This window comes from Synechococcus sp. CC9605 (genome assembly GCF_000012625.1).
GTDB lineage: Bacteria > Cyanobacteriota > Cyanobacteriia > PCC-6307 > Cyanobiaceae > Parasynechococcus.
The window spans coordinates 111081-168751 of record NC_007516.1 but is presented as its reverse complement, the minus strand read 5'-3'; the positions used below and the strand labels follow the sequence as shown (position 1 = coordinate 168751).

General features: G+C 54.8%; 51 protein-coding genes, 1 tRNA gene, 1 other RNA gene, 1 pseudogene and 1 riboswitch (1 of these 55 only partly in view). Of the genes and pseudogenes, 29 read left to right on the top strand and 25 right to left on the bottom strand.

What is annotated here, in order from left to right:
- Nucleotides 1-35 precede the first annotated feature (35 nt).
- Both SYNCC9605_RS00820 and SYNCC9605_RS00815 read left to right on the top strand, forming a co-directional pair.
- Nucleotides 36-791 (top strand): 5'-methylthioadenosine/adenosylhomocysteine nucleosidase, encoded by a 756-nt coding sequence (locus tag SYNCC9605_RS00820; RefSeq protein WP_011363199.1) that lies wholly within the window; start codon nt 36-38, stop codon nt 789-791.
- Nucleotides 788-1996 carry a ChbG/HpnK family deacetylase gene (locus SYNCC9605_RS00815; RefSeq protein ID WP_257929992.1) on the top strand — a complete coding sequence of 403 codons (1209 nt, stop codon included), beginning with the start codon at nt 788-790 and terminating at the stop codon, nt 1994-1996. Before SYNCC9605_RS00820 ends, SYNCC9605_RS00815 begins: the two co-directional genes overlap by 4 nt.
- On the opposite strand, the gene SYNCC9605_RS00810 is transcribed toward SYNCC9605_RS00815, so the two are convergent.
- Entirely contained in the window at nt 1979-2929 is a 951-nt protein-coding gene (locus SYNCC9605_RS00810) for a glycosyltransferase family 2 protein (protein ID WP_011363197.1), read from the bottom strand. The two genes, SYNCC9605_RS00815 and SYNCC9605_RS00810, sit on opposite strands and share 18 nt — an antisense overlap.
- An 82-nt stretch (nt 2930-3011) precedes the next feature.
- Between SYNCC9605_RS00810 and SYNCC9605_RS00805 the strand changes: the two genes are divergently transcribed.
- The 3 genes from SYNCC9605_RS00805 (at nt 3012) to SYNCC9605_RS00795 (ending at nt 6824) form a co-directional block, all read left to right on the top strand.
- Complete coding sequence (locus SYNCC9605_RS00805; RefSeq protein ID WP_011363196.1) at nt 3012-4436, top strand: NADP-dependent isocitrate dehydrogenase; 1425 nt, start codon at nt 3012-3014, stop codon at nt 4434-4436.
- Nucleotides 4437-4457: 21 nt separating this feature from the next.
- Nucleotides 4458-5180, top strand: coding sequence for a sulfotransferase family 2 domain-containing protein (locus SYNCC9605_RS00800; protein ID WP_011363195.1), 723 nt, complete (start codon nt 4458-4460; stop codon nt 5178-5180).
- Between the two features lie 267 nt (nt 5181-5447).
- Nucleotides 5448-6824 carry a (Fe-S)-binding protein gene (locus SYNCC9605_RS00795; RefSeq protein ID WP_011363194.1) on the top strand — a complete coding sequence of 459 codons (1377 nt, stop codon included), beginning with the start codon at nt 5448-5450 and terminating at the stop codon, nt 6822-6824.
- Here SYNCC9605_RS00795 and SYNCC9605_RS00790 read toward each other — a convergent pair.
- Nucleotides 6723-8069: a four-carbon acid sugar kinase family protein gene (locus tag SYNCC9605_RS00790; RefSeq protein WP_011363193.1), complete on the bottom strand. Its 1347-nt coding sequence runs from the start codon at nt 8067-8069 to the stop codon at nt 6723-6725. The genes SYNCC9605_RS00795 and SYNCC9605_RS00790 overlap by 102 nt on opposite strands.
- Before the next feature lie 14 nt (nt 8070-8083).
- On the opposite strand from SYNCC9605_RS00790, the gene SYNCC9605_RS00785 reads away from it, so the two are divergent.
- Nucleotides 8084-9235, top strand: a complete 1152-nt coding sequence (locus SYNCC9605_RS00785; protein ID WP_011363192.1) for an FAD-binding oxidoreductase — start codon at nt 8084-8086, stop codon at nt 9233-9235.
- On the opposite strand, the gene SYNCC9605_RS00780 is transcribed toward SYNCC9605_RS00785, so the two are convergent.
- Nucleotides 9220-10074, bottom strand: a complete 855-nt coding sequence (locus SYNCC9605_RS00780) for a galactose mutarotase (RefSeq protein WP_011363191.1) — start codon at nt 10072-10074, stop codon at nt 9220-9222. The genes SYNCC9605_RS00785 and SYNCC9605_RS00780 overlap by 16 nt on opposite strands.
- Before the next feature lie 17 nt (nt 10075-10091).
- Nucleotides 10092-11012, bottom strand: a complete 921-nt coding sequence (locus SYNCC9605_RS00775) for an alpha/beta fold hydrolase (protein WP_011363190.1) — start codon at nt 11010-11012, stop codon at nt 10092-10094.
- Between the two features lie 20 nt (nt 11013-11032).
- Here SYNCC9605_RS00775 and SYNCC9605_RS00770 point away from each other — a divergent pair, with 20 nt between their 5' ends.
- Entirely contained in the window at nt 11033-11383 is a 351-nt protein-coding gene (locus SYNCC9605_RS00770; RefSeq protein WP_011363189.1) for a hypothetical protein, read from the top strand.
- A 2-nt stretch (nt 11384-11385) separates the two neighbouring features.
- On the opposite strand, the gene SYNCC9605_RS00765 is transcribed toward SYNCC9605_RS00770, so the two are convergent.
- Entirely contained in the window at nt 11386-12762 is a 1377-nt protein-coding gene (locus SYNCC9605_RS00765; protein ID WP_011363188.1) for a cation:proton antiporter, read from the bottom strand.
- Nucleotides 12763-12974: 212 nt separating this feature from the next.
- Between SYNCC9605_RS00765 and SYNCC9605_RS00760 the strand changes: the two genes are divergently transcribed.
- Nucleotides 12975-15497 carry a glycogen/starch/alpha-glucan phosphorylase gene (locus tag SYNCC9605_RS00760; RefSeq protein ID WP_011363187.1) on the top strand — a complete coding sequence of 841 codons (2523 nt, stop codon included), beginning with the start codon at nt 12975-12977 and terminating at the stop codon, nt 15495-15497.
- 61 nt (nt 15498-15558) lie between these two features.
- Here the strand turns inward: SYNCC9605_RS00760 and SYNCC9605_RS00755 are convergent, their stop codons facing one another.
- The 3 genes from SYNCC9605_RS00755 to SYNCC9605_RS00745 all read right to left on the bottom strand — a co-directional run bounded on the left by SYNCC9605_RS00755 (nt 15559) and on the right by SYNCC9605_RS00745 (nt 16554).
- Complete coding sequence (locus SYNCC9605_RS00755) at nt 15559-16023, bottom strand: hypothetical protein (RefSeq protein WP_011363186.1); 465 nt, start codon at nt 16021-16023, stop codon at nt 15559-15561.
- Between the two features lie 37 nt (nt 16024-16060).
- Nucleotides 16061-16387 (bottom strand): hypothetical protein, encoded by a 327-nt coding sequence (locus tag SYNCC9605_RS00750; protein WP_041434327.1) that lies wholly within the window; start codon nt 16385-16387, stop codon nt 16061-16063.
- 93 nt (nt 16388-16480) lie between these two features.
- Nucleotides 16481-16554 (bottom strand) — tRNA-Arg (locus tag SYNCC9605_RS00745).
- Between the two features lie 38 nt (nt 16555-16592).
- Between SYNCC9605_RS00745 and rnpB the strand changes: the two genes are divergently transcribed.
- The 10 genes from rnpB to SYNCC9605_RS14385 all read left to right on the top strand — a co-directional run bounded on the left by rnpB (nt 16593) and on the right by SYNCC9605_RS14385 (nt 30221).
- Nucleotides 16593-16983, top strand: an RNA gene (rnpB, locus tag SYNCC9605_RS13510) — RNase P RNA component class A.
- A gap of 27 nt (nt 16984-17010) precedes the next feature.
- Nucleotides 17011-17736 carry a ribonuclease III gene (gene rnc / locus SYNCC9605_RS00740; RefSeq protein WP_011363184.1) on the top strand — a complete coding sequence of 242 codons (726 nt, stop codon included), beginning with the start codon at nt 17011-17013 and terminating at the stop codon, nt 17734-17736.
- Nucleotides 17733-17915 (top strand): hypothetical protein, encoded by a 183-nt coding sequence (locus SYNCC9605_RS00735; protein ID WP_041434326.1) that lies wholly within the window; start codon nt 17733-17735, stop codon nt 17913-17915. Before rnc ends, SYNCC9605_RS00735 begins: the two co-directional genes overlap by 4 nt.
- Before the next feature lie 995 nt (nt 17916-18910).
- Nucleotides 18911-20896, top strand: coding sequence for a hypothetical protein (locus tag SYNCC9605_RS00730; RefSeq protein ID WP_011363183.1), 1986 nt, complete (start codon nt 18911-18913; stop codon nt 20894-20896).
- Nucleotides 20893-22428, top strand: coding sequence for a hypothetical protein (locus SYNCC9605_RS14400; RefSeq protein WP_011363182.1), 1536 nt, complete (start codon nt 20893-20895; stop codon nt 22426-22428). Before SYNCC9605_RS00730 ends, SYNCC9605_RS14400 begins: the two co-directional genes overlap by 4 nt.
- Nucleotides 22425-23564 (top strand): hypothetical protein, encoded by a 1140-nt coding sequence (locus SYNCC9605_RS14395; protein WP_011363181.1) that lies wholly within the window; start codon nt 22425-22427, stop codon nt 23562-23564. The genes SYNCC9605_RS14400 and SYNCC9605_RS14395 overlap by 4 nt, the downstream gene beginning before the upstream one ends.
- On the top strand, nt 23561-24598 hold the full coding sequence (locus SYNCC9605_RS14390; RefSeq protein WP_011363180.1) for a hypothetical protein: 1038 nt from the start codon (nt 23561-23563) through the stop codon (nt 24596-24598). Before SYNCC9605_RS14395 ends, SYNCC9605_RS14390 begins: the two co-directional genes overlap by 4 nt.
- A 145-nt stretch (nt 24599-24743) precedes the next feature.
- Nucleotides 24744-25787 (top strand): NAD-dependent epimerase/dehydratase family protein, encoded by a 1044-nt coding sequence (locus SYNCC9605_RS00725; RefSeq protein WP_041434325.1) that lies wholly within the window; start codon nt 24744-24746, stop codon nt 25785-25787.
- 373 nt (nt 25788-26160) lie between these two features.
- Nucleotides 26161-28608 (top strand): glycosyltransferase family 4 protein, encoded by a 2448-nt coding sequence (locus tag SYNCC9605_RS14220; protein ID WP_257929767.1) that lies wholly within the window; start codon nt 26161-26163, stop codon nt 28606-28608.
- Nucleotides 28605-30221: a hypothetical protein gene (locus SYNCC9605_RS14385; protein ID WP_011363177.1), complete on the top strand. Its 1617-nt coding sequence runs from the start codon at nt 28605-28607 to the stop codon at nt 30219-30221. The genes SYNCC9605_RS14220 and SYNCC9605_RS14385 overlap by 4 nt, the downstream gene beginning before the upstream one ends.
- A gap of 377 nt (nt 30222-30598) precedes the next feature.
- On the opposite strand, the pseudogene kdsB reads toward SYNCC9605_RS14385, so the two are convergent.
- Together kdsB and SYNCC9605_RS00715 are read right to left on the bottom strand one after the other, a co-directional pair.
- Nucleotides 30599-31323 (bottom strand): annotated as a pseudogene (gene kdsB / locus SYNCC9605_RS00720) (3-deoxy-manno-octulosonate cytidylyltransferase).
- Nucleotides 31323-32024 carry a hypothetical protein gene (locus tag SYNCC9605_RS00715; RefSeq protein ID WP_374699859.1) on the bottom strand — a complete coding sequence of 234 codons (702 nt, stop codon included), beginning with the start codon at nt 32022-32024 and terminating at the stop codon, nt 31323-31325. The pseudogene kdsB and the gene SYNCC9605_RS00715 overlap by 1 nt, the downstream one beginning before the upstream one ends.
- Nucleotides 32025-32230: 206 nt before the next feature.
- Between SYNCC9605_RS00715 and kdsA the strand changes: the two genes are divergently transcribed.
- Entirely contained in the window at nt 32231-33079 is an 849-nt protein-coding gene (gene kdsA, locus SYNCC9605_RS00710; RefSeq protein WP_011363174.1) for a 3-deoxy-8-phosphooctulonate synthase, read from the top strand.
- Nucleotides 33080-33186: 107 nt separating this feature from the next.
- Here kdsA and SYNCC9605_RS15320 read toward each other — a convergent pair whose 3' ends face one another.
- Nucleotides 33187-33315: a hypothetical protein gene (locus SYNCC9605_RS15320; RefSeq protein WP_257929763.1), complete on the bottom strand. Its 129-nt coding sequence runs from the start codon at nt 33313-33315 to the stop codon at nt 33187-33189.
- 412 nt (nt 33316-33727) lie between these two features.
- Here SYNCC9605_RS15320 and SYNCC9605_RS14380 point away from each other — a divergent pair, with 412 nt between their 5' ends.
- Nucleotides 33728-33868: a hypothetical protein gene (locus SYNCC9605_RS14380; protein WP_156782937.1), complete on the top strand. Its 141-nt coding sequence runs from the start codon at nt 33728-33730 to the stop codon at nt 33866-33868.
- Nucleotides 33869-34039: 171 nt separating this feature from the next.
- On the opposite strand, the gene SYNCC9605_RS00700 is transcribed toward SYNCC9605_RS14380, so the two are convergent.
- Complete coding sequence (locus tag SYNCC9605_RS00700; RefSeq protein ID WP_374699858.1) at nt 34040-34429, bottom strand: sulfotransferase domain-containing protein; 390 nt, start codon at nt 34427-34429, stop codon at nt 34040-34042.
- Between the two features lie 107 nt (nt 34430-34536).
- Complete coding sequence (locus SYNCC9605_RS14375) at nt 34537-35682, bottom strand: hypothetical protein (protein ID WP_011363171.1); 1146 nt, start codon at nt 35680-35682, stop codon at nt 34537-34539.
- A gap of 97 nt (nt 35683-35779) precedes the next feature.
- Here SYNCC9605_RS14375 and SYNCC9605_RS00690 point away from each other — a divergent pair, with 97 nt between their 5' ends.
- Entirely contained in the window at nt 35780-36661 is an 882-nt protein-coding gene (locus tag SYNCC9605_RS00690) for a hypothetical protein (protein ID WP_011363170.1), read from the top strand.
- A 505-nt stretch (nt 36662-37166) separates the two neighbouring features.
- Here the strand turns inward: SYNCC9605_RS00690 and SYNCC9605_RS00685 are convergent.
- From SYNCC9605_RS00685 to SYNCC9605_RS00675, 3 genes are all read right to left on the bottom strand, one after another.
- Nucleotides 37167-38489: a hypothetical protein gene (locus SYNCC9605_RS00685; protein WP_041434319.1), complete on the bottom strand. Its 1323-nt coding sequence runs from the start codon at nt 38487-38489 to the stop codon at nt 37167-37169.
- Between the two features lie 410 nt (nt 38490-38899).
- On the bottom strand, nt 38900-39727 hold the full coding sequence (locus tag SYNCC9605_RS00680; protein WP_011363167.1) for an ion transporter: 828 nt from the start codon (nt 39725-39727) through the stop codon (nt 38900-38902).
- 4 nt (nt 39728-39731) lie between these two features.
- Nucleotides 39732-39917 carry an NAD(P)H dehydrogenase subunit NdhS gene (locus tag SYNCC9605_RS00675; protein ID WP_041435363.1) on the bottom strand — a complete coding sequence of 62 codons (186 nt, stop codon included), beginning with the start codon at nt 39915-39917 and terminating at the stop codon, nt 39732-39734.
- A 55-nt stretch (nt 39918-39972) separates the two neighbouring features.
- Here SYNCC9605_RS00675 and rimM point away from each other — a divergent pair, with 55 nt between their 5' ends.
- Nucleotides 39973-40506 (top strand): ribosome maturation factor RimM, encoded by a 534-nt coding sequence (gene rimM / locus SYNCC9605_RS00670; RefSeq protein WP_011363165.1) that lies wholly within the window; start codon nt 39973-39975, stop codon nt 40504-40506.
- Nucleotides 40507-40582: 76 nt separating this feature from the next.
- Nucleotides 40583-42043, top strand: coding sequence for a mannose-1-phosphate guanylyltransferase/mannose-6-phosphate isomerase (locus tag SYNCC9605_RS00665; RefSeq protein WP_011363164.1), 1461 nt, complete (start codon nt 40583-40585; stop codon nt 42041-42043).
- A 3-nt stretch (nt 42044-42046) separates the two neighbouring features.
- Here SYNCC9605_RS00665 and glmS read toward each other — a convergent pair whose 3' ends face one another.
- Complete coding sequence (gene glmS / locus SYNCC9605_RS00660) at nt 42047-43936, bottom strand: glutamine--fructose-6-phosphate transaminase (isomerizing) (RefSeq protein ID WP_011363163.1); 1890 nt, start codon at nt 43934-43936, stop codon at nt 42047-42049.
- Between the two features lie 54 nt (nt 43937-43990).
- The gene (gene psaC / locus SYNCC9605_RS00655) at nt 43991-44236 is read right to left on the bottom strand and encodes a photosystem I iron-sulfur center protein PsaC (protein WP_006850103.1); all 246 of its coding nucleotides are present in this window, start codon (nt 44234-44236) and stop codon (nt 43991-43993) included.
- A gap of 146 nt (nt 44237-44382) precedes the next feature.
- Between psaC and acpP the strand changes: the two genes are divergently transcribed.
- Genes acpP through tkt form a run of 3 tightly spaced genes read left to right on the top strand, consistent with a single transcriptional unit; the run spans nt 44383 to nt 47945 of the window.
- Nucleotides 44383-44625 carry an acyl carrier protein gene (gene acpP, locus SYNCC9605_RS00650; protein ID WP_011363161.1) on the top strand — a complete coding sequence of 81 codons (243 nt, stop codon included), beginning with the start codon at nt 44383-44385 and terminating at the stop codon, nt 44623-44625.
- An 8-nt stretch (nt 44626-44633) separates the two neighbouring features.
- Nucleotides 44634-45881, top strand: a complete 1248-nt coding sequence (gene fabF, locus SYNCC9605_RS00645; RefSeq protein WP_011363160.1) for a beta-ketoacyl-ACP synthase II — start codon at nt 44634-44636, stop codon at nt 45879-45881.
- Between the two features lie 54 nt (nt 45882-45935).
- A complete protein-coding gene (gene tkt, locus SYNCC9605_RS00640) occupies nt 45936-47945 on the top strand; it encodes a transketolase (RefSeq protein WP_011363159.1) in 2010 nt (669 codons plus the stop codon).
- 140 nt (nt 47946-48085) lie between these two features.
- Here tkt and thiC read toward each other — a convergent pair whose 3' ends face one another.
- The 6 genes from thiC to ruvB form a co-directional block, all read right to left on the bottom strand.
- The gene (thiC, locus tag SYNCC9605_RS00635) at nt 48086-49489 is read right to left on the bottom strand and encodes a phosphomethylpyrimidine synthase ThiC (RefSeq protein ID WP_041434318.1); all 1404 of its coding nucleotides are present in this window, start codon (nt 49487-49489) and stop codon (nt 48086-48088) included.
- 45 nt (nt 49490-49534) lie between these two features.
- Nucleotides 49535-49641: riboswitch (TPP riboswitch) on the bottom strand.
- Nucleotides 49642-49672: 31 nt separating this feature from the next.
- Nucleotides 49673-50287, bottom strand: coding sequence for a HEAT repeat domain-containing protein (locus tag SYNCC9605_RS00630; RefSeq protein ID WP_011363157.1), 615 nt, complete (start codon nt 50285-50287; stop codon nt 49673-49675).
- Nucleotides 50284-50511 (bottom strand): DUF3188 domain-containing protein, encoded by a 228-nt coding sequence (locus SYNCC9605_RS00625; RefSeq protein WP_011363156.1) that lies wholly within the window; start codon nt 50509-50511, stop codon nt 50284-50286. Before SYNCC9605_RS00625 ends, SYNCC9605_RS00630 begins: the two co-directional genes overlap by 4 nt.
- Nucleotides 50508-51689, bottom strand: coding sequence for an amidohydrolase (locus SYNCC9605_RS00620; RefSeq protein ID WP_011363155.1), 1182 nt, complete (start codon nt 51687-51689; stop codon nt 50508-50510). The genes SYNCC9605_RS00625 and SYNCC9605_RS00620 overlap by 4 nt, the downstream gene beginning before the upstream one ends.
- Before the next feature lies 1 nt (nt 51690).
- Nucleotides 51691-52455, bottom strand: coding sequence for a tetratricopeptide repeat protein (locus SYNCC9605_RS00615; protein WP_011363154.1), 765 nt, complete (start codon nt 52453-52455; stop codon nt 51691-51693).
- Nucleotides 52452-53498 (bottom strand): Holliday junction branch migration DNA helicase RuvB, encoded by a 1047-nt coding sequence (gene ruvB / locus SYNCC9605_RS00610; protein WP_011363153.1) that lies wholly within the window; start codon nt 53496-53498, stop codon nt 52452-52454. Before ruvB ends, SYNCC9605_RS00615 begins: the two co-directional genes overlap by 4 nt.
- A gap of 50 nt (nt 53499-53548) precedes the next feature.
- Here ruvB and smpB point away from each other — a divergent pair, with 50 nt between their 5' ends.
- A complete protein-coding gene (smpB, locus tag SYNCC9605_RS00605; protein WP_011363152.1) occupies nt 53549-54049 on the top strand; it encodes an SsrA-binding protein SmpB in 501 nt (166 codons plus the stop codon).
- Here the strand turns inward: smpB and SYNCC9605_RS00600 are convergent.
- On the bottom strand, nt 54043-55683 hold the full coding sequence (locus SYNCC9605_RS00600) for a serine/threonine protein kinase (protein WP_011363151.1): 1641 nt from the start codon (nt 55681-55683) through the stop codon (nt 54043-54045). The genes smpB and SYNCC9605_RS00600 overlap by 7 nt on opposite strands.
- 80 nt (nt 55684-55763) lie before the next feature.
- On the opposite strand from SYNCC9605_RS00600, the gene egtB reads away from it, so the two are divergent.
- Both egtB and egtD read left to right on the top strand, forming a co-directional pair.
- Nucleotides 55764-56912, top strand: coding sequence for an ergothioneine biosynthesis protein EgtB (gene egtB / locus SYNCC9605_RS00595; protein WP_041435360.1), 1149 nt, complete (start codon nt 55764-55766; stop codon nt 56910-56912).
- Nucleotides 56909-57671: the 5' portion of an L-histidine N(alpha)-methyltransferase gene (gene egtD / locus SYNCC9605_RS00590; protein ID WP_011363149.1), read on the top strand. It continues 191 nt past the right edge of the window; only the first 763 of its 954 coding nucleotides appear in the window; its start codon is at nt 56909-56911; its stop codon lies off the right edge, out of view. Before egtB ends, egtD begins: the two co-directional genes overlap by 4 nt.

Genomic DNA, 57671 nt, shown 5'->3' with positions numbered 1-57671 from the left:
GGTCGCCGTTACGGTTGCGCGAGGTTCACGAAACCATGACGCAACCGCTGCACCTGGCCCTGCTGGGCGCCATGCCGGAGGAGATCGGCTCTGATCTCAGCCACCTGAAGGATCTGAGCTGCAGCGACCACGGCGATCTGAGAATCCACAGGGGATCATGGGGCGACGAGGTGCGCCTGAGCCTGGCCTGGAGCGGCTGGGGGAAGGTGAGCGCTGCGCGGGCCGCCACTCGCCTGCTCGCCAGCGATCCCAGCATCGATCTGCTGCTGTTCACTGGCGTTGCGGGCGCTGCGGATCCGGCCCTGAGTCAATGGGATGTTGTGTTGGCTGATGCCGTGGTGCAGCACGACATGGATGCCCGGCCCCTGTTCCCACGGTTCACACTGCCAGCACTAAACCAGGACCGGCTCCAACCGCAGCCGCCTTGGTTCGACTGGGCCAAGACCGCTCTGATTGAGGCCCACAATGAAGGCGACCTGAAGGGATTCGCACGGCCCAGCAGCGGTCTGATCGCCACGGGGGATCGCTTCATCGGAGATCCAGCGGTGCTGCAGGCGCTGCGGGATGCCCTGCCCGACCTGCAGGCCGTTGAGATGGAAGGCGCTGCTGTCGCGCAGGTGGCCGAGCAGGAGGGTGTGCCTTGGCTGGTGCTGCGGGTAATTTCCGATGGTGCCGACGAAACGGCAGCCCAAAGCTTCGAAGACTTCGTCAAGCGCTACGAACAGCAGGCCTGGCGGCTGATTGAGGCCCTGCTGCAACGCTGCAATGACGCACCTCGAAGGTGCGCATGATGCCTGTGCTGAACCGCATGCTGCGCTACGGCCTGGTGGGTGGCACTGCCGCAGCCGTCCACATCGGCGTACTGCTGCTGCTGGGCCAGTGGATGAGCCTGAGCCTGGCCAATCCCATTGCCTTTCTGGCCGCCTCCGTCGCGGGATATCTCGGCCATGCACTGCTGACGTTCCGAGAAGAGACCGGCGGACGCCAGTTCGCCCGTCGCTGGCTGCTGCTGCAATACGTGGTCAACATCAGTGTCTGTGCCCTGCTGCCACTGCTCCAGGCCCCGACCCTGGTGCTGGTGTTCACACCCACGCTGCTCAACGCCCTGATCTGGAGCCGAGCGGCTCGCTTCAGTGCTCAGGCCCGCCAGCACCAGCAGGGGCATCCACCGCTGCTCCATGCCGACGACCTCGGCCTGGCGGAGGGCGTCGATGCGGCCATCCTCGATCTGGCCCAAAGCAGGCGGCTTCAGGGGGCCAGTCTTCTGGTGAATGGTCCCAGTGCGACCGCCGCCATGCAGGCGTGGCATGACCTTGCCGACCCACCACCGCTCAGCCTGCATGTCTGTCTCACCGAGGGGTATCGCCTACCAAACTGCCCAGAGATCCCAACCGGATTCGGGACCTTGCTGCTGGCCTCCCTCCTGCCATGGCAACGGCGGCGCATCGCCCCCCAGTTGCACACGGTTTTGCTGCAGCAAATCAGCCGCTACCGCCAGCTCACGGGGCTGCAACACATCCGGCTCGATGGCCACCAACACATCCATTTGGTTCCGCTTGTGCTGGATGCGGTGCTGGATCTGGCCAGCGACGAATCAATCACCTGGGTGCGTACGACGCGAGAGCCCCTGCCGGAAGGCCTGCCATTGAGGCTCTGGTGGCGCAGCCTGCAGAGCGTAGGTCTGCTCAAGTGGCTGGTTCTGCAACTGCTGAGCGGGCTGGCCATCCCGCGCCTGCGCCGGGCCGGACTTCAAACCAACCGGCGCTTCGCCGGAGTGCTGTTCAGTGGATCAATGTTCGGAACTGCCTTTCGCCGCTGCTGGGAAACGGCCTACAGCTCAATCACTGAGGAGCGTGCTGCGCAGCCGGTTGTTCTGATCCACCCAGCCCTCCCCAATGCTGCGTCGGGAATGGATCAGGCGGCGTTTCAGCAGTCTGTGGCTTTTTTCAGTTCCACCAACCGCCAGAAAGAGTGGAGCTCAGCGCAACAGCTTTGAGCCCTGATGCACAGCTCTAACGAAATAGTGCGGACGCTGTTTCACATCGATGTAGATCCGACCGATGTACTCGCCCAGCACGCCGATGCCAATCAGCTGTATTCCCCCAAGGAACAGAACAGCCACGATCAGTGAGGCGTAGCCCGGCAGGTCAATACCGAAGACCAAGGTACGCAACACGATCAGGGCGGCATAGACAAAGCTCAGGAATGAAATCAGCACACCGATCACGCCCCACACCTTCAGGGGCTTGACCGTGAAAGAAAAAATGCCGTCTAGGGCATAGCGCCAGAGCTTGAGGGAACTCCAAGAGGTGGTGCCACCGACGCGGGCCACCCGGCTGTATGCGATCTCCTCGCTGCGGTAACCGGTCCAGGGCATCAAGCCTTTGGAGAAGCGCGTGGCCTCACGCAACTGGGTCACCGCCTCCACCACTGGAGCACTCAAGAGCCGAAAGTCGCCAGCCCCTTCCTGAAGCTGGATCGAATCGACCAAGCGGTTGAACACCCGATAGAACCAAGATGCCGTGGCCACCTTGACGAGCCCTTCGGCATCGCGGTCGTCCCTCACCGCGGTCACCACCTCAGCCCCGTTTCGCCAGGCCTGGACCATGGCGGGAATCCGCTCCGGCGGGTGCTGCAGGTCGGAATCGATCAGCACCGCAGCGGCACAGCGGCCATTGGCGTAGTCCAACCCCGCCAGCATCGCGGCCTCCTTGCCGAAGTTGCGGGTGAGCTCCAACAGCGTGACGGCAGGATTGGCATGGCTCTGCTGCCAGGCACGGATCACAGCAACCGTGGCATCGGAGGAACCGTCATCAATCAGCAGCAGATGGTCCACCTCCGGCAAGGCCAACACACGCTCAATGAAGGCGCTGATCACCTCGGCTTCGTTGAAGCAGGCCGCCACCACCCATACCTGCTCGCTAGCCATCAATGCGCGGTCTGCACTATTTGGAACCGTAGGGCTCCCGGCTCAGTCATAGGCTCGGCCTGCTGACGCCCGACCAACCGCCATGGCCCAGTTCGAGAAGCTCACCGCCCCCAGCCAGGGCACACCAATCCGCTTCGAGAACGGCCAACCCGTGGTGGCCGACAACCCGATCATCCCCTTCATCCGGGGTGATGGAACCGGCGTGGACATCTGGCCCGCCACCCAGAAGGTGTTGGATGCGGCTGTGGCCAAGGCCTACGGCGGCAGCAAGAGCATCGAATGGTTCAAGGTGTATGCCGGCGATGAGGCCTGCGACCTCTACGGCACCTACCAGTACCTGCCGGAGGACACGCTCGAGGCGATCCGCGCCTACGGCGTTGCCATTAAAGGCCCCCTCACCACTCCGGTGGGTGGCGGCATCCGGTCGCTGAACGTGGCCCTGCGCCAGATCTTTGATCTGTATTCCTGCGTGCGCCCCTGCCGTTACTACGAGGGCACTCCAAGCCCCCACAAGCGTCCCCAGGATCTGGACGTGATCGTCTACCGGGAGAACACCGAAGACATCTACATGGGGGTGGAATGGGAGGCAGATGATGCCGTCGGCCAGGCACTGCGGAAGCATCTCAACGAGGTGGTCATCCCCGCCAACGGCAAGCTGGGCAAGCGTCAGATTCCCGAGGGTTCCGGCATCGGCATCAAGCCGGTGAGCAAAGCCGGCAGCCAGCGCCACATCCGCAAGGCGATTCAGCACGCCCTGCGTCTTCAGGGCGACAAGCGCCACGTGACCCTGGTGCACAAGGGCAACATCATGAAATTCACGGAAGGAGCCTTCCGCGACTGGGGCTACGAGCTGGCCACCACAGAATTCCGCGACGTGTGCATCACCGAGCGGGAAAGCTGGATTCTCTGCAACCTCGAAAAGGATCCCAACCTCAGCGTTCAGGCCAACGCCCGAATGATCGAGCCCGGTTACGACAGCCTGACCCCGGAGAAAAAGGCTGAAATTGATGCAGAGGTGCAGGCGGTGATCGACGCCATCGGCAGCAGCCACGGTGGCGGCAAGTGGAAGGAGATGGTGCTGGTGGATGACCGCATCGCCGACAGCATTTTCCAGCAGATCCAGACCCGCCCTCAGGAGTATTCGATCCTCGCCACGCTCAATCTCAACGGCGACTACATCTCCGATGCCGCCGCTGCGATGGTCGGTGGCCTAGGCATGGCCCCCGGTGCCAACATCGGCGAGAACGCCGCCATCTTCGAAGCCACCCACGGCACAGCCCCGAAACACGCCGGCCTCGACCGGATCAACCCAGGTTCAGTGATCCTCAGCGGCGTGATGATGCTGGAGTTCCTCGGCTGGCAGGAAGCTGCTGATCTGGTGACCACGGGCCTCAGTGCCGCCATCGCGGACAAGCAGGTCACCTACGACCTGGCCCGACTAATGGAGCCCCAAGTGGATCCGGTGAGCTGCAGCGGTTTCGCCGAAGCAGTCATCGCCCGTTTCTGAACACTCAACAGCAGGTCGTCCGTGATCATCAATCACTCGAAGAAATTCATATTTTTTGCCAACCGAAAAACAGCTTCAACATCGACGGCGATTACGCTCTCGAGCAGCTGCAATAAAAAAGACGTCATAACGCCCTTAGGACGAGACGAAAGAATTCGCCGAGAACTTGGCTATCAAGGGCCAATTAACTTTATTCCCTGGTGGAACATACCGAAATACCTAGCAATCGAAGCCAAAAGCAAGGCCTTTAAACAAAGCGCCAATCGCGAGCTCAAAACGATTGGACTACATACGCACATTGAGGCCAAGACCGCTTTAGAAAGAAAGTATATTAGCGCTTCTAATTTTGATAGCTATTTCAGCTTTTGCTTTATTCGAAACCCATGGGATCACGCTATTTCGAAATTTTTTGAGCTCAAAAAAAGTGAACATTTCCAATCCCTAGATTTAGATACTTTTATCCACGGTGGCAGGCTTGAAAATTTTGCGACATCCTGCAGATCAACTCACAGCAGTCAAGGGAAGATGCTCGTCAAAAAACTCTATAAGTATGAACATTTGCAGGAGACAATTCAAAATCTTTTCAAGGAGCTAGACCTTACCGGCAACCCGCAACTACCTCGAGCGAAATCCACCTTGCGCACCGACAAAAGGCATTACAGAGATATGCTCAGCCCTGGCCAAGCGAAAACAATCGAAGATATTTTTGCCCAAGAAATTGAATGGGGTCAATACCAATTCTGAATGATCAACCGCGATAGTCTTTGGCAAATCCGTCAGAATCTATCTTGCATCCTGCAAACAACAAAATCCATTCGCGAATTCTCTTGATTCACAACCCAACACCTACTGAGAGGCTTAAACGCTCAAATCACTCATGATCTGCCACCAAGACGTCAGGATTCATGGTCCAAATCAATGACACCAGGCCCAACGTTCCAGTGCAGCGTTAATCAACAAAAAACCAGCTGATCGCTGCGATCGACTTGCGTCAGGAGACAGAATTGGTAGATGGGCATCGAATCCGGCTCCTCATCTCCAACCCAGCTCCCCGGACTCCCCGCCGGCGCAGCAGATCCCTGCGTGCACTGTGGCTTCTGCCTTCCCACTTGTGCCAGCTATCGCGTACTGGCCAGTGAGATGGACTCTCCCCGCGGCCGCATCCATGCGCTGCGGGCGATCGAAGCCGGGGAGCTGGACTTTGGTGCCACGGTCGCCAGCCATTTCGACACCTGCCTGGGCTGTTATGCCTGTGTTTCCGCCTGTCCTTCGGGAGTCCGCTACGACCAGCTGATCGAAGCCACACGGCCCAAGCTGAATCAGGCCAATCAGCGCAGCAGTTGGCAAACCAGCTTCCGCAAGCTGCTGCTGCAGGTGCTGCCCTACCCCAAGCGCATGCGGGCCCTGCTGCAGCCCTTGAGGGCCTACGCCGGCACACCACTGCAACAGCTGGCCCGCCGGTCTGGGCTCACCCGTCTGTTCGGACCGGAAATCGAAGCGATGGAGCAGCTGCTGCCGCCCCTGGTGCCGGAGAGCTTTACTGACCAACTGCCCCAGATCAATCCCGCCAGCGGTGATCGGCGCGGCCGCGTGGCGCTGTTGCTGGGCTGCGTGCAGCGCTGCTTCGATCCCAGCGTCAGCAGCGCAACGGTGAAAGTGCTGCAGGCCAACGGATTTGAGGTGGTGATTCCGCCTGACCAGGGCTGCTGCGGTGCGGTGAGCCACCACCAGGGGGAGCTGGAGCTCACCCGCCAGCTGGCGAGGGATTTGGTGAGCAGCATGAACGCGATCCAAGGAGAGCTGGATGCCGTGCTGGTGGCAGCCTCCGGCTGTGGCCACACGATGAAGGCCTACGGAGAGCTGCTGAACGGCGAAGTTGCATTCAGGGCCCTGGTGCTGGACGTGCAGGAATTCCTGGCAGACCGCGGCCTTCTGGAGACGTTCCGGGCCCAACTGCAACCGCTTCCCGGCGGCGTGGCCATGCATGACGCCTGCCACATGATTCACGGCCAGGGGATCCAGGCCCAGCCCCGCCAACTGCTGCGCGCCATCCCTGGCATCCAGCTGCGGGAAGCAACCGAGGCAGGGGTGTGCTGCGGCAGTGCCGGCATCTACAACCTGGTGCAACCGGAGGAAGCCGCCGAACTGGGCCGGATCAAGGCCGACGACCTCAGCGGCACAGGCGCTGAATGGGTGGCCAGCGCCAACATCGGTTGCACCCTGCAATTGCGGCGCCATCTGGGGGATCGGGCCCAGGTGCAGCACCCAATGGAACTGCTGGCTGCCTCAGCCGGCCTGCATCCGCTGCCAGGCGTCCAGCAGCGTGCCGGCACCACCGAGATTGCCGGGGAACGTGAGGATCGGCAGTCCGCTGCAGGATCCCGCTGACGGACGCACGAGCGACAGACCCGGCAGCAGCTGGCCTTCCAGCTGCACCGACTCGAGGGCCAGTCCCCGTGCCAATAGCGTCTGGGTGGTGATGCCGCCTTTGCTGATCAGATAGCCCAGATCAGGAGCGAGAGCTGCCGCCAGTCGCCCCATCAACTCCGCCAAAGCGCAGGACAAGCGCCGGCCCTCGTTCTCTGAAGCGCAACGCAGCTCACCGCGGCTGGTGAACAGCACCGGCGTCAGGCCTTGATCAAGCAGCGCCCGCAGCTGCTGCAGCCAGACCCGCTCCAGATCCGCCAGCAGCAGATCAGGTGTCGGCCCCTCCAGAACCCGGGCGATGCGCGGCACCGGCAGCTCAACCCCATGACACCCCGGTTCCGCCAGCAGCAGCTCCAGCTGCTGATCCGCCAAGGGCACATGGGAGCCCACCATCACCAGGCCCGGCAGAGGCGTTCCATCGACAGCCGGGAGCCGCAACCCCGCCAACCCCTCAGGATCAAGCGGCGGCGGACCGGGATCCGCCAGGGCCTTCACCATGCTGGCGGCGGAGCGAAACAGGAAGTGTTTCTGCCCTTGAAGGCCGCGCACCGCTGCAGCCAGAGCAGTGAGCTGCTCCTGCCGCTCGGCATCCACCACCACAGATGCATTGCCCTGGAGAGAACGCAGTCGATCGATCAACAGCGGCAAACCAGCCCCACAGCCGGCATCGAGCTCACGGCCACTGATGCGCTGCACCGAAGCCGCGGCAATGGCCCCGTCACTTTTCTCCTGCAGCCAGTGGGCCAAATCACTGCTGTTGAAGCCAAACAGCCGGTCCTGGGCAAACGGCGTGGTGTGCACCGGTTCCCCGTGGAGGAGATGCACCCCATTCACGGTGGTGCGCCCCCCCTCCAAGAACGCCGGCACATGAAAGGTGGCATCAAAGGGACCAAAAGCCGCCTGCAAGACCTCCGGCTCCAGCACCCCGTGGCCACGCAAAGTCGAATCGCCACGACTCACAAGCAGCACCTGATCACGGGCCAATCCCTCCCGTTGCAGCGCCTGATCCAAAGCCGCCGCAATGCCGCGGTTGCGTTCCGCTGCAGCCATGGGCGTTAGCGCCCGGGTGTCGGCCAGCAGAAACAACAGCGGCGACGCATGGCGCAGTCCCTGGCGCAGGGTGTCGACATCCCAGCGCAGCAGCAGCGGACAGCTGTGCACCGTCTGCGAGCCGGTGGGATCGTCGTCAATGACCACAACCTTCATGGCACCATCGTGCCGTGAGCCATTCCCCCGCCAGCCGCAGCGCTCTGATCGACCTGGTGCACCAGTGGCATCAGAGCGGCACCCCCTGGAGTCCCAGTGGCCTGGGAACACGCCTGGACTGGGGCCCAACGCTGGGTCCATGCCATGAGGTGCTCTCCTGCCGTCAGCTCAACCGGGTGATCGACCATGCCGTGGACGATCTGACGATCACCGTGGAAGCCGGTCTGCCGCTTCAGGACTTGCAGGATCTGCTGGCGCAACAGGGCCAATGGCTGCCGATTGACTGGCCCCGAGCCGGCGCTCCCGGCAGCATCGGCGGCCTGGTGGCCCGGGGTCTGGCCGGCGGGCTGCGTCACCGCCATCTGGGGGTGCGGGATCAGATCATCGGCATCGGCCTTTTGCGGGCGGATGGCACCGAAGCCCACGCCGGTGGACGGGTGGTGAAGAACGTGGCGGGCTACGACCTGATGCGGCTGCTCTGCGGCAGTTGGGGCAGCCTGGCGCTGATCACCGAACTCACCCTGCGGCTGCAACCGCTGCGCCCCGCCCGGAGCAGCCTGATCGTGAACGGCGAGCTGGCGGCTCAGGAAGCCTTCCGCAGCGAACTGCTGCGCTCCAGCCTCACACCGGAACGCTGTGACTGGATCAACAACGGCGACGGCGCCTGGCGGCTGCGACTGGTGGTGAGCAGCGTCTCGGAGCAGGCGGTGGAGGAGCAGTTCAACAGCCTCGAGACGTTGGCGCGGAACCAGCAACTCAACGCCGAACGCCAGCCCTGCGCCGATGCCCTGACCACGCCCCTCGATGCCAGCCCCTCCGCGCAACTGGTGCGGCTGGTGCTGCCGCCAGCCCAGATGCAACGGTTGCTGCGGGATGAAGCCATGAAGGCTCTGAAGACGTGGTACTGGGAGCTGGCCGCCGGAGCCGGCTGTGGCGATGGCTGGTGCGCTGTCGCAACGGCAGATCACCAACTGGAAGCGTTGCGCCGCAGCGTGATCCGCCTTGGCGGCGAAATGACGCTGTTGAAACGAGCAGCCGGATCAACTGTGCCGGCCTGGCTTGACCGTCCCTCCCGTCCGCTAATCGAAGCGGTGAAACGCCAGTTCGACCCCAAACTGCAGCTCAGCCGCGGCCGGCTGCCGGGGGTGAATCAAGAGACGCTGTAGCGACAGGCAAGGGTCTGCTTCGCGCCGGGCTCGAGCACCAGCTTGCGATCACCGCTAACCAGCGCCTGCCGGGGCCCTGTCCAGGGCTCCAGACAAACCATCGGCCGCGGGGGCTCGGTCCAGACCACGCTGAGATCCAGCGGCGACTGATGCTGCAGCTCGAGCTTCACCCCAGTGGCGTCGTCGATCAGCGTGACCGGTCCCGCAGGCCGGCAGAGGAAATCCACCCCCTCGGGCAACCGCCTGAGCTGATCGGCGGTGGCGGCCTCCGCCATCTCCAGATGGTTGAGGCAGCGCTCCGCCAGCCCCATGAGCCTGGTCTGGGCCAGATCGCTCACGTTGAAGTAGGGGTGCAAACCAAAACTAAAGGGCATGGCAGCAGCACCACAGTTGTGCACCGTGGTGGAGATCTCCAACGCAGAAGCAACCGGGCGCAGCTCCATCTCCAAACGGAACGGGAAGGGATAGGCCTTCAGCGTTGCGTCAGTGCTGGAGAGGCTGAGGCGCACGCCGCTCTGATCGTCAAGCAACTGAAGCTGCCAGGGCAAATCCCGCGCGAAGCCGTGCTGCTTGAGGGGGTAATCAACCCCATCCACGGAGAGCACGTCGCCGGGGAGATTGCCGCAGATCGGAAACAACACCGGGATCCCGCCGCGAATGCTTTTGCTGGGATCGGCGTAGCGGTCCTTATCGAAATACAGGATCTCCCGTCCTCCGCAAACCCAGCCGCTCACCAAACCACCCCGCTCAGGGATGATCCGCAACCGATCACCACTGCTGGGATGCAGGAAGTCCCAGTGGGCGTAGGGGGCCGACTGCTGGGTGAGGGTCATGGGCATCCGCCGATGCGGGGTGTCTAATTCACTCCCTTAGCCAGCAGATCAGGATTTGTCGGTGCCGCAGCCGACTTGAGGCCCTCCAGCCATTGCAGCAACGCCGCATTCACCTGATCCGGCACTTCATCGTGGGGGCAGTGCCCTGCCTCAAGCACCACCTCAGTGGTGGCCTCTGGAGCATGGCGCTGGAAGGTGGAGCGGCGACCGGGGGCATTGATCCAGGGATCACGAATGCCCCAGAGCAATAACAGCGGCGCCGTCAGTTCCGCGAAGAGCTCGTCGAGGGGCTGACCGCGGGGAATATCGAAGACGGTGCGAAACACCCCAAAGGCACCAGGGTCAAGGGAGGGGCGCCGGATCGACTCCACCAGCCAGTCGTCGACATTGGTTTTATCCACATACACCTGGTTCAGGGTGCGGCGAATCGTGGCGGGCCGGCGCAGGTTCTCAAACAACAGACGCTGCAGCACCGGACTTTTCAGCAAGGCCGTGCCAATGCTCTGGCGGGCGATGGCGCCCCAGCCTTGCGGCGGTTTCTGCTCATCACTGAAGGGACCGGCGGCATTGAGCAGCACAACCCCCGCACAGTCCGATCCCAAGGCAGCTCCAGCTGCAAGGGCCGCAAACCCTCCCAGGGAATTGCCTGCGATCACCGTCGGACGCCCGATCCGCTCGCGCACGTAGGCCACCAGCTGATCACGCCACAAAGCACCGCCGTAATTCAGCCCCGCCGGCTTGGCACTCCTGCCGAAGCCGAGCAGATCGATCGCATGCACGGCATGGGTCTCGGCCAACACGGGAATGTTGTGGCGCCAATGATCGGTGGATGCCCCAAAACCGTGGACCAACAGAAGGGCAGGGCGATCAGCACTTTCGTGCTCAGGATGCTGCTGCACCGTGTACACGGCGTGGCCGAGATAGCTCCAGGTGACGCGATCCACAGCCGGCTGCGAGGGACGCGATGCTAAGCAGCACTGAAGCGGCCTGGATGCTGAACTACGAGGTGATGGGCGGACCGCTGGCGGACCCCTCCGTCTGGCGCGGAGCTTTGCTCTGGGCCATCGCTCTTTACGTGCCGCTTAGCGCACCGCTCAGCACGTTGGAATCCAGCCTTGAGGAGAGTGGGCTACCGGAATCGGTGCGTCAACCGGCCCTGGTGATTAGCAGCTTGCTGCTCGCCTTGGCCACCGGCGTGGTGACCCAGCTTGGATTCAGCTGGGCCTTGGGACCAGGCTGGGCCTCCAGCCTTGGCGTTGTGGCCGTGGGCTGGAGTGTGCTGCTCATCCTTGCCAATGCAGGCAAAACCGATTGATTTCAGGAGGCACCCGCCAGAGGATCGGCTGCCAATTCCTCAGGCACTTGATCGCCATCCTCAGGCGGCTTGCCCTTCAACACCAAGCGCAGCAAAACCGGTGCCAGGAACGTGGTGCCGATCACCATCAGCAGAATCGCCGCTTCCAGGCCTGGGCTGAGCAACTTGGCAGCAGTCCCAAGGCCCAAAAAGATCAGGCCCACCTCTCCACGGGGCAGCATGCCAAGCCCCACCACCAGGTGGTTGGTTTTCTGCTTGCCGAACACGGCCCAGCCAGCGACCACTTTGCCGATGATGGCCACAATGAACATGAAGCCAGCGATCACCAGCGCTGAACGAGCTTCAGGATCGGACGGGTTGATCACCGAAAGATCCATGCCGGCGCCCACAAGCACGAAGAACACCGTTGCGAACAAGCCGACGATCGGCATGACAGCTGCCTGAATTTCATGGCGATGCCTTGAAGTGCTGGCGATCAGACCAGCTGCGAAGGCACCCAAGGCAGCCTCAAGACCGATCGCCGTGGCGATGAAGCAGCTGGCTCCCAGTAACAGGTAGGAGCCGACAAGCTTTGCGCCCGGCGCTTTGAGCTGGTCGATCATCCAGTCGAAGGCTGGAGCTGCTTTGCGGCTCAGCACAAGAGCAACCACCACAAACAGCACGGCAGCCACCACGAGCTGAACAATTGGAGCGATTTCAAGGCTGCCACCTGCCGCTAGGGAGACGACCACCGCCAGGATCACGATGCCAAGGATGTCGTCGAGGACAGCGGCGCCGATCACGATCTGGCCCTCACGGGTGCGCAGATAACCCAGCTCACCAAACACGCTGGCGGTAATACCGATGCTGGTGGCCGTCATCGAAGCGCCAGCAAAGATGGCCTGAATTGGATCCACATGGAACAGAGCCATCAGGCCGAAGGTTCCGAGGGCGAACGGAAGTACAACCCCCACCACAGCAACCGAGAAGGCCTGGGCGCCGACAGCCATCAACTCATCGAGCTCGCTCTCCAGACCGGTAAGGAAGAGCAGGGAATAGAGGCCGAGGTTGGAAACAGATCGAAGCGAACCGAAGCTTTCGTTGTAAATCAGCCCAATTTCCTCCGGGGGAACATGAGCCAGCCCTCCCAGGACGTTGGAGAAGGCACCACTCAGTTGCACCTGGGTTTCCGGTGGCACCAGCAGATGCAACCCGGAAGCGCCAATGATGACGCCGGCTAGCAGCTCACCAAGAATTGTCGGCAGTTCGAACCGAACAAGGATTTCAGCCAGGGTCCGGGCTGCGATGAAGATCAGCACGAACCTGAGAACACCGATCAACGTTTCGGCAACCTCGAAGTCATGGCTGCTGATTTCGCTCAGCAGGGTGGGCAGCAGCATCAAGCCGGGCTCGTTTCACGCCGAACCTTAATGGTCATTCCGCCGGTGAACTGTTCGCTGGATGAGCCGAATTAACTGGAGATGCTGTAGAAGCTCGATTTTTTGCGGGCAGCCCCAGTTGTGATGGCTACGGTCCAGATAATTCATTGAGTTGGGCTCCGAGCACCCTTGGCCTGACGGTGATTCCACGCTCCATGGCTCGCTGAACCCCCATGACCACCTCCCAACCCTTCGATCTGCGTCTGCCGACGCCCGGTTGTTACAACGACCCTGAGCGCGCCGGCCTCGATGCCAAGAGCGTGTTCGACGGCATGACCGAGCACCTGTTCTTCACGCTCGGGAAGCTGGCACCAACCGCCAGTCGCCACGACCTCTACATGGCCCTGAGCTATGCGGTGCGTGATCGCCTGATGATGCGGTACCTGGCCACCACCGAAGCGATGCGGGCCCACCCGCAGAAATCGGTGGCTTACCTCTCAGCGGAATTCCTGATCGGTCCGCAACTCAACAGCAATCTGCTGAACCTAGGGATCCAGAAAGAGGCCGAAGAGGCACTGAAGAATTTCGGCATTGATTCGCTGCAGCAGATCCTGGATGTGGAGGAGGAACCAGGGCTGGGCAACGGCGGTCTCGGTCGTCTGGCGGCTTGCTACATGGAGTCGCTGGCGAGTCTGAAAATTCCAGCCACCGGCTACGGCATCCGTTACGAGTTCGGCATCTTCGACCAGCTGATCCGCGATGGCTGGCAGGTGGAGATCACCGACAAGTGGCTGAAGGGCGGCTGGCCCTGGGAGCTGCCCCAGCCCGACGAGGCCTGCTTCGTGGGCTTCGGTGGCCGCACCGAGAGCTACATCGACGACAAGGGCAACTACCGCTCCCGCTGGATCCCAGCGGAACACGCCATCGGCATCCCCCATGACGTGCCCGTGCTGGGCTATCGGGTCAACATCTGCGACCGGCTGCGGCTGTGGCGTGCCGATGCCACCGAAAGCTTCGACTTCTATGCCTTCAACATTGGCGACTACTACGGCGCCGTTGAAGAAAAGGTGGGCAGCGAAACCCTCTCTAAGGTGCTTTATCCCAACGACGGCACCGACGAAGGCCGGCGCCTGCGACTGAAGCAACAGCACTTCTTCGTCAGCTGCTCGCTTCAGGACATGCTCCGCAGCCTCGACAACCGGGGGCTGGCAGTTGAGGATTTCCCCAACTACTGGACCGTTCAGCTCAACGACACCCACCCAGCCATCGCCGTTGCTGAGTTGATGCGTCTCCTGATTGACGATCGGCATCTGGAGTGGGATCGGGCATGGGACATCACCTCTCGCTCCGTGGCCTACACCAACCACACCCTCCTGCCCGAGGCGCTGGAGAAGTGGGACCTCGACCTGTTCGGAAGCCTGCTTCCCCGCCATCTAGAGCTGATTTACGAGATCAACCGGCGTTTCCTGCAGCAGGTGCGGCTGCGTTATCCCGGCAACGATGCCATTCAGCGCAAGCTCTCGATCATCGATGAAGAGGGCAGCAAAGCCGTGCGCATGGCCCACCTGGCCACCATCGGCGCCCACCATGTGAACGGTGTGGCGGCACTTCACTCCGATCTGGTGAAAACAGACCTGCTGCCGGAGTTCGCAGCGCTCTGGCCGGAGAAATTCACCAATGTCACCAATGGCGTCACCCCACGGCGCTGGGTTGCTCTGGCCAACCCCGAGATGTCCGCCTTACTCGATGAGCACGTGGGGCCCGACTGGATCTCCAACATGGAGAGCCTGCGCAAGCTGGAAGAGCGGCAAAACGATCAGGGCTTCCTGGAGCTCTGGGGCAACACAAAACTGTCGGTGAAGCGCAAGCTGGCCGCCTACATCCACCGCAACACCGGCGTGCTGGTGGACCCCTCCAGCTTGTTCGACGTGCAGGTGAAGCGCATCCACGAATACAAGCGCCAACACCTCAACGCCCTGCAGGTGATCACCCAATACCTGCGGATCAAGAACGGCCAGACCGATGGCATGGCGCCCCGCACCGTGATCTTCGGCGGCAAGGCCGCTCCGGGCTACTACATGGCGAAGTTGATCATCCGCTTCATCAACGGCATTGCCGACACCATCAATGCCGATCCCGATATGGATGGCCTGCTGCGGGTGGTGTTCCTGCCGGATTACAACGTGAAGCTGGGCGAGCAGGTCTACCCCGCTTCGGATTTGTCCGAACAGATCTCCACCGCCGGCAAGGAAGCCTCCGGCACCGGCAACATGAAGTTCGCTATGAATGGTGCCCTCACCATCGGCACCCTTGACGGGGCCAATGTGGAGATTCGGGAGCTTGTCGGTGCCCAGAACTTCTTCCTGTTCGGCAAAACCGTGGAAGAGATTACGACCCTGAAACAAAGCGGCTATCGCCCGAGTGAAGTAGTCGCTGCGCTGCCTGAACTGCAGGAAGCCCTGCGGTTGATCGAGATGGGCCACTTCAGCAACGGCGACGGTGAACTGTTCCGCCCTCTGCTCGACAACCTCACTGGGAACGACCCCTTCTATGTGATGGCCGATTACGCCGACTACCTGCGGGCTCAGGAGGCCGTGAGCCATGCCTGGAGCGATCGGATGCACTGGAATCGAATGTCGCTGCTGAACACGGCCCGTACCGGGTTCTTCTCCTCAGACCGTTCGATTAGCGAGTACTGCAACAACATCTGGGCCGTGGATCCACTCAACGTGGAGATCACCTGCGACGTGCGCTGAAACCAAGTACAAAAAAGCCCTGGATTCTTAGTCCAGGGCTCTGATGCAGGGGCCTAAGCCTTCAGCTGCGATCGGGTAGGTCCGGCGTCTGGTGAAGCAATCGATTCAGCCGCAGACGATCCACATTCAACGGATCGGGTGCCAGCTCGCCGGCCAGTTCGCGGAACTTTTGCTCGATCTCCTCAGGCACGCGCACATCAAACACGCGCTCCATCAAGGCCTCAATTGAGAACAGATGAGCATTGATGTTCTCCAGGTCAGCAATGGCCTGCTGGAGGGCATCTCCGGATTCCTCCGGGACGGGCGCACCTGCTGCAGGCTTCGCAGCGGCAGCATCAGGGATCTGGCGGGACCCATGTTGCTTCTGCAGATCTTCCAGAACGCGACCGGAAAGAGTGCGGAACGATTGGAGTGCTGCCCAGTTGAGCTCCTGTTGCTGACGAAGTGTTGGAGATTCACGGATCAACCGGTCATGCTCCCGGTAAAACCGTTGGCAATCCGGGCACTGGCAGGGCTCTTCCGGCAATGCAGTCCCTCGCGGTCATCCCCCACTATGCCACTGATCAAGCAGCCTGAGGCCCGCGATCCTCCTCGGGCTGAGATCCACCCTCAGCAGCCGTGTCGGGCAGGGGGATCTCAATGGACGTCACCACACCAATCACATCCCGCAGACGCATCGAGTCGGCAAACCAACCCATAGCTTGTTCGGTGTCGCCGCGGCGTTCGGCGTCACTGGCTTGGTCCTCATGGGCTTCCGCCAGGAGAGCAAGCCAACACAGACAGCGGGCCTGAACCACCGACAGGTCTATGTCGGTGGGCTGAGATTCCGCAATCCGCTCACTTTCCTGCTGCACCAACAGCCGCAGACGGAGATCGTGAAGCTGGGTCATGGCACCCACACCCGGTTGCAACAACCCTAGCGGTGGTAAACGATCTGCCCACCCCACCAGATGTAGCGCTCACTACTTCTTCAGTAATTCTCACGGGGCTGGCGGGACTCGAACCCACGACCTACGGTTTAGGAAACCGTCGCTCTATCCAGCTGAGCTACAGCCCCAGACCTCTGAATTATGCCCACGAGGCATGATGAGATCTGAAAGCAGGCGAGGTGGTTGCGGCCGATCTCTTTGAGTGTCGGCTGAGGAAAGTCCGGGCTCCCTGATGGCCAGGCTTGCTGGGTAACGCCCAGTGCGGGTGACCGTGAGGAGAGTGCCACAGAAACACACCGCCGATGGCCGGTTCGCCGGCACAGGCAAGGGTGCAAAGGTGCGGTAAGAGCGCACCAGCAGCATCGAGAGGTGCTGGCTCGGTAAACCCCGGCTGGGAGCAAGGCCAAGGAACGACGGCTGGCCATTGGCCCCGTTCCGCTTGAACGCGCCGCTTGAGGCCGTCGGTAACGGCGGTCCCAGATAGATAACCACCCACCCTCTGCAGACCAAACTCTGTGAGGCGTGAACAGAACCCGGCTTATGTCCTGCTTTCACCAACCTTTCCGCGTTGCCAAGGACTCCCTGTGGATCCATCCCGCGCCGCAGAACTCACCGACCTGATCCAGCGCCTCGATGCTGAGATCCCGATCGAACCGGAGCTCCTGATTCTGGTGGATCAGGCAATGACCCACGTCTCGAGCGGCCGAGACCGGAACCTGGAACGGCTCGAGTTCCTTGGTGATGCGGTGCTGCGGCTTGCCGCCACCGAATTCATTGATCGCCACCACGCCGATCTCACGGTGGGTGCCTGCTCCAACCTTAGAGCCCAGCTGGTAAGCGACCGCTGGCTGGCTGACGTGGGTGAAGCTCTTGGCATCGAGGAGCACCTGCTGCTGGGGCGGCACGCCCAGGGGGATCGTTCCGCACGATCCAGGCTGCGGGCCGATGCCACCGAAGCTCTGATCGGTGCGTTGTACACCGCCCTAGGCAACCTCAAGGCGATTCACCGCTGGCTGACCCCCCACTGGTCTGCCACCACCCAAGCGGTGCTGGCGACTCCCCATCAGTTCGGCGGTAAAACAACACTGCAGGAGTGGAGCCAGGGCCAGGGCCTCGGCCTGCCCCGCTACGCCACCGAGGAATGCAGCCGCCAGCACGGCGACCCCGAACGCTTCCGCTGCCAGGTGAGCATCCAAGGCAGGAATCTGGCGGAAGCCAAAGGCAGATCCCGCAAGGAGGCCGAGCAGAACGCGGCAACAGCCGCCCTTCAGGCCCTGGAAGGCAGCGACGCGCCGCAGAAATCGCAGTGAAGGGAATCCCTGCGATGACCCTGGCGCCCCCAGCTGCTGCAGACCAGCTCAGACGGCCGCTGCTGGTGATGGCGCACCCCCGACACGGTCGGGATTCCAGTGGGGATGGCAGTGATGCCAAACCCAGGAGCATCACCACCAAGGCCAGCAGCCGCCTAAGGCGAGACGATCATTACTAACCCTTCAGTAGCCACAAGCGCTATCGCGTGGCCGAGTTCGATGCCAATGGCCGCGTGCTGAAACTGGTGAAAACCACAACAGACAAGTAGCCGCTACGTCGTCACCGACTTGTACTTCTGCAACAAGAACGTTGTGGGGCGGCCTCGACAGGTCGAGCCTCTGCTCATGAGGAAATAGAGATCAGCGATCTCAATAAGAAGTAACTCATTGAAGGGTTACTGCAGGTGGAACTGATGGGCCGTGGTAGGGCCTGGCTTGACACCGGCACCTGCGACACCCTCAACAATACAGGCCCTACATCCGCACTCTAGACACCGCCAGAGCCTGAAAGTGGACTGGCCAGATGATGTGATCTAGCGTCACAACTGGATCATCGACGAACAACTCGACCAAATGGCGCGAGCGTTAAAGAAGAGTGACTACGGCTGATATCTACTCCAAATGCTCGAGGAGAAAGTGAGGGATCACACAGCTCTGCGCACCAGCCTGTAAGTAAGCCATGCAGTTTCAACAACTCACAACCTTGTCCGGTGTATGAATGCAAGACCCCCTGCAAATCACGCCGGCACCTTTGGCGATCACCGTGACTGGACGTCGGCGACGAACCCACACCAGAAATGGTGCAGTAAAGTCTGCAGGAGGACCATAGAGTCAACCTTAGATTGGCTATCAGAACAGCACCGTTAGGGGAGAGAAGCAAAATGACTAAAGCCTAAACAACAAAATTTGATATAGTGGAATAGTATATTCAATGCCAAATAATCTGGCATTGAATGGCTAACTTCGGCATGCAACTAGTGCGAAGCTAATCATCTCAAAATTGGGTTAAAGTCATGCTTGAACACTCACCACAGAAGCACACAACCGCAAAGGCGCTAATTCAGCAATACAAATCAACTGCCTAACCCTAAGGAAGGCAATTTTGAATACCGAAATGACAAAGAAGAATGATTGCAATAATTTTTAGATATAACGAAACTCTTCAATCAATGAAATGCAATTTCTAAAAGAACTTCATGAGCTGGAAAGAGATAAAAGATACAAAGAATATTGCAGCTTAGCGGAAAAAATATTAAAAGAAGAAAAAAACAACATAAGCCCAACCAACTCGCTGCACATAAGAAAAAGAAGGGATTATTACCTAGCAAAATTAATTCAAAGAGAAAATCAGAATTTTGAAATTAAAACAATATTAGACAGCCTAAGCAATGAAAACCTGGAAATTTTGAAAAAATGCTGCCCTGGGTTTGCAGATGAAAAGGACGGAAAAGAAAATAAAAAGCAAATAGAGAAGTTAATAACAAGAAACACTCTAATCAGCACATCAATTACAAAAAACAAAAACCTAAAGGTAAAACTTGAACCTGCAGGAAAATCGCTTAAAACAAGTGGATATTATTTTTACCAAGCATTGCTAACACCTGATTTGAAGCTAAAGCAATTGAAGAGCCAATCCGAAGGAGAATTTCAGGGACTTGAAACAGTAGTAGTTTCCTTGGACAATGAATTTATGCCAATATTTATTATTGATGCAAATTCAGATCACAATGAGATTAATGATTTAGAGATAATTTATTTTCCTTCGTTGATTCCAGGAGGGTACCATTATTCTGAATTGGTCGACGCATATAACGAATTTGGCATAATAGAGTCGCTAAATAAGTATACAAACAAATTAAGGGATACACCCAACAAATGCAAAATAGATTATTTGCTTATGAAAACTGGGCATCAAGACATAGGAATAGGCTATGCAAACGAGGATTTCCGCAAATGGATTAAGGAGGTACATGGAATAAAAATACTAAAAGAATATGACCCAAACTGCCAGGGCACAACACTAGCCATACCACAAAAAGCATATCCAACGATATCAACAATTGTGAACGGTATTGTTAAAGTTATTGATTCCGACATGGATGTTGATTCAGTTGACATTCTTATTACAAATGAATACGATAGCAATCCTCTCTATAAACTTCAAGCCTCATTCCCAAAGAGGCAAACAGAGAGCCTGAAGGAAACCAATGATTCATATCCATATTTAATAAGCAAAAAAGCTTCAGAAAATCCACAGTACAAAGACATAGAGGGGCCAATATGCATCTGTCCAGGTGAAAATAAAGTACCATATAGTGCTCACCCTGTTCTGCCATACGATATTTTGAAGGAAGAAGACATAAATCCGGCAAATAAAGCATTAATCATTTTAGTAAATACAGATAAACCAGAAAATATAACAGAAGAAATGATTCTCTCTATACATCATCAGAGCCAGGTTCGAACAAAAAAAATTGTCTTCAAATCTAACAGCAATAACATAAATAAGCTGAGAAAAAGAATGGTAAAAATATTAAAAGAATGGCAAATTATCATAGATTTTGATATTATTACGGATGTAAAGCAACTTGCCTCGATCATAGACAATAAGTCGCATATTTTATTCATAAATGAGAATATTGTACTCCAAGATTCGAATGTCATCTCAATACTTCAAAGTAACCTTAATAAATATAATGCATTTTCGAGTGGGTGCATATTAAGTTATCTGAGTAGCTCGAAAAAAGGTGAATTATATGAGAATATAAGTTGTGGTATGTATCCAACATTTAATAGCTTTTCACAATCAGGCCGCTTAGCACTTGTAGCCAAAAATCTTACATCATTTCTGTATTCATCTGAAATCAATGTGCTTTCAAATCACTATGATTTTTGCTTGTACAATAGCGAAACAATTTTGGCAGAGATTAGAAGAAACGAGGTAGTATCGGATCTAAATCAGTTCTTGGTTCAACTTTCATGTAAAGCAGTTTTAGCTGGCAAAAATAATGTATGCTCTACTCGTTTAAGTGTACAATACATTAACTATCCTACAATCAATTCAACAATCACAATAGATAGATCTTTAACAGAGGATATTATAAGTAACTTCATAAGAATTGAAAAACAGGTAACTAATATCAAAGAGCTTACGCCATGAAAGCTTTAATTATCTATCCGAACAAAGAATGGATGAACTCGGGCGGTGCAAGAATTAGATATAAACGCCTAGAGCCATTTATAAAAGCTAAAAATGTGGAGCTAGTTTATAAGCCAATTAATAAAGTCTCGGTTAAATTACTTAAAGAAGTAAATATAGCTATAATAGTAAAAGTATATGGCTTAGATTCTCTCCGTATAATCTCTTTTTGCAAATCTTGTGGGATCGGTGTTGGCATTGATTTGTTTGACGACTACTTTAGCGATGAGACATTAAATTTACTTCATGATAAATATAATTGGATAAAAATCGCATCAATAATGTGCGACTTTGTAATATGCTCGACAGAAAAAATGAAAGAAATAGCTGCAAAGTTCGTACCAAAAAAAAGCATCCATTTAGTTAAAGATACTTGTGAATCTAATATTTTATCAGAAGAAACAGAAGAGCTGATAAGTCAAAAGGTTAATTCGTGGAAAGCATCCGGCCATTTAAATATTCTTTGGTTCGGTATTGGGGATAATCCATATTTCGAAGTTGGAATAAAAAATTTGGCCAATTACTCAAATTCATTATTCCAATTTAGAAAAAGTTTTGGTTCGATCACGTTTACTATTTTAACGAATGAACGTGCGCTCACTCAAGAAAATTTATCCTTCATATCAAATCTGCCAATAGAAGCTAATGTAGAATTATGGTCACCTCAGCTAGAAGCTAAATTATTGCGCGAAGCTCATGTTACAATAATACCTGTGAGTCATCAACAATTTTCAATTGCAAAGTCATCTAATAGATGCATTACGGCATTGTCTTATGGCTGCCAAGTGTTGTCTAATGGCTATAACTTATACAGTGATTTTACAGATCTGATCTACCGCTCCACAGGTGAGTTAATTCATCATTACAAGCACGATACTTTAAAGCTTAACAATGATTCACTTCCAGGGTTTATAGACAAATGTAATGCAAATTATAACCCCGAAGCTCAAGCGGATAACACAGTTAGATTCTTCAAAAAAACATTAACGGTAAAGCACACTGTTGAACAAGTACAAATAACAGCGATACATTTTAATTTAGATAAACAAAAGTTGTCGGCAGATTTTCCAGTCGATCAATTTCCCATAGCTAATGCTATGAGGCTTTCAAGGTCAGGATTTTGCAACTTTGGAATTGAACAATATAACAACGAATATTACATTCAATTTACCGATAATTGCCATGCACACATTCAAACAAAATGGAAAGAGCACTTAGAGAAAGTACATCTCAGCAATATCACTGTATTGCAATTGAATATCAAAAAAATAAAGAATTTAGCGCCTAATATCGCCAAAGATGTTGATAGGATATTAAAATATAGATATAGGGAAGAAAGATTGGTAAGTCCTAGAAATCATATAAGGCAAAGGATTCTCTTCTTATTCATAAGCAAGTCTTTAAGCTCTCTTCTTCAAGAGGCATTCAATTGTAAATATACGTATTTGACTGATTTAATGACTAGGTATCAAGTCTCTGGGGGTAGACCATGAGTGGATCTTATTTTGCAGGATACATAGTAAATCTATTACAAGATGTAAATATACTTAGGTCACTAATTTATATAGCTGCGGATAACCTAAATTTAAAGCCAACAATTCTAATAACGCAAGGATTTACAAAAAGAGACAGCCAGGCGGCATGGATGAAAGAACTTCATTCAATGAAATCTGAAATTAATTGCATACTTTTTAACATTGAAAGTCAATATGAAACATGGAAACTACTAAATCAGTTTGAGGGTGGATTTTTAATATCTGCAAGTGAAAGTGACTTACCTGCTCATGAAGAGACACACGAAATATTCAAGTTGGCACCAGCAAAAATATCTACAGTCACTCTTCAGCATGGCTTTGAGTGCGTCGGTTTCTTAATGAATAAGAACCACCAACAAAAATGGGGAAATTCTGTCGGCTTTGCTGCTGAATATTTGTGTGGATGGGTTCCTGCAAGACTCCAACGCAACCTGCGTCCATTGCATAGAAGCAAGTATATTAACCTAGGTCCAACAGCTTGGATTAAAAAAACAAATAAACGCAACCTTCAACCTAAAATAACTAAAAATATGAGCGAACCTATTGGCATTGTGTGTGAAAATCTTCATTCAATCAGATACGGAAAAAAACACAATGTAAACCAATTCATGGAACAATTTTTCGGGCTAGCAGAATATTTAAAAGCAAAAGGAAAGAAAGTAGCCTTAAGGCCTCACCCGGGAGGACAATATACCATAAAAAATAAAATAAAATTGCCGGAGAATGTTATTCTGGAAAATAGACCTTCTTATGCTATCAGATGGTCAGATTATTCATATGGAATTTCAGCACCTTCTTCAGTATTGTTCGATATGTTAAGCAACAATGTACCGGCATTAGTATGGCAAGATCCTTGTCAAAGTATTGATATTAATCAAGTATCATTTCTCCCAATCGCACAATCCACAGAGGAAATGATTGCTTTTTCAAATTCACCAATTTACACCGCCCCATCACAATTTAGTCAACAATTAAAATATATTCTGAGAGATAACGATCAAATAGCTGAGGACTACACATCATTTCTAGACTATTTGATTAGATTTTCGCCTGATACAAGAGATGCGACAAAAAAATATGAGGTGATAGAGTGAATATTTCAATCTTATGCGAAACAGTTGAAGCTACTCAAGTCATATCTTTTCTTTTCGACCAATCTTCAATTAAAGAATCTGAACAAATTAAATTTTCTTTGCATCAATGGTCAGAACTGAAGACGTTAAGTCGCATAGAGGCCTATGCTGAAATATTTAATTGTAATTACTTGATATTGTCTCGCTGGTATGATTTTAATTCATTTAAGGGTATATTAGACGAAGCTAAGCGACTAAATAAAAATGTATTTTTGCATCTTGATGATTATTTATATGATGTGCCAAAGTCTATTGGTAAGGGCAAATGGGAGCACTATCATAATAAAGATCGAATGAAAGCGCTCCACGATGTGACAAAGTCAGTCAAAGGGCTGATTGTGTCAACATCAAGATTATGCTCGGAAATTCAAAAGATACTTCCCAATATTTCAATCTATACGTGTCCTTTTTACAAAGTCTTTGAAGCTCCCCAATTAAACGATAATGATTATATTAAGAGTCCATATCCAACAATTGGATATATGGGTACAAAATCTCATATCAAAGACCTTGATATAATTGTACCCAAGATCGAAAAATTAATGAATAACCACAGAAATCTTAAATTCGAATCATTTGGTTTACAGCCACCAAAAACATTAGTTAAAAAATTCCCAGATAGATGTACAGCTATTACTAGAGTATCAAACTATCAAGAATTTAAGACAGTATTGAAATCGCGTGGATGGTGGGTTGGTTTAGCTCCATTAATCGAAAATAATTTCAACTACTGCAAAGCAAATACCAAACTTCTGGAGCATATACAAGCAAAAATACCAATAATCGCGTCCAAGTTTGGTCCATATGAAGACATTCCATGTTTATCGCCTATTCATTCTAATATAAAAGAAGAATCATGGATGGAAAATATATCACGAGTTCTTTACTCGAGGTCTTTAAGATCAAAATTGTATCAAGCACAGTTAGATTATTGTAAACAGTATTCTAATCCATTTCACCTCGTTGAGTTTTACAAAAAATTAAACACAGTCTAACCTCCAGAAGAAATTCATTAACAAAGATCTTAACATTCATCAGTCGCAATTGTATTTTTTAAACTAGGTCAAACATGAACTATTTAATATTCTGATGGAGGCGCTCATTTGATCTATAATACAAAAATCAATCAAGCACATTGATATGCAAATTATAATCACAGGGGCAGCAGGCTTCATTGGATTGCGCCTTGCAAAAGCGTTGATTGCGCAAAATCACGAAGTTGTCGGACTTGACAACTTCCAGCCGCAAGTCCACGGAGAAAAGCCTCAGAAGAATTTCGACTTTCCAATTCACGAATGTGATATTCGAGATTTAGATGCCTTGATAGAAATTTTTCAACAGCATAAATTTGATATTGTTTATCATTTGGCAGCAGAGACAGGAACAGGACAGTCATTTGACGAACCATCTAGATACGTTGATGTAAATGTACGTGGTACTACAAATCTTTTTGAGGCTCTAAGAGCTAGTGGTCATACTTCTGGAAAGATTATTCTTTCAGGCAGCCGGGCTATCTATGGTGAGGGACTTTATATCAATTCTCTTGGTGAACCCAAGAAAGCAAAGTCTAGGTCGTCAGAATGTATGAAAAGAGGTGACTTTAAAGTTTATGGCGAGTGTGGAACTTTATTGCAAGCTAAAGCAACACCGGAAAATTTCTTTCCTAAACCAGATTCTGTTTATGCAAGCACAAAACTCATGCAAGAGCTTCTACTTAAAAACCTGTGTTCCAATATGGATTGGAATATTCTACGCTTTCAGAATGTTTACGGCCCTGGGCAGTCGTTAAACAACCCCTACACCGGTGTACTATCTATATTTTGTTCTCAGATTAAGGATGGAAAAACCCTGGAAATATATGAAGATGGTGAAATTTTTCGTGACTTTATTTATATCGATGACGTAGTTAGATCATTGGTTGCTGCCATAAATGCATCATCTGGCGAAATTATTAACATAGGCTCAGGTATTTCCACCTCAATCATTGATATCGTGAATATATTGTGTCGGCTAGCTGAGGAAAAAGGATTCCACCCAGAATACAAAATTACCGGTAAATTCAGAGATGGTGATATTAGATTTGCCCAAGCTGATATAACAAAAGCATTTCAAAGTTTAAACAGCTGGGAGCCGAAAATACCTCTTGAGGTGGGATTGAGAAATCTTGTTGATTGGAGTCTTTAATGAATAATTACATCTCACCGCATGCTAATCTACCAAATGTAGGCATAGGAGTGACAATCACTCAGAATCCTTTTTTATTCAAACAATATTAAAAGCAATGAAAGATTAGAACAAACAGACTTTATGGGCCGATGAACAAGTCGTCACTAAAACTTTGCATATTGCGTGTGCTATAATGTACAATATTATAAAAAGAGATTTATGAGCATGCCAATATCCTTTTGAGGCGAAAATCATGTAAGTATCTTTATCAACTATTTTTTATAATCTTTTGATGAGTTATTCGGCACCAAGAAAAATTTTCTGGGTTGTTCCTTCCCTCAACCTCAATCAGGCTAGCGTCAGGCTAAGGTGTCTCCATATTGCGAGAGGATTGGAGAAGAATTTCGGTTACGAAAATTATTTCCTTACGGACATAAAAAAAGCAAAAAATCAAATTGAACCAGAATCATTTTTATTCATAATAAAAATGCCAGGTCTTAATATTATTGATTTATTGGTTAAAGGTAAAGCCCTTAATTGCAAAGTTATTATTGATATTACCGACACCGTATGTGATATTCACTACAAGAATAATGACTTCGGAATCAATAGTTGGATTTTAAACTCTTTGATTGATCTCACTGATGCAATATTTGTCCCAACCGCAAAGATGCGTGATCACTTAATTAAACATGCAGAGAATTCAAAGTTGTCTATTTGGCGAAACAAAGTTTACATAATACCGGATATAGCTGAGAGTATGCAAGATTCATTAAGCCTGTGCGAGTATAAGTCAGAAACATTGAAGGATAAAACTGCTATTAGTATTGCTGAAAACATTAAATCTTCGCTTGGGCATACTGAAGGGAAAACTCAAATAAAGCGTGTTTTGTGGTTTGGAAACGCATATTCTCCAACATCAAATATGGGCATATCTAGCTTAATTCCACATCTTCCAGCCATTAAAACACTGCAAAATAAGCAGAACTTTGATTTAGTTATTTGCACAAATTCAAATGCTGATCTTAGAACTTTAAAATCCTTTGGCATTAGATATAACTTAGTTGAATGGACACTTCCTGAAATATTCAAACAACTATCTTTAGCATCAATGTCTTTAATAACAACAGGTGATGACGAGCGCTGTATGGGAAAATCAAACAACAGGGTTTTATTTTCATTAATAAATAATTGTCCTGTAGCTGTAATTAAACATCCAAATAATAGTGAGTTTGAGTTGTCAGTCGATAGGAGCTTGAAGAGCGCAATTCAGAAATATTTATTTTCTAAGAATTCAAAGAAAGAACGTACTAAAGCCTTGAATGAAAATAAGACTATTTTGAATAGATATACAATAATTGAAATTACTAAGGTTTATAATTTAGTCCTTCAAAATATTTGGTTATCGTCTTTGGCTTCTCAAGAACATTATCCAACTATACCAAATGAAAAAGATGTAGTATCAATAATATGCGATAATCTTTCAGTAGGCAATATTAAAATCATTATTTCATTGCTCAATAGCTTTATCCCTTCGTATAGAGTGAATTACATACATTTTACGCCTCTAACGGAAAACCATATAAATCACTACTCCTCAAATCAGATAATTCCCCACCTTTTAAAACTTGATGATATCGAGAAAGCGCGTAATTTTCTTAAAAACAACGTCAGCCTTGTCATAAGTGATGAACTAAATGCTAATATTTCAAAAAAACTTTTTGATTGGACTAACGCCATTAACCGATTTAGTAGTATTGCAACTAACTCATCGACTGTTTCTATAATCAAGCAATCATCGCTAAAAGAATTTCTGATCAAATATTATACCAGATCAGAATCAACTAAACACAATAATCTTAGCAGAGTCCCTGAGAATATTCCCGGCAGATATCAACCATTAGACATCTCATCAAGTAACACTGATCTTTTATTTGTATGTGGAATTGAGGCCAAGAATTGGATTTTAGATGGTATAGCTAAGGAGATAGGTTCGAGATCTCAAAACTCATGGTCAATTTTTTATTGTGATAAAGTTCCTAAACACCTTCCTAAGGCTAAAAATTACTTTTTTATGCATCAGGCATTACTTAAGAAGTTTGTAAAATTGAGATTAGTTGACTTATCACAAGGTAGTAACATCAATTGTTGGTACACACATCCAAGAGATGAAGATAAAAAAAGCATTGATCAATTTCTAGATATTTTCTCAAAAGTAAACAAGATAGTTTTCGCCTGTTCTAAAAACTATGACTTATGGATTTCCAGAGGTCTTAATCCTATTAGAGGATGTGTTGTACTCGGTGGTTTTGATTCAGCGAGATTTACTGCTCACGACCGAAAGCTATCAAACACCATAGGAGTATGCTCATCATTCTATGAACGGAAAAATCCCGAATTACTTTTTAACTTAGTATCTAAAATGAGAGATAAAAAGTTTATTTTACTTGGTAAAAACTGGGAATCATATGCCAGATATGAAGCATTAGTCGGTCTTGGCAATGTTCAATATGTGACTGCTAAATATGAAGACTATCCTGATTATTACAAAAAATTTAAGATATTCTTGAGCACATCAAAATTAGAAGGTGGTCCTATACCCCTTATGGAAGCGATGGCTTGTAACTGCTTTCCAGTTGTCAGCGAGACGGGGTTTGCAAAAGATATTATTAGTCATGGTAGTAATGGGTTTTTGTTTGAGACATCATCAACGGCAAACACAGTTTCTGAATTAATTGAAAAGGCATACATTATGGACGATATTGATGTTAGTTCCACCGTCAGTGAGTATAGTTGGGATAATTTCTCCGAAAACATTTACAGAGTTGTTGGAATATGAATAGCAAAAATACGCTGAATCTTATTTCTACCAAAAAAGCAATTTTCAAAAAAGAATATTTAGAATCACAAATGAGATTGGTGTCTGCAATAATGACATCTGAACAGCAAAAAATTATTAATAAGTTAATTAGCACATTTTTAATAGATCTGATTTATAAGAGTGTATTCAAGCGCACTGGCGAAATAAATATTCTTGCATTAACTACTCACGATCCCTTCCTAAAGATAATCTGTGATATTCTCGAACAACATTATTCGGGGTGTGCTTTAAGAGTACGTAGTTATGAGCATTCACACAAAAAGAGCGATAATGATTTAAAGTATAAAATTAACCAGTTGCAGATAGATGAAGGCATAAGTTGTGACTTATGCTCCTCTTATGTAGCATTATCCGAAGACTTCGTTCATAGTTTTTGTCAAGGGTTTTTATATGATTTACCCACTTACAAAGATGGAAGCGGAATATTACATATAAGTATTCTTAGTTTACTACTAAGAATTTCAAAGAGAGTAGATATTGACTACATTAAAATTTCTAGTGCTTGCGACAAAGCCCTGAAAGATATTCAAACGGAAGTCAGTCATGGAAATGACAACTTGACCTTTGTTAGATTTCAAGCTCCTGGATCAATAAGGTTTGAAACTCTTGCTATTTCAGATTCAAATAAACTATATTTGCCATCAATAGTTCCCCCGTACATGGTTCGACGTAGCGAACAAGTCGCGATAGTATATAAAAATAAATCCAATTCTAATTGGTCAGAGCTTCCATTTAATTGCAAGAATGTTCGCTACAGCGTAAGTGAAAAAGATATTTCTAGTGAAATGCTTTATGCATATTTGAATCGTGGTGGTGGTGGAAATATGGTTATGTCTGCAGTTATTTCTGGAGCTGGTTGTAGACATTCCTATGCTGAGGATTATAAAGGTTTTACTGAGGGTGTTCCTGTCTGCTGGGGTGTACTCAGAAATTCAAAGAAAATTATAGATGATGCAATAAACCGTGATCAACACTTTGTTTATATTGATCATGCTTATTTTAATAGAGGTCATGGCAATTCTTACAGAATCAGTATTAATTCTTTTGAATGCAATATGCTTAGACTATGTCCAAGCAGTAGATCTAAACAATTAAATGTTTCGTTAGATCCTTGGAACACGCGAGGGGAAAAAATCATAGTTTGTCCGCCAACTGATTATTTTTCTGAAGCACATTCAGTTCATGGTTGGTTGGATAAAACTATTAATGAAATTAAGTTGTACACTGACAGAAAAATAGTTGTACGCAAAAAACCTAAACTGGATGAAAAGCCTATCCCACTTGCAGAACAATTACAAGAAGCACATGCTCTCGTAACTCATTCGTCAAACGTAGCAATCGAAGCAGTATGTCTAGGAACACCTGTGTTTGTCTCTAAAACTAGTGCTGCTGCACCAATTGGCTTGACAGATTTATCTATGATCGAAAATCCTATATATCCGGATCGCTCACTTTGGATTAATAACCTCTCGTATTGCCAATTTACCTTGAGCGAGATTGAGTCTGGAAATTTCTTGCATATTATAAATGAATACTACGGCTATAATCTTGCCTCGGATGCAATTAATTAAAGACTTAGCATTTGATTTTGCCAGCAAATATTATACATGAATAGAATTACCTTTCGGGATAAACACATCGCATCTTGCCCCCTCTAGAGAGATGCATTTCTTAGAACTTGACTTTTAAATTTTAATAGTCCTTTTATTGAGCGCATTAGTCAATATCAAAAAATTGGACCTGCTCAAATGCTGAAGCAAAGGGTTAGTTGCCCGTTAACCATCTAGCTGTTGATATTTGTTGAATGGATGCTTCTGGATTGATCGTCAATCGCGGAGCATGAAGCTACATGGGTTTCAAGACCTACTGCAGCCACCACTCAAGAGAATCGTTGGTGTGTAAGAGGCATATCTCACGGCTACCCTTATGTTTGTCTCGACTAAGGTCTTCAAATCATCGCCCGGGCCTGCTCCAGCTGTTCGGCGGTGTCCACCGACAACGAGGTGCCCTCGACCCGGAAGGTGGCAATGGTGAGGCCGGCAGCTGATCCCATGCAGCCAATACATCTCCCCGGAAGCCGTACATGCCCACATGCCCCCAGTAGGTGGTGTGCTGATGCCAATCCGCCTCAGCTATATCCCGCACGTGGGGGATGGCGGACCGTGAGAAATAGAGCGCACGGCCGTCATGGGCCAGCAGGGTCTTCACCACATTGGGATTGTGGACCGATTCGGGCTTCAGCCCGTAGACGGGGGTCACGACCGCCGGCACAGGATCCTGACTCCGAAATTCCTCGGCCATGGCATCGATCACAGCAGGTTCGATGAACGGTTGATCGCCCTGAACGTTGATCACTGCGGTCTCTTCAGCCACAGGATCCGCATCGCCCCAGCCCAGGGCCATCAGAGGGTGAGCCACCGATGCGATGCGCTCACTGCCGGAGTTGCAGGATTCCGACGTCATCAACACTGGGAACCCCCAACCCTCAGCCAGGGTCTGAAGTTCGGTGCTGTCGGTGCACAGCACCACCGCTTCAACACCCTGAGCCTCACTGCAGCGTTCCAGCACGCGCTGAATCATCGGCTTACCGCCGATGTCGGCCAGCACCTTGTTGGGGAGTCGAGATGACTGAAGCCGGGCCGGAACGGCCACCACACACTTACGAATCGCCATCAATCCCAGAGTTTCATTGCATCGTCGCGGGCGCTGAACCATTCAGCAGCCAGAGGGCCACCCATGGTGCGCTGTTCGCGGAACCAGGGGCCACCCAGGGTCCAGTGCAGCATTGGAGCAGCCTGCTCGGACTCCGGTGGAGCCTGCACATCCACCAGATGATTCCAGCCCCCCTGGATGGCGCCGATCTCATGATCACCCTCCAGCCAGTGGAAGCGGTGAAGCTCCAACCCCGTGGCTGTGTTCACGTAATCGGGCGTGAGCTTGGTGCAGCGGCTGCAATTGAGCAGCATCAGTGAACTCCAGTTCTTCTTGGGGTAGGGGCTCTGCACCTCGCCGAGAAATTTCACGGTCTCCCCAGGCACATGCTCGTGCTGCACGCACATGGCTCCATAGGCGTCATCGCGCTGATCCCAGAGTGCCTTGATGTCAGCCCGGCAAAGCATGTCGCAATCCATGAACAGGGCCCAGCCCTCGTACCCCATCAAGTAAGGCACCAGAAAACGGGTGAAGGAAAACGCCGTGCTCTGCTTAGGGTCCCGCTCGCGCCGGAACAGTCCTTGAGCCTCCAGCTGAGGTGTCACCAGCGGCGTGATCGCCAGAGGAACGCTGCTGTTTTGATACAAGCTGTCGATCAGAACGTTGGTCGCTGCCCGTTCTCTCGGGTCGTAGCCGATGAAAATGGGAATCGGCTGGCTGATGCTCGACACAGGCCGTCAATGGCTGCTAAGGAGATTAAGCGGTGGTCACGGGTTCAATCGGCGCCATCCGGTCTGCGGAATGTCGCTCTGGATAGCAGTTTTCATTAGATAGGCATTGATCTTTCCAACTACGACGTGCTCTATCAAGAGAATCCAAATGGATTGAAGGCGGGTAGGCTCGCCGGTCACTGGACGTGATTGAAACCGTGGCGCATCAGATCCAACTGGGAGATATCACCTTCGCGAACGACCGCCCCTTCGCCCTGCTGGGTGGTGTGAACGTTCTCGAGGATCTCGACTTCGCCCTGCGTTGCGCCGGCCACTACAAAAACGTCTGCGGAAGGCTGAACATCCCATTGGTGTTCAAGGCGTCGTACGACAAGGCCAACCGCTCCTCCATTCATTCCTTCCGTGGCCCCGGCCTCAACGAAGGGCTGCAGATCCTCCAGGCGGTGAAGGACACCCATGGCATTCCGGTGATTACGGATGTGCACAGCCCTGAAGAGGCCGCTGCCGCAGCCAAGGTCGCCGACATCATCCAGCTGCCGGCTTTTCTGGCCAGGCAGACCGATCTGGTCCGTGCCATGGCGGAAACCGGTGCGATGATCAACGTCAAGAAGCCACAGTTCCTGAGTCCGGAACAGATGCGCAACATCGTGGACAAATTCCGCGAATGCGGGAACGAGAACCTGCTGCTGTGTGAGCGGGGCACCAACTTCGGTTACGACAATCTCGTGGTGGACATGCTGGGGTTCGGCGTGATGAAACGCACCTGCGATGACCTTCCGCTGATCTTCGATGTCACCCACGCCCTGCAGTGCAGGGATCCAGGTGGTGCTGCCTCCGGCGGACGTCGCAGCCAGGTGGTGGACCTAGCCCGCTCTGGCATGGCGGTTGGCCTGGCTGGTTTGTTCCTGGAAGCACACCCAGACCCGGCGCGAGCCCGTTGCGACGGCCCCAGCGCCTTACCCCTTGATCAGCTGGAACCTTTTCTCACGCAGGTGAAAGCCATCGATGATCTGGTGAAGGCCATGCCAGACCTGCAGATCAACTGATGCGCACTGATAAGGCAAAACCAAGATGAGTTTGGGGCGATTGTTCTCCATCTGTTCGAGGGCCTTCACCACAAAGTCATCTGCTCCGATGGTGATTGGGGCCGCTGTCATGAGATCTGCTGCGGTGAGCCTCTCCCATGTCTCAGCCCCATCATCCTCAGGGCGTGACGCAGGTCGCCATCCGTGAGGATGCCGTGCAGGCCCTCCGGGGCTGTGGAGATTTTCGAATCAACCATTGCCGATGCCATTCCGGGTCAGCCCGCATATCACGTCCGGTAAGGGTATGTCGTGCTGTGGAGGGTGCAGCTGGCTAGCGGGCACTATCGGGTCGGATGGCTATAAGGGTGAGCTGTTTGCCAAGGGATTTGGTGAGGTGATTCAGGTGAAGTCCGCCGGCGAAATGCCCCTTCATTCCATCCAGACCGCAGCGAAGGCGCCACCGATGGCCATGGCTACGGCTGTACTGACATTACAAGGCAGATTCAGGGTTGCTGCCGCAAGCAAAGAAGGAATCAGCCCGACCAACGAAGGTAATTCGCCCCATTAAGCGTCTGGTCAGGTGGGGTAGCACCTCCAATAGTTCGATGGTTTCGATACTGTTGTGAAACAGCAGCAGACGCTCTCTTCGGCCATAACACCCAAGTCGCCATGGAGAGCATCGGCGCGATTGAGGAACAGGGCCATCAACCCTATTCAGGAGAATATGGCCGCGATCCTGTGGGGCACGATGCGGCTATTGCCCACAACTATGATCACAATCTTGGCCATGCGATCAGCACAGTGCTCTAGTGAGGACAGGGCTGTTTGCATCTAGTCGCAACCAAGTCTTCAGCAAGGACTTACTCCTGGAAATGGATGATAAAACAGATATTTTGCATCAAAAATACTAAGAAGTCATGGCTCTTAAAAAGTTAAATCCTCCATTTAAATGGCAATAAATGACCGCTACAAAAAGTGGGTTCAGCCTATGATCTTTGAAATATCTTCGGGAAGAAATAGCTGCTTACGCATAGAGTTGGGACAAATTTCCAGAAGATTTAAATAGTATTTTTTTGTCATATTAGTCAATTTTTCGTGATCCCTCGGGTCTACCTCTTCTGCCCATCCCCCTACCTTCCCTTTCCTGAATTTTCTTGCATTGATGTCAGAGAGGTTATGATTTTCATAGAGCTTACCGCTAGCTCTTCCCTTTTTTGCATCAGGCGCCAATTCCGCCTTTAGAAGATCGCTGAATTTATTATTATCAATCGATTCGTATATTATTGATTTAGTCGCGCCGAGCACCAAGAAGTTGCAAAGATCCGACATAGTAGTTTTGGGATAAAGTGACATCCTCTCATAGTTCCAAATGTGACCGATGTCACAACTTTTAAGGACACATATATTGAATTTAGCAATGCGATTGAATCCCCAATGGGGGCAAAAAATAAAATCCTCAAGTTTAGGTGGTGGCGGCTTTACAGTTCTAACAAGATCGCTGATAGCAAGTTTTTGGGATTGTGATCACTAAGACTTTCTTTATGCGGAATGTCTCTTTTGTGAGTTTGGTGATACTGAGAAACAACAACATCCCTAGGATCTCTGTGTAGAAATACTGACAGGTCTTTTTTATAGCTTGGCAGCACAAATTTATCAGGATTAGTTGTAGAAAACCAGGGATTTGCCAATAAATGGGTAAATTTCAATTCATTGGTTTTCGTCGCGACTAGCTTGTTTGTCTCAACAATTTCTGAAAGTATCATTCTGAGCCAAGTGCGTCCAGATTTGGGATATGAGATAAAAATTCTCCTAATATCCATTTCCTTGATATAAGAATTCCATAAAATAAGGCTTTGATTTACTGTTTGTCTGTTGTTGTACTTGTAATCTGTGAACAGATTATTACTACCTGGCAAATGAATATTGGTCGTAGACATTTCGCTTTCTAGAGCCGGGCAAAGCCCAGTCTGAAAAAGTCGTTGATTTATTAAAACACGGAGTTGATCTCTCAAATATCTTTGATCTGCAACAAGGCGTGGATAAAGTGGATCAATTTGTTTTGCTTTGAAGTAAAGTTGTATATCATTTGTCGAATCATTCGTCTTTTCTTTTGCCTCTTGATTATTATTAACTTTTGCTTTATTATTCCATTTCTCGACCTCAATTGCAATCGCAATAAGTAGTTGTATTTCTTTATGAAAACTTTTCTCGTCCTCGCCAGAACAAGCAATTTCCGTCAATGTCGGAAGAATTCTTATGTGCTCTTTTGCCCCAAGAATTACCGCACACAAAATCAGAAAATCAACGTTCGAATCTTTTAAAGAAGCATTTATTTCATGAGCTGTTTCTATTAAATGCCTTTCAAGCAATTCGAGATTTTCGTAACGCAACTGAATTAATTCTTTTATAATGGCAAAAGCCTTGGCATAAGTATTATCAACATCCTGATTGTCTAGCCCCGAACCTACGCTTTTTTTGCCTGATGCAGATGATTTCTTAATTACAGAAGAAGTCCATCTTGCGATCGATCGATACGTGCGAACATAATTATTTGTTTTCCTTTTAATTACTATTGATCTAAAAACTTCATTTATTGCCTCTGGATTTACCTGCGAGAAGTTCATGACTGCCCCATGGCAAGAATTTAAACTATAGAGCCTAAGAGCCTTACGTTGCAGCCCTTAGTGATATATGCTTGCACACACTTGCCTTAGATAGATAGTGGAATTCGATGTTGAAGCTGCTCTCAAGGATGGATTGAAAGCCTTGGAGGATGAAATTGCCACAGTGAAGCATGAGCAAAGCCTCCTAGCTAAGGAGAAAAGCCAACTGCAGCAGATGGTTGAGGATCTAACGCAGCAAGTCTCAGCAAAGGCTACAGAACTGGAGTCAGAGAAAAATGAGAGGGCTGCTGAAGCAGAGCGGTTGAAGGTTCTGGAGGAAAAGTATGGTGAGCGAGCGAAGGAGAATGAAGAAGCACAACAGATGGTTGAGGATCTAAGGCAGCAAGTCTCGGCAAAGGCTACAGAACTGGAGTCAGAGAAAAATGAGAGGGCTGCTGAAGCAGAGCGGTTGAAGGTTCTGGAGGAAAAGTATGGTGAGCGAGCGAAGGAGAATGAAGAAGCACAACAGATGGTTGAGGATCTAAGGCAGCAAGTCTCAGCAAAGGCTACAGAACTGGAGTCAGAGAAAAATGAGAGGGCTGCTGAAGCAGAGCGGTTGAAGGTTCTGGAGGAAAAGTATGGTGAGCGAGCGAAGGAGAAAGAAGAAGCACAACAGGTGGTTGAGGATCTAAGGCAGCAAGTCTTAGCAAAGGCCGCAGAGCTGGAGTCAGAGAAAAAGCAGAGGGCTGCTGAAGCAGAGCGGTTGAAGGTTTTGGAGGGAAAGTATGATGCGCAAACGAAGGAAAAAGAAGAAGAACAACAGATGGTTGAGGATCTTACACAGCAAAACGAACTATCCTTACTTCAACTGCACGAAGTCCAGGAAGAATTGGAGCGAAACTTCTATCAATTACGCGGCAAAGACGAGCTACTTCAAAGGCATCAAGCTCAGCAACTACGGGCAAAACAACTAATATCAAAGTTGTTAAACCAGAGTTAATTGGAAAATTTTTACGTGATTTGATATAGAGTCAATGCGTAAGTGCCAAAACATTCAGTACTACTAACTTTCCCGAATTATATGTTTACAATTATTTTATGCTATAAGATACTTATTGCGCAATAAACTTTGCCCGCAATTGTTAGCCACGAAGGATTGCGAAGCATATACAATCAGATAAAGCCAAATATCTAAAATTCTCCGTAAAAATATTCTCACGATTACTATCATTCATTTCCACAATACTCACATCCCCTGAAGTATGAACAGGCCGCAAGATAATTGAATGAAGTCATTATGAAGAACTGAGTGTATTGCAATAAGAGCAACTGTTAAAACAACGAATATAATGACATGGAGTGGGTAACGGTGATAAACCATTATCAACTAAGCGCGGTATGTACCAACTGACATCAAACCCGAACAATTTCCATACCTTACCTACAAGCGGTGCACTCGCAATGTTGAATCCTAAAGATCAAAATCACCGCAGAGTGTGTGAGGTTCAAGACGAGCTACTAGCCACAACAACATCCTTCAGTCGTTGCTCCACAAGATCCAGATACAAATCAAACACCTCCAGGCTTAGATGATTCTCCTTAAGTTCTCGTTCCAGTAAATCTGCATTGTCCTTGTAGCCATAATGAGTTTTTAATATATGTATCAACATTGTTGTCCAACTAGCATCCCATTCAGGTGCATCCATCATGGCTTGTAACAGCACGGTCTTGGCCTGGTCAATGTGGCCCTCATCAACAAGCACCTGTGCATTGTTTGTCACAACAATGCGATCAGCTTCACTGGCGTAACTCTGAAGCCTTTCTCTGGCCATCGCCGCACAATCTTGTTCGGGTGAGGCTTGCAGTTCTCTCCACAACCCCACTGCCTCCGGCAGCCGGCCCAGACCCGCCAATGCCCACGCCCGGTTGTCATCAACCAAACCACTACGCACTCCAAACACAACCGCTGCATCCAGCAGTTGCAGCGACAATTCATTGCTCCCGACACTCCGCAGGCGAATCGATGCTTCCACCAGCGGCTGCTCAAATTCAGCCAGCGCACTGAACTCTCTTCCCTCAAACTCAGGCAGGCTCTCTCCGGCTGCTTCAGCTAGCTCAATCAACTGCTTGCTGAGCTCCCCAGCTAGTAGCCGCAAATTGGCTTGAGCTTGCGTCCGTCGACCTTCATCTGGGTGATCGAGCAGCTCATTCCAAAGGCCCATAGCTTCTGTCCGCCGGCCCAGACCCGCCAATGCCCACGCCCGGTTGTCATCAACCAAACCACTACGCACTCCAAACACAACCGCTGCATCCAGCAGTTGCAGCGACAATTCATTGCTCCCGACACTCCGCAGGCGAATCGATGCTTCCACCAGCGGCTGCTCAAATTCAGCCAGCGCACTGAACTCTCTTCCCTCAAACTCAGGCAGGCTCTCTCCGGCTGCTTCAGCTAGCTCAATCAACTGCTTGCTGAGCTCCCCAGCTAGTAGCCGCAAATTGGCTTGAGCTTGCGTCCGTCGACCTTCATCTGGGTGATCGAGCAGCTCATTCCAAAGGCCCATAGCTTCTGTCCGCCGGCCCAGACCCGCCAATGCCCACGCCCGGTTGTCATCAACCAAACCACTACGCACTCCAAACACAACCGCTGCATCCAGCAGTTGCAGCGACAATTCATTGCTCCCGACACTCCGCAGGCGAATCGATGCTTCCACCAGCGGCTGCTCAAATTCAGCCAGCGCACTGAACTCTCTTCCCTCAAACTCAGGCAGGCTCTCTCCGGCTGCTTCAGCTAGCTCAATCAACTGCTTGCTGAGCTCTTTGAACTGCACCACTCAGAAACGACCGGTTTATCTGTAGGAGATTACGAGAATCCACTAGACCCCTACTTGGCGGACCATCGGAGTAACTCCAATAGCCAACAGAGGCCCAGCTCCAGCAAAGTCTTCTCTACACCCCAAAAGCCCCGAATCAAACTCTTAATGTTTGATGATGGTGACGACGATGGATCAAGCTAGGGCAGAGAAGCTTCCAACCTGATTGAGCGCCTCGATGCTGAGGTCCCCATCAACCCTGAGCTACTCGCCCTAGTGGATCAGGGCTACGCCACCGAGGAATGCAGCCGCCAGCACGGCGACCCCAAACGCTTCCGCTGCCAGGTGAGCATCCAAGGCAGGGATCTGGCGGAAGCCTAAGGCCGATCCCGCAAGGAGGCCGAGCAGAACGCGACAACAGCAGCCCTTCAGACCCTGGAAGGCAGCGACGCGCCGCAGAAATCGCAGTGAAGGGCATCCCTGCGATGACCCTGGCGCCCGCAGCTGCTGCAGACCAGCTCAGACGACCGCTGCTGGTGATGGCGCACCCCAGACACGGTCAGGATTCCGGTGGGGATGGCAATGATGCCGAAACCCAGGAGCATCACCACCGAGGCCAACAGTCGCCCCAGTTCCGTCTGAGGAACAACATCGCCATAACCAACGGTGGTCATGGTGACGATCGCCCAGTAGACGCCGCTCGCCACCGTCTGGAACTGGGAATCAGGCCGGGCGCTCTCGATCACAAAAATGCTGTAGCCGAGCACCACCTGCAGCAGAACGACAAAGAACAAGAAGACGCCAATGGTGCGTGCACTGCCCCGCAGCGCCTGTCCCAGCACGCGGGCCTCATCAATGAACTTGAGCAGCTTGAACACCCGCAGAATGCGGCCGAACTTGAACATCCAGAGCAGCAGCTCGCTGCGCACCTGCGGCACGAAGAAGAACAGCACCGCTGAGGCGTCAATCAAGCCGGTGAAGCTGAACAGATAACGGCCAGGCTTCTCCACCAGAGCCAAATGCAGAACGAAATCCGCTGCAAAAACCCCCAGGCAGACGTTCTGCACAAGATCGATCCAGAGCACATCTGTCTGACGCAGTGCGGAATTGCTTAGGGGGTCGGGCTCCAGTAGCAATGCCAGAACACTCAGCAGAATCGCCCCAAAGATGACGGCGTTGTAGGTCTTGCCGGCTGGGGTGTTGGCTTCCAGCACCGTGGCCCGCAGCCGTTGTCGCAGGCTCCGCTCAGCACCCATTGCCCTAGGCCGGCTGAAGGTCCTTCAAGCGCAGGGTCACCAACTTGTCCCAGTTGCCACCTTCGAACAGAACGGCCGCACGGTCGCCGCTAATGCGCTGAACAAAGCCGGTGTAACCGTTGTAGATCGAGGTGACATCCGCCACGGTGACGGTGAAGCCGGGGAGGATCGGAGCGGTTGCAGACGCCATGGCTCGTTCGCGAACGGATCTGGCGCCATTATCGGCAGAGTGCGCGGCGGATGGCATGGCGGAGAGCAACGACTGGCTCAGCGTCGGCAAGATCGTAGCGGTCCAAGGGCTGCTGGGGGAACTTCGCGTAAACCCCGCCAGCGATTTCCCCGAGCGCTTCACAGTGCCGGGACCCCGGTGGCTGCGCAGCCGCCAAGGCGGGGAACCCAGTGAGATCCAACTCAAGAAAGGCCGACAACTTCCCGGAAAATCACTCTTTGTGGTGCGCTTTGAAGGAGTCGACAACCGGAGTGCCGCAGAAACCCTGGTGGGCATGGAGCTGCTGGTGCCCGCGGACGATCGACCCGAACTGGCGGAGGGCGAATTTCACCTGCTTGATCTAGTGGGACTGAAGGCACGACTCACGGCCGATGGTCCCGCCATCGGCACGGTGAGTGATCTGATCAGTGGCGGCAACGACCTGCTGGAAATCACGACCAGCGACGGCCGCAAGTTGCTGATTCCATTCGTTGAGGCGATCGTGCCGGAGGTGAAGCTCAAGGCGGGCTGGCTGCTGCTTACCCCGCCACCGGGCCTGCTGGAGCTCTAAGACGAACTGATCACCCCCAGGGCATCGACAGAAGCCCCTGGAGCGAGCGAATCTGGGTCACCGCTTTCAGGACACGATGGCCGCGACACCGCTGATTCCTGTGATCCTTTGCGGAGGAACCGGCACACGCCTGTGGCCGCTGTCGCGGGCGAGTTACCCCAAGCAGTACTGGCCCTTAAGCGGTGACGGCGAAGCGACGCTGCTGCAGCAGACCCAGCAACGGCTGACAGGGCTCGAGGCCTTAGCGGCTCCCTTGCTGATCTGCAATGAAGACCACCGCTTCATCGTGGCCGAGCAGATGCGCCAGATCGGCGTGGAGCCCAACGCGATCCTGCTGGAACCGATGGGCCGCAACACCGCCCCGGCGGTGACGGTGGCCGCACTGCAGGCCACGGCCAACGGCGAGGACCCCCTGCTGCTGGTGCTGGCGGCGGATCATCTGATCCGTGATGGAGCTCAGTTCCGCCAGGCCATCAACGCCGGCCGCAAGCCGGCCGAAGTAGGCCGCCTGGTGACCTTCGGCATCGTGCCGACGGCCCCGGAAACCGGCTATGGCTACATCGAGGCCAGCGAACCGTTCTCCCTCGGAGAACCCGCCCACGTGCCAATCAAGCGCTTCGTGGAGAAGCCCGACCAGGCCACAGCAGAGCAGTTCCTAGCCACAGGTCGCTTCACCTGGAACAGCGGCATGTTCCTGTTCCGCGCCAGCGCCATGCTGGCGGAACTGGAACGGCTGGCCCCGGAGGTGGTGAGCTGCTGCCGGGCCGCTCTGGAACAGGACACTGCAGACCTGGAATTTCATCGGCTGGAACGGGAGGCCTTTGCCAAGTGCCCCAACGTCGCCATTGATGTGGCCGTGATGGAAAAAACAGAACTGGGCAGTGTGCTGCCCCTGGATGCGGGCTGGAGTGATGTGGGCAGCTGGAGTGCCCTCTGGGACACCTCAGAACAAAAGGATTCCCAAGGAAATGTGCTGCAGGGCCACGTAATAGCCGAAGACAGCCACGACTGTTATTTACGCAGCGAACACCGTCTGGTGGTGGGCCTCGGCGTCGAGAACCTTGTGGTGGTGGAAACCGACGACGCCGTGTTGATTGCGGACCGCTCCAAGGCCCAGGAGATCAAGACCGTTGTGAAGCAGCTGGAGGCCGAGGGCAGTCCGGAGGGCAAAGCCCACCGCAAGATCTATCGCCCCTGGGGCCATTACACCGGTGTCGTGGAAGACAGCCGCTGGCAGGTGAAACGGATCTCAGTGAAACCTGGAGCCAGCCTTTCCTTGCAGATGCATCACCATCGTGCTGAGCACTGGGTGGTGGTGAAGGGCACGGCCCTGGTGGAACGAGACGGCGAAGAGCAGCTGGTGGGAGAAAACCAGAGCACCTACATCCCGATGGGCTGCAAACACCGCCTGTCCAACCCAGGCCGGATTCCCGTGGAATTAATCGAGATTCAAAGCGGAACCTACCTTGGCGAAGACGACATCGTGCGCTTCCAGGACCGCTATGGCCGTAGTGATATGAGCATTAGTGCCAGCTGAGGCTCACTCCACCGTGACGCTCTTGGCCAGGTTGCGGGGTTGATCGACATCCAGGCCGCGATGTGCGGCGATGTGATAACTCAACAACTGCATCGGCACCACGGTGAGCAGTGGGCTGATCCACTCGCTCACCGAAGGCACCGGCAGCAGTTCATCAAACAGATCAGTGTCGGGCCCCTGGGGCGCCACACCGATCAGCTGGGCATCGCGGGCTTTGGCCTCCTGTGCGTTGCTGATCACCTTCTCGAACACCACACCGGGCACGGCGATTGACACCACCGGCACCCGGGAATCCAGTAGGGCGATCGGGCCATGCTTCATCTCACCAGCTGGGTAACCCTCGGCGTGGATGTAGCTGATCTCCTTGAGTTTCAACGCCCCCTCCAGGGCGATCGGGTAGTTGATGCCCCGGCCCAGGAAAATCACATCCTGGGTGTCGGCAAAACGATGGGCCAGGGCCTCGGAGCTCTGGTCGTGCATATCCACCAGCTGGCGCAGTTGCTGGGGCAGGCCCCGCAGTTCTTCCGCCAAGGCATTGATCTCAGCCGTAGGGCGTGAGCCACGGCGGGCAGCAAAAGCCATGGCCAAGCCATAAAAGGCCAGCAGCTGACCGAGGAAGGTCTTGGTGGCCGCCACGCCCACTTCAATGCCGGCCCCGATGTCGAGGATGTGGGGCACCTGGCGGGACAGGGAGCTCTCCGGACGGTTGGTAACCCCCAGCTGGCGGGGAGCGAAGGCCGGATCCCCGTGGGCGCGCCGCCGCGCCGCCTCCATGGCCAAGGCGGCAAGGGTGTCGGCTGTTTCGCCTGACTGGGTCACCCCAATGGTGAGGGTGTGGGGGGCCAACGGTGGCGGGGCGTAGCGGAATTCGCTGGCGTAGTGCACCGAGGCGGGAAGGCCGGCGAACTGTTCAAGCAGGTAGGCCCCAACCATTGCGGCATGGCGACTGGTGCCACAAGCCAGGATCTGAATCCGCTCAATGCCGGCGTAAAAGGCATCGTCCATCGGTAGCGCCACCGGCTGCTCCGGCGGCAGTCCCTGAGGCAAATGGCGCGCTACCCACAGCGCTGCGGTCTCCGGTTGCTCATGGATTTCCTTGAGCATGAAGTGACGGAACTCACGCTTGTCGGCAACGTGGTCAACACCGCTGAGCTGGGTAGGCATGCGTTGCTGACGGGCCCCTGCCGCGTCATAGAGCTCAACGCCAAGGGGTGAAAGCGAGGCCACCTCGCCGTCTTCCATGGGAAGGATCGTGCGGGTGAAGCCCGCTAGGGCCGGCGTATCGCTGGCACAGAGGAATTCCCCTTCCCCCAAACCGATCAACAACGGTGCCGCCTTGCGGGCCACCACCAGGGCGCCCGGGGCCTGATCCCATATCACCGCCAAGGCATAGGCCCCTTGCAACTTTGGCAGCACCTGCTGCAGGGCCTGCAACAGCAATCCACCGCCAGGAGTTCCACCCGCGGCTTGCAGCTGCTGGAGTTCTGCGGCCAACAGGTGGGGAATCACCTCTGTGTCGGTCTCCGACTGGAACACCACCCCTGAAGCCTCCAGCTGCTCCCTCAGGGCCCGATGGTTCTCAATAATTCCGTTCTGCACCACTGCCACCGCTCCATCGCTGCTGCGGTGCGGGTGGGCATTGCGCTCTTCCGGCTTGCCATGGGTGGCCCAGCGGGTGTGACCAATGCCGCATTGACCGGGCGCTCCTTCTGCTTCAAAACAAGCGGTGAGGTTGAGCAGCTTGCCCTTGGCCCGCAGGCAGGTCAGCTGGCCCTGAGCAGCCACCGTGGCGATCCCAGCGGAGTCGTAACCGCGGTACTCCAACTGCCGCAAGCCTTCCAGGAGCTGAGGCGCAGCTTCTCGGGAACCCACCAGGGCAACGATTCCGCACATAAAAGAAAAGCCCGGCTGAAGCCGGGCTGAGCTTATGAGGTGAAACGAGCCGGATCAGTAGGCCAGACCCATGGAGCGCGTTGTCTCGTCTCCGAGATATACGCGGATGCTGAGGAAGTCGGTGGGGCAGGCGGTTTCGCAGCGCTTGCAACCAACGCAATCTTCTGTGCGAGGAGAAGAAGCAATCTGGCCGGCCTTGCAGCCGTCCCAGGGAACCATCTCAAGCACGTCGAGAGGGCAGGCACGCACACACTGAGTGCAGCCGATGCAGGTGTCGTAGATCTTGACGGCGTGGGACATGTGCCCGATGCATACGAAGGCTTGCGGCAAACGTACCCGTCCTTCGCCGGTCCATGGCCATGCCGTCACCGTTGTTAACGGCACAGTTGTTGCTGAGGTAGCACTGAAGGCGTGCCCGTAAGATGCAGCGTCCCGTTGCCACGGCTATGTCCCAGGAAGCGATTCTCGAAAAGGTGCGCTCAATCGTTGCGGAGCAACTGAGTGTTGACTCCGGCGAAGTGAAGCCCGAATCCAACTTCCAGAATGATCTGGGAGCTGATTCTTTGGACACCGTGGAACTCGTGATGGCCCTGGAAGAGGCCTTTGACATCGAGATCCCCGACGAAGCAGCTGAGGGCATCACCACCGTTGGTGACGCCGTCAAATACATCGAAGACAAGCAGGCCTGAGCAACGCAATGGTGGATGGTCTCCATCGCGTCGTAATCACCGGCCTCGGCGCGGTCACACCGATCGGCAACACGGTTCAGGACTACTGGAACGGCCTCACCTCCGGCAGCAACGGAGTGGACGCCATCACCCTGTTCGATGCATCCGCACACGCCTGCCGCTTCGCGGCGGAGGTGAAGGATTTCGATCCGTCCGGCTTCATCGAACCGAAGGAAGCCAAGCGCTGGGATCGATTCTGCAAGTTCGGCGTGGTGGCAGCCAAACAGGCTGTGGCCCATGCCGGCCTTGAGATCAACGAAGCAAATGCGGATCGGATTGGCACGATCATCGGCTCCGGCGTCGGCGGTCTGCTGACGATGGAGACGCAGGCCCATGTGTTGGAGGGCAAAGGCCCTGGACGGGTGAGCCCGTTCACGGTGCCGATGATGATCCCCAACATGGCCACAGGCCTTGCCGCCATTGCTCTGGGCACCAAGGGTCCCAGTTCCGCGGTGGCCACCGCCTGTGCTGCCGGCTCCAATGCCGTTGGCGATGCCTTCCGGCTGCTGCAGCTGGGCAAGGCCGACGCCATGGTGTGCGGTGGCGCCGAATCAGCGATCACTCCCCTGGGAGTAGCCGGCTTCGCCAGCGCAAAAGCCCTATCCTTCCGCAACGACGATCCAGCTACGGCTAGCCGTCCCTTCGATAAAGAGCGCGACGGCTTCGTGATCGGGGAGGGTGCCGGGGTCCTGGTGCTCGAAAAGCTCGAGCATGCCCAGGCCCGTGGCGCCACGATCCTTGGCGAAGTTGTGGGTTACGGCATGACCTGCGACGCGCACCACATCACCTCACCCACGCCCGGCGGCGTCGGTGGTGCTGAGGCCATGCGCCTGGCCCTGGCCGATGGCGGCATTGATCCGTACGAAATCGACTACGTCAACGCCCACGGCACGAGCACCCCGGCGAACGACAAGAACGAAACCTCGGCAATCAAAGCTGCCTTGGGCGAAAGGGCTCTGCAGATTCCCGTGAGCTCCACCAAATCGATGACCGGTCACCTGCTGGGTGGCTCCGGCGGCATCGAAGCCGTGGCCTGCGTGCTGGCTCTGCAACACGGAGTCGTGCCTCCCACGATCAACCACACCACCCCGGATCCCGACTGTGATCTGGATGTCGTGCCCAATGAGGCACGGGATCAGACACTAGGAACCGTCTTGTCCAACTCCTTTGGCTTCGGCGGCCACAACGTCTGCCTGGCTTTCAAACGCGCCAGCTGAGCCTCCAGGCTCACGCCGTGCGTCAAAATCGCTTCAACTTTTCCTCTTAACACCATGGTCGCTGCGCCCGCGTCACTCGACACGCTCTGCATCAACAGCATTCGGATGCTGGCTGTCGACGCCATCAACAAGTCCAACAGCGGTCACCCCGGCCTGCCGATGGGCTGCGCACCCATGGGTTATGCGCTCTGGGACAAGTTCCTCAATCACAACCCGAAGAACCCCAAGTGGTTCAACCGCGACCGCTTCGTTCTGTCCGCCGGTCACGGCTGCATGCTGCTCTACGCACTGCTGCACCTCACCGGTTACGACTCAGTGTCCATTGAGGACATCAAGCAGTTCCGCCAGTGGGGCTCCAAGACTCCGGGCCACCCCGAAACCTTCGAAACTCCCGGCGTTGAAGTAACTACGGGCCCCCTGGGTGCCGGCATCTCCAACGCTGTGGGCCTGGCCATCGCTGAATCCCACCTGGCGGCCAAGTTCAACAAGGCCGACGCCACCGTGGTGGATCACTACACCTACGTGATCATGGGCGACGGCTGCAATCAGGAGGGTGTGTCCTCCGAAGCTGCCTCCCTGGCCGGTCACCTGAAGCTGGGCAAGCTGATCGCCCTGTACGACGACAACAGCATCACCATCGACGGCCGCACCGACGTGTCCTTCACCGAGGACGTGCTGAAGCGCTACGAGGCCTACGGCTGGCACGTTCAGCACGTGGCCGAAGGCAACACCGATGTGGATGCCATCGCCAATGCGATCGAAGCGGCCAAGGCCGTGACCGACAAGCCATCGATCATCAAGGTGACCACCACCATCGGCTACGGCTCCCCCAACAAGGCCGATACCGCCGGTGTCCACGGTGCTGCCCTGGGTGAAGAGGAAGCCGCTCTGACCCGTCAGCAACTGGGTTGGGACTACGCCCCCTTCGAAATTCCCCAGGACGCCTACGACCAGTTCCGCCAGGCCATCGACCGCGGCGCCAGCCTCGAGGCCGAGTGGAACCAGACCCTGGCCACTTACCGCACCAAGTACCCCACCGAAGCCGCCGAGTTCGAGCGGATGCTGCGCGGTGAGCTGCCCGAGGGTTGGGACAAGGAACTGCCCACCTACACCCCCGAAGACGGTGGCCTGGCCACCCGCAAGCACTCCCAGATCTGCCTTGGTGCTCTGGGCCCCAACCTGCCCGAACTGATCGGCGGCTCCGCTGACCTCACCCACTCCAACTACACGGACATCAAGGGTGAAACCGGCTCTTATCAAGCCAGCAGCCCCGAGAAGCGCTACCTGCACTTCGGTGTGCGCGAGCACGCCATGGCCGCCATCCTCAACGGCATCGCTTACCACAACAGCGGCTTGATCCCCTACGGCGGCACCTTCCTGGTCTTCGCCGACTACATGCGCGGTTCCATGCGCCTTTCAGCCCTGAGTGAGCTGGGTGTGATTTATGTGTTGACCCACGACTCCATCGGTGTTGGCGAAGACGGCCCAACCCACCAGCCAATCGAAACCATCCCCTCCCTGCGGGCGATGCCGAACATGCTGGTGTTCCGCCCTGGCGACGGCAATGAGACCAGCGGTGCCTACAAGGTGGCCATCCAGAACCGCAAGCGCCCCAGCTCCCTCTGCCTCAGCCGCCAAGGCATGGCCAACCAGGCCAACTCCTCGATCGACAAGGTGGCCCTCGGCGGTTACGTGCTTGAAGATTGCGCCGGCACCCCTGATCTGATCCTGATCGGCACCGGCACCGAGCTTGATCTCTGCGTCCAGGCCGCCAAGCAGCTCACCGCCGAAGGCAAGAAGGTGCGCGTAGTGTCGATGCCCTGCGTCGAGCTGTTCGACGAGCAGACCGACGCCTACAAGGAAGAGGTGCTCCCCAACGCCGCGCGCAAGCGCATGGTGGTGGAAGCCGCTGAATCCTTCGGCTGGCACCGTTTCATCGGCCTCGATGGCGACAGCGTGACCATGAACCGCTTCGGCGCTTCCGCCCCCGGCGGCACCTGCCTCAAGGAATTCGGTTTCACAGTGGAGAACGTGGTGGCCAAAGCCAAGGCTCTGCTCGGCTGATCGCCAGAACACTTCAACAACAAGGCCTCCTGCTTCGGCAGGGGGTTCTTTTTTATGCCACCAACCCAACCAATGGCCTTACACCAAAAAGCCAGACGTCCTAACGGACGCCGGGCTGCCATCTGATTGCAAGCAGGCAATCAATCGGCTTTGTCGAGTTTGACCGGCGTCAGCTCTGCAGCGCCGGTGTTGGCTTCGAGCACCTTCTCCAGACCCTCAAGATCTTCATCAGTGATCTTGGTCTGCATCGGGCAGTGCTTCGGTCCGCACATGGAGCAGAACTCAGCCTGCTTGTAGATGTCAGCCGGCAGGGTTTCGTCGTGATACTCCTTGGCCCGCTCAGGATCCAAGGACAGCTCAAACTGCTTGTTCCAATCGAAGTTGTAGCGGGCGCGGCTGAGCTCGTCGTCACGGTCCCGGGCGCCGGGGCGATGGCGGGCAATATCTGCCGCATGGGCAGCGATCTTGTAAGCGATCAGGCCTTCGCGCACATCATCAGCGTTGGGCAGACCGAGGTGCTCCTTCGGCGTCACATAACAGAGCATCGCCGTGCCATGCCAACCGGCCATCGCCGCGCCGATGGCCGAAGTGATGTGGTCGTAGCCGGGAGCAATGTCAGTGACCAGGGGGCCGAGCACATAGAAGGGTGCTTCGCTGCACTCCTCCATCTGCTTCTTCACGTTGAACTCGATCTGATCGAGGGGAACGTGGCCGGGACCCTCCACCATCACCTGCACGTCGTGCTTCCAGGCGCGACGGGTCAGTTCACCGAGGGTGTGCAATTCAGCCAGTTGAGCAGCATCCGACGCATCGTGCTGGCAACCGGGGCGCAGCGAGTCACCGAGGGAGAAGGTGCAGTCGTAGCGCTTGAAGATCTCGCAGATGTCGTCAAACCGCGTGTAGAGCGGGTTTTGACGGTGGTGATACAGCATCCATTGAGCCAGGATCCCGCCGCCGCGGCTGACGATGCCGGTGATGCGGCCCTTCACCTTGGGAAGGTGCTCAATCAGCAGGCCAGCGTGGATGGTCTGGTAGTCGACGCCCTGCTGACAGTGCTTCTCAATGATGTGGAGGAAGTCGTCCTCATCGAGCTTCTCGATCGATCCGTGGACGCTCTCAAGAGCCTGATAAACAGGCACGGTGCCGATCGGCACGGGAGATGCACCGATGATTGCGGTGCGCACCTCATCGAGGTTGACGCCGCCAGTGGAAAGATCCATCACGGTGTCAGCGCCGTACTTCACCGCCAGCTTGAGCTTTTTCACCTCCTCAGCGGCATCGGACGCATTTGGAGAGGCGCCGATGTTGGCGTTCACCTTGCACTTGCTGGCGATGCCGATTGCCATCGGCTCCAGATTGGTGTGGTTGATATTGGCCGGGATGATCATCCGCCCCCGGGCCACCTCTTCCATCACCAGCGATTCGGGCAGGTTCTCCCGCTTCGCCACATGAGCCATTTCTTCGGTCACCACGCCCTGACGGGCGTAGTGCATCTGAGAGACGTTGGCCTGACCCTTGCGGGACTCAACCCAGGAAGCGCGCATGATCTGAGGTGCGACGGACAGCCCAGGGGTCGACGTTTGGCCGTGGATCACGCTCAAGCACTTCCCTGCGCCGGCATGACCCGGAATCAGGTTCGGAGGGTGTGATCTCAGTCTGGGTTCATGGTGAAACCCAGACACCCCTAGTGATGTTTGAACGCTAGCAAGCGTTGCTCAAAGAACCGTTCAGCTGGCTTGCAACCCATTGAGCACCGCAGCCACCACCCGGTGATCGCTGTCCTGCTGCAGAGATTGCAACAAGCCTCTGGCCTGCACAGCGCTGGGATCGGCGCCCCCCTCCCGCACGATTCGACTGAGGATCTCAGCTCCACTCACCCGCACGATCGCATCAGCATCAGCGATTGCCATGGTGGCCAACTCCAGCAACCAACCCAGATCAATGCCGGGCTGTTCCGCCAGGGCAGAAAGAATGCTGCAGCGCACCAGCCAGGCGGCATCGGCCTCGAAGGCCGAACGCAGCAAGGGCCAGGCCCGATCCACCCCGTAGCTGGCCAGAGCATTGGCTGCCTCGGCCCGCACATTGGGGTCTTCATCAGCAGTGATCAACGCACTCAGGACGGTCCAGCCCTGTTCGGTGCGCTTGTAGCCCAATCCACTGCAGCTCAAGGAACGCACTAGGAAAGGCTTCTGCTCCGTGCCCAGCACCAGCAACGGCACCGCCTCAGCGTCCGAGCAATGGCGGAGCTGTGTGATCGCCGGCATCGCCTTCACCGGATCTCCACTGGCAATGGCCTGGCGCACCGCCTCGAGATCAGGACGATGGGGATCGTTCTCGCTCATGGGTTGCTGCCGGGGGTGCGCGCCCGTTGAAGATCAGCTAACAGCCTGGCGCGGCGACGCTGCCGACCGAGAGCGCTGCTGATGATCAGACCCGAACCCACCAAGATGGCGGGCAACACCTGCACCCGGTCCTTGCCCTGGCGCTGGTTTGTGGCCAGCAACGCGAGCAGGATCAGTAATGGAGCCCCGAGGGAAACCCAAATCACCGCACGACGTTGGTTCATGCCGAGGTGTTCTCCGTGATCCACGCCAGCACGGTGGCCGTGAGAACCGCAATGCCAACACCGAGGGCGTCTTCCTCCAGTGCGAACGCTCCGTTGTGCAGCGGCGCACACCCCTCGGGCCCGGCCACACCCAGCCGCACCATCATTCCCGGCACATCCCGAAGCAGCTCAGCAAAGTCTTCCGCCCCCAGGGAGGGCTGCTCCACCGGCAGCACCTTGTCGCGCCCCAGGCACTCCACCGCACAGCGTTCGAGCAAGGTCGTGAGCTGCGGATCGTTGTGCACCGGTGGTGCAATGCAGCGGTAATTCACCAAAGCCGTACCCCCTCCACTGGCACAGATTCCCTGCACCGTCTCATCAATCCAAGCCGGCAACTGAGCGTGCTGCTGCAGATCCAGACAGCGCACCGTGCCTAGCAAACGCACCTGATCGGCGATCACGTTGAAGGCGCGACCGCCCTCCACCTTGCCGAAACTGATCACAACCGGCTGTAAGGCGTCCAAGCGACGGGCGATGGTCTGTTGAAGCTCTGTGATCACCCGAGCCGCCAGCCAAACCGCATCCACCGACTGATGGGGACGGGCACCATGGCCACCTTCTCCCTGCACCAGGATCTCCAGCTCTCCGGCCGCCGCCGTGAGACAGCCCCGCCGGATCCCCACCGTGCCCACCGGCAGATTCGGCACCACATGCACGCCGTACAACGCATCGAGACCCTCCACCGCCCCCGCATCCCTCATCCACACCGCCCCCTGTGCCAACTCTTCGGCGGGTTGAAACAGCAGCCGCACTCGAGCCCCTAAGTGGGGCTCCTGCGCCAGCAAGCGTGCGACACCAAGGCCCGTGCAGGTGTGCAGATCGTGGCCACAGGCATGCATCAGACCCTGGCGGGTGGAGGCATAGCTCAGACCGGTGCGCTCCTCTACGGGCAGGGCATCCATGTCCACCCGCAAGCCCACTGTGGGGCCGTGGCCAGGCCCCAATTCGGCCACCAGGCCCGTGCGGCCAACCCCCTCTCGGACCCGCCAGCCCAGCTGACGCAGTTCACCGGCGACCAGGGCGGCGGTCTGGTGTTCCTCACCGCTGAGTTCAGGGTGGGCATGCAGATGCCGGCGCAGCTCCAGAAGCTCAGGCATCTCACGGCTGAGTCGATCGGACAGGGACGCCGCTTGGGTCATCTCAGGACGCCTCCAGGGCCAGGAACGCCATCAGATCCTCCGTCGGTTGCGGTGGCCAGCGGCGCACCTGCTGCAGCCAGTCGGCCTGGCGGTAACGCTGATCCAGCCCGGCCGCCGCGGCCCAGTGGCTTTCGGCTTCACCACTGGATCCTTGGCGCCAGAGCAGGCCACTGAGGGCCGCCCGAGCATCGGCGAACAAGGGATAGCGACGGATCAGTTTGCGCAATTCCGCCTCCGCCCAGTCGAGATCCCCTGTTTGCCAGGCCGCCAGCGCCTCGCTGGAGCGGGCCATGGCGAAGCCGGGGCGGGCGAGAGCAGCCTGGCCATAAAGCTCTCGCGCCTCAGGCCAGTCCCCTTGCGAGCCACGCACATTGGCCAGGTTGTAGAGGGCCGAGGCATCCTGCGGATCGCGCTCCAGTATCCAGAGATAGTCGTCCGCTGCTGCGGACCAGTCCTGAAGCGCCTCTTCTGCCGTGCCCCGGTTCAGATGCGGGTCGCTTTCCTCCGGTGCCAGCACAATCGAGGCGCTCTGGTCTTCGATCGCCCCAGACAAATCCCCCAGGGCCAAACGCACATTGCCGCGATTGCTCAGCGCTGCTGCATCCTCTGGAACCTGCTCCAGATAGCTGTCCCAGAGGGGCAACGCCTCCACAAAATCCCCCTGACGGCTTGCCGTCAGCGCCTGCTCATAAAGCCCCTGCAGATCGAGGGCCTGCACTGGCAGGGCCAGCACCAAACTCATCAACAGGACGAGAAACCGGTTCATGCCGCCTCGGCCAGATGACTGCGGGCAGCATCCGTGACCATCCGGCCGCGGGGGGTGCGCATCAGCAACCCCTGTTGCATCAAAAACGGCTCCACCACGGTCTCCAGGGTGACGGGATCGTCGCCAAGGGCCGCCGCCAGAGTCTCCAGGCCCACAGGGCCACCACCGTGGTGGTCGATCAGCAGCTGCAGCAAACGCCGATCGCTTGCATCGAGGCCCCGATGATCCACACGGTGCAGGCTCAGGGCCTCGCCCACCAAGGCCTGATTGATGGCCCCACCGCCACCGCCTCGCACACTCGCCACATCCCGCACCCGACGTAGCAACCGGTTAGCGATCCGTGGCGTGCCGCGACAGGAGGCCGCAATGCTGCTGCGGGCCTGCGGTGTGAGGGTGACCCCGATCAGCCCGGCTGTGCGCTCGACGATCGCTTCCAGGTCGCCCTGGCCGTAGAACTCCAACCGCTGGATCAGGCCAAACCGGTCCCTCAGCGGGGAGCTCAGCGATCCGGCGCGGGTGGTGGCCCCCACCAGGGTGAACGGCGGTAGATCAAGAGAACGGGTTCGTGCTGTGCTGCCCTTGCCCACGGTGAGATCGAGGCGACGGTCTTCCATCGCCGGATAGAGCAGCTCCTCCGCCACCCGACTCAGGCGATGAATCTCGTCAATGAACAGCAGATCACGGGGCTGCAGGTTGACCAACAACCCAACGATGTCGCGCGGGCGTTCCAAGGCCGGTGCACTGGTGACCTTGCAATGCACCCCCATTTCTTCGGCCAACACCATGGCCATGGTGGTTTTGCCCAAACCCGGCGGGCCATAGAGCAACACATGATCGAGGGCATCGCCGCGGCCAAGTGCCGCTTGCACTGCAATGCCTAGCACCTGCTTGAGCTCGCTCTGACCGATGTAGTCGTCCAAGCGCTGGGGACGAAGCTTGTCTTCCGGCCGACTCACCACCTCTTCAGGGGCCTGCTGAGGATCCATTAGCGCTTCGGGGCGGCGGGGTGGCTTGCGACCGGAGCTGGAGGAGACAATCGCCATGCGGGCAGGGTACCCAGACCTGGATAGGGTCGGAAGACGCAGTCGCAGCCATGGCCAAGGGAGGAGCGAAAAAAGCGGCCGCTGCTGCGGCACGGGCCGCCGCCAATCGGATGCTGGCGGACAACCGTCAGGCCCGTCACCAGTACGAGATTCTCGAAACCCTGGAAACTGGTATCGAGCTTGTAGGGACCGAGGTGAAGTCGATCCGCAACGGCAAGGCCAACCTGCGCGATGGCTTCTGCTTGATCCGCAATGGGGAACTGCAATTGCACAACGTGCACATCTCACCCCACACCCACGCCGGCAACTACTTCAACCACGACCCGCTGCGCACCCGCAAACTGCTGGCCCACCGCCGTGAGATCGACAAGTTTCGCGGCTTGGTGGATCAGAAAGGACTGACGCTGATCCCGCTAAGCCTCCAGCTCAAGGGTTCGTGGATCAAGCTCACCATCGGGCTGGGCAAAGGCCGGAAGTTGCACGATAAGCGCGCTGCTGAAAAGGAAAAGCAATCCAAGAAAGATGTGAAAGCAGCGATGGAGCGCTACTGATCGAGCGGATCTGCCCGACAGGACAGGGTGAACAGACTCGAAGAAACCCCTTCGTTGGTGACCAACACCTGCAGCGGCGAGCCCGCTTCCGCAGCAATCCGAGTCACCCGCAGGGGACCCCGCTCCTTCACCACCTGCCCGTTGGCACCGAAAACCATCATCTGCATCAGCGTTGTGCCGTTGATGCCCAGGGCCACGGCATCACCTGCTGGAGCCTCCACCAGCACTAAACGCGCGCCACCGGCGGGGATAGGCAACGACGTGTTGGTGGGTTCAAGCGGACGCGCTTTGAGCCGCACGATCTCAACGTCATCAAGGCTCTGAATCGCCGCTGCAATCCAGAGCTGAAGAAAGGGGTCGGCGGGTTTCCGGCCCCGCATGGTGACCAGCAGCAGATCCTGGGCTCCAGCACTCACCAGATGCTCGACGACCCGCGGATGAACGCCCTGTTTCAACAGCGCCTCACGCGGCGGCTGCCAGTCCCCATCGCTGAGACGACCCAGTCGGCGCCGGATTGTCGGAGCTAGCTGCTCAATCCGGGGCAGCCATTGCTCTGCCATGCCGGCCCAAACCCTTCGTATCGACCGGTTTTCCAACGACTCCGAGCTGAGTTGACTGGCATCCACCAGCTGAAGAAACCAGCCGCGATCCACCTGAAGAGCCCTAAGCCGACTGAACAATTGCTGGTGTTGATCCAGCTCCTCCTGCGGGAAGCTGACGGCTGGCTGCTGAGTTGCCCGATCAGGAGTGGTGCGGGGGGCCGTGGCGGGGGTGGAGCTGCGCGGGAACAAAAACCAGCCGATGGCGGAACCCACCAACGCCGACAGGGCAAGCACTCCCACAACAGGCCAGAGGCGACCCTCAGCGCCTTGCTCGCGGTCCCTCGCCCGTCTGGCTCGCGGCGCAACAGTGAGATCCGGGACCGGCTCGGACGCGGGCAACACAACCGACTCCAAGGCCTGCAGCACCTCAGAAGCCTGCCCAAAAGAGTGCTCCGGCTGGTCCGAGAGCAGGCGCTCAAGCACCTGACGGAATCCCGAGTCCAACTCCAGGCCCTCGGGCCAGCCCTCCTCATGGCTTGCCGACCCGCTGAGCAACATCAGGGCGGTGTGACCCAAGTCATGCAGGTCCCCCCAGCCTTCAGCCTCTTCAGGGGCACCCTGCCGCTGCAGCCTGCCACCGTCCAGGAGCACAGGCAGGCCATCACACCGGCAGCTCATCAGATGGCCAGGATTCACGTCGCCATGCACCAGGCCGCCGCCATGCAACAACTCCAGAACCGGCAGGAGCTGGCGCAGCAGCGTCAACACCTCCGCAGGCCCGAAGCGCTTTTGACGCAGCAGGTCGTCGTAGGAGACGCCGTCCTGCCAGTCGCGAAGGAGCCAGAGGTCCCCATCGACCTCCAACAGCTCACGGCAACGGGGCAGCTGAGGATGCAGCAACGACTGCAACTGCGGCCAGACTTCCTTGAAACGGGCCTTGGCGGCAGGGAGCTGCAACTGGCGCATGGCCACAGGCAGATCACCGGCCATCACATCCACCGCGCGCCAGAGAGATCCCCGCAACGGGTCTGGCCCACTCAGCCGCTCCTCCAGGCGGTAACGCTCCACCAGCACTGTGCCGGGACCGCTCAAGGGAATCAGCCAAATTGATGGGCTGATGGTACCGATGGTTTACAGCACCCCCTAAGGTCCGCAGGAGATTGGTCGCACTCGTGCTGCTGGACACTCTGCTGGCGGTGCGGCGCCGCAGCGAAGCTCTGATTGCGTATCTGGAGCCAGAAGATCTGATGCTCCAGGGAATGGCGGATGCCAGCCCGCCGAAATGGCATTTAGGCCACACCACCTGGTTCTTCGACACCTTCGTGCTGCAACCCCATGCAGCTGGACATCAAGCCTGCGACCCGCTCTGGAGCTATCAGTTCAACTCCTATTACGAAGCCGTCGGCGCACGCCATCCCCGGCCGCAGCGCGGTCTGCTCAGCCGCCCTGCGATCGCCGACGTACTGGCCTGGCGGCAACGGGTGGATGCCGGGCTGGAAACACTGCTGCAGGACCCGCCCGAGGGTGTAAAAGCACTGGTGGAGCTGGGGCTGCAGCACGAACAGCAGCACCAGGAACTATTGCTGATGGACCTCCTGGATGGCTTCCAGCGCCAACCATTGGAGCCCGTCTACGGCCCAGAGGCCGAGCTGAAATTACAGGTAGCGCCAGAGCAATGGCTGCCCTGCACCGGCGGTTTGGCAGAGATCGGCCATCAGGGTGACGGGTTTCACTTCGACAACGAAACGCCACGGCATCGGGTTTGGCTGGAGCCGTTCGAGCTGAGCAGCACCCTGGTGAGCAACGCTGCCTATGCCGCCTTCATCGCTGACGGGGGCTATCAAAGACCCGAGCTGTGGATGAGTGAAGGCTGGGCCTTGGTGCAACAGCACCAGTGGCAGGCGCCGCGCTACTGGAGGGAGGAGCACACAGAATTCAGCTTGGCGGGCCGTCGCCGCCGCGATCCCCAAGCGCCGGTGCGTCACCTGAGCTGGTTTGAGGCAGATGCCTTTGCCCGCTGGAGTGGAGGCCGACTCCCCACCGAAGCGGAATGGGAGCACGCCTTGGGCCTGCATGGCAGCGCCATGAAGCACGCCCACCGGGTGCTCTGGCAGTGGACCGCCAGTGCTTACAGCCCCTATCCCGGGTTTCGCCCAGTGGAAGGGGCGATCGGCGAATACAACGGCAAATTCATGAGCTCCCAGATGGTGCTGCGAGGCAGTAGCTGGCTCACCCCCAAAAAACACGAACGCGACAGCTATCGGAATTTCTTCCCACCAGCGAGCCGCTGGATGGCCTCTGGAATCCGTCTGGCCCGATGAGCATCAGCCTGATCAACCTCCATCCATCGCCAGCAGATCTGCAGCAGCTGGTGCAGGACGGCTTGAAGCGCAGCCCTCGGCAGCTCCCAGCCTGGCTGCTTTACGACGCCGAGGGATCCCGGCTGTTCGCTGAGATCTGCAAGCAACCGGAATACACACTCACCAACCGGGAGATAGCCCTGCTGGAGCTGCACGCTGACGCCATCGCCGCCGCCACGGGCCCCGGAATGGTGGTGGAATTCGGAATCGGCAATGCCCGCAAGGTGGATCCGCTGCTCACAGCCCTCGGCAGCAGCGTCTTCGCCGCCTTGGACATCAGCCTCAGCGCCCTAAAGGAGGCCCTCTCCGGCCTCGCGGCCCGGCACCCCAACACCGCCATGGTGGGCATCTGCTGTGACCACACCCGCCTTGAGCAGCTACCGCAGCATCCCGCCCTGAACGGCCAGCGGCGCATCGGCTTCTTTCCTGGCAGCTCCCTGGGCAACTTCACCCCAGAGGAGGCTGTTGACTTTCTGCGCAATGCCCGGCAGCTGCTGGCTGGAGGGCCGCTGCTGCTGGGGCTGGATCAACCGCGGGAACAGTCCCTTATGGAAGCCGCCTATGACGATGCCGCCGGCTTCTCCGCCGCCTTCGCCCTCAACCTGCTGCAGCGGCTGAACCGCGAGCTTCAGGGCGATGCCGATCCCGCGCAGTTCCGCTACCGGGCCCGCTGGCAAGAGCAGCAGCAACGGATCGAAATGGCGCTGGTGAGCACGCAGG

Bases quoted from the DNA above. Each gene is read 5' to 3' on its own strand.
- SYNCC9605_RS00820 (WP_011363199.1), top strand. From the start codon at position 36: ATGACGCAACCGCTGCACCTGGCCCTGCTGGGCGCCATGCCGGAGGAG.
- SYNCC9605_RS00815 (WP_257929992.1), top strand. From the start codon at position 788: ATGATGCCTGTGCTGAACCGCATGCTGCGCTACGGCCTGGTGGGTGGC.
- SYNCC9605_RS00810 (WP_011363197.1), bottom strand. From the start codon at position 2,929: ATGGCTAGCGAGCAGGTATGGGTGGTGGCGGCCTGCTTCAACGAAGCC.
- SYNCC9605_RS00805 (WP_011363196.1), top strand. From the start codon at position 3,012: ATGGCCCAGTTCGAGAAGCTCACCGCCCCCAGCCAGGGCACACCAATC.
- SYNCC9605_RS00795 (WP_011363194.1), top strand. From the start codon at position 5,448: ATGGGCATCGAATCCGGCTCCTCATCTCCAACCCAGCTCCCCGGACTC.
- SYNCC9605_RS00790 (WP_011363193.1), bottom strand. From the start codon at position 8,069: ATGAAGGTTGTGGTCATTGACGACGATCCCACCGGCTCGCAGACGGTG.
- SYNCC9605_RS00780 (WP_011363191.1), bottom strand. From the start codon at position 10,074: ATGCCCATGACCCTCACCCAGCAGTCGGCCCCCTACGCCCACTGGGAC.
- SYNCC9605_RS00770 (WP_011363189.1), top strand. From the start codon at position 11,033: ATGCTAAGCAGCACTGAAGCGGCCTGGATGCTGAACTACGAGGTGATG.
- SYNCC9605_RS00765 (WP_011363188.1), bottom strand. From the start codon at position 12,762: ATGCTGCTGCCCACCCTGCTGAGCGAAATCAGCAGCCATGACTTCGAG.
- SYNCC9605_RS00760 (WP_011363187.1), top strand. From the start codon at position 12,975: ATGACCACCTCCCAACCCTTCGATCTGCGTCTGCCGACGCCCGGTTGT.
- SYNCC9605_RS00750 (WP_041434327.1), bottom strand. From the start codon at position 16,387: ATGACCCAGCTTCACGATCTCCGTCTGCGGCTGTTGGTGCAGCAGGAA.
- SYNCC9605_RS00730 (WP_011363183.1), top strand. From the start codon at position 18,911: ATGCAATTTCTAAAAGAACTTCATGAGCTGGAAAGAGATAAAAGATAC.
- SYNCC9605_RS14400 (WP_011363182.1), top strand. From the start codon at position 20,893: ATGAAAGCTTTAATTATCTATCCGAACAAAGAATGGATGAACTCGGGC.
- SYNCC9605_RS14395 (WP_011363181.1), top strand. From the start codon at position 22,425: ATGAGTGGATCTTATTTTGCAGGATACATAGTAAATCTATTACAAGAT.
- SYNCC9605_RS00725 (WP_041434325.1), top strand. From the start codon at position 24,744: ATGCAAATTATAATCACAGGGGCAGCAGGCTTCATTGGATTGCGCCTT.
- SYNCC9605_RS14385 (WP_011363177.1), top strand. From the start codon at position 28,605: ATGAATAGCAAAAATACGCTGAATCTTATTTCTACCAAAAAAGCAATT.
- SYNCC9605_RS15320 (WP_257929763.1), bottom strand. From the start codon at position 33,315: ATGGTTGATTCGAAAATCTCCACAGCCCCGGAGGGCCTGCACGGCATC.
- SYNCC9605_RS14380 (WP_156782937.1), top strand. From the start codon at position 33,728: ATGGAGAGCATCGGCGCGATTGAGGAACAGGGCCATCAACCCTATTCA.
- SYNCC9605_RS14375 (WP_011363171.1), bottom strand. From the start codon at position 35,682: ATGAACTTCTCGCAGGTAAATCCAGAGGCAATAAATGAAGTTTTTAGA.
- SYNCC9605_RS00680 (WP_011363167.1), bottom strand. From the start codon at position 39,727: ATGGGTGCTGAGCGGAGCCTGCGACAACGGCTGCGGGCCACGGTGCTG.
- SYNCC9605_RS00675 (WP_041435363.1), bottom strand. From the start codon at position 39,917: ATGGCGTCTGCAACCGCTCCGATCCTCCCCGGCTTCACCGTCACCGTG.
- rimM (WP_011363165.1), top strand. From the start codon at position 39,973: ATGGCGGAGAGCAACGACTGGCTCAGCGTCGGCAAGATCGTAGCGGTC.
- SYNCC9605_RS00665 (WP_011363164.1), top strand. From the start codon at position 40,583: ATGGCCGCGACACCGCTGATTCCTGTGATCCTTTGCGGAGGAACCGGC.
- glmS (WP_011363163.1), bottom strand. From the start codon at position 43,936: ATGTGCGGAATCGTTGCCCTGGTGGGTTCCCGAGAAGCTGCGCCTCAG.
- psaC (WP_006850103.1), bottom strand. From the start codon at position 44,236: ATGTCCCACGCCGTCAAGATCTACGACACCTGCATCGGCTGCACTCAG.
- acpP (WP_011363161.1), top strand. From the start codon at position 44,383: ATGTCCCAGGAAGCGATTCTCGAAAAGGTGCGCTCAATCGTTGCGGAG.
- fabF (WP_011363160.1), top strand. From the start codon at position 44,634: ATGGTGGATGGTCTCCATCGCGTCGTAATCACCGGCCTCGGCGCGGTC.
- tkt (WP_011363159.1), top strand. From the start codon at position 45,936: ATGGTCGCTGCGCCCGCGTCACTCGACACGCTCTGCATCAACAGCATT.
- thiC (WP_041434318.1), bottom strand. From the start codon at position 49,489: ATGCGCGCTTCCTGGGTTGAGTCCCGCAAGGGTCAGGCCAACGTCTCT.
- SYNCC9605_RS00630 (WP_011363157.1), bottom strand. From the start codon at position 50,287: ATGAGCGAGAACGATCCCCATCGTCCTGATCTCGAGGCGGTGCGCCAG.
- SYNCC9605_RS00625 (WP_011363156.1), bottom strand. From the start codon at position 50,511: ATGAACCAACGTCGTGCGGTGATTTGGGTTTCCCTCGGGGCTCCATTA.
- SYNCC9605_RS00620 (WP_011363155.1), bottom strand. From the start codon at position 51,689: ATGACCCAAGCGGCGTCCCTGTCCGATCGACTCAGCCGTGAGATGCCT.
- SYNCC9605_RS00615 (WP_011363154.1), bottom strand. From the start codon at position 52,455: ATGAACCGGTTTCTCGTCCTGTTGATGAGTTTGGTGCTGGCCCTGCCA.
- ruvB (WP_011363153.1), bottom strand. From the start codon at position 53,498: ATGGCGATTGTCTCCTCCAGCTCCGGTCGCAAGCCACCCCGCCGCCCC.
- smpB (WP_011363152.1), top strand. From the start codon at position 53,549: ATGGCCAAGGGAGGAGCGAAAAAAGCGGCCGCTGCTGCGGCACGGGCC.